General features: G+C 68.5%; 52 protein-coding genes and 3 tRNA genes (1 of these 55 only partly in view). 37 read left to right on the top strand and 18 right to left on the bottom strand.

Going from position 1 to position 54,167, the window contains the following annotated elements; all coding sequences use genetic code 11:
* Positions 1–622: the 5' portion of a FadR/GntR family transcriptional regulator gene (locus ACI7BZ_RS13455; RefSeq protein ID WP_414117654.1), read on the bottom strand. 116 nt of this gene lie to the left of the window's left edge; the window shows 622 of its 738 coding nt (coding positions 1–622); it begins with the start codon at positions 620–622; the stop codon falls past the left edge of the window.
* A gap of 171 nt (positions 623–793) precedes the next feature.
* Here ACI7BZ_RS13455 and ACI7BZ_RS13460 point away from each other — a divergent pair, with 171 nt between their 5' ends.
* The 9 genes from ACI7BZ_RS13460 (at position 794) to ACI7BZ_RS13500 (ending at position 10,745) form a co-directional block, all read left to right on the top strand.
* The gene (locus ACI7BZ_RS13460; protein ID WP_414117655.1) at positions 794–1,975 is read left to right on the top strand and encodes an acetyl-CoA C-acyltransferase family protein; all 1,182 of its coding nucleotides are present in this window, start codon (positions 794–796) and stop codon (positions 1,973–1,975) included.
* Positions 1,976–2,056: 81 nt separating this feature from the next.
* The gene (locus ACI7BZ_RS13465) at positions 2,057–3,706 is read left to right on the top strand and encodes a long-chain fatty acid--CoA ligase (protein WP_414117656.1); all 1,650 of its coding nucleotides are present in this window, start codon (positions 2,057–2,059) and stop codon (positions 3,704–3,706) included.
* A gap of 104 nt (positions 3,707–3,810) precedes the next feature.
* On the top strand, positions 3,811–5,907 hold the full coding sequence (locus tag ACI7BZ_RS13470; protein ID WP_414117657.1) for a 3-hydroxyacyl-CoA dehydrogenase NAD-binding domain-containing protein: 2,097 nt from the start codon (positions 3,811–3,813) through the stop codon (positions 5,905–5,907).
* A complete protein-coding gene (locus ACI7BZ_RS13475) occupies positions 5,904–6,686 on the top strand; it encodes an SDR family oxidoreductase (protein WP_414117658.1) in 783 nt (260 codons plus the stop codon). Before ACI7BZ_RS13470 ends, ACI7BZ_RS13475 begins: the two co-directional genes overlap by 4 nt.
* Positions 6,687–6,706: 20 nt before the next feature.
* Entirely contained in the window at positions 6,707–8,068 is a 1,362-nt protein-coding gene (locus ACI7BZ_RS13480) for an acyl-CoA dehydrogenase family protein (protein ID WP_414117659.1), read from the top strand.
* Positions 7,989–8,528: an acyl-CoA dehydrogenase C-terminal domain-containing protein gene (locus ACI7BZ_RS13485; RefSeq protein WP_414119168.1), complete on the top strand. Its 540-nt coding sequence runs from the start codon at positions 7,989–7,991 to the stop codon at positions 8,526–8,528. Before ACI7BZ_RS13480 ends, ACI7BZ_RS13485 begins: the two co-directional genes overlap by 80 nt.
* 74 nt (positions 8,529–8,602) lie before the next feature.
* On the top strand, positions 8,603–9,844 hold the full coding sequence (locus ACI7BZ_RS13490) for an ABC transporter substrate-binding protein (RefSeq protein WP_414117660.1): 1,242 nt from the start codon (positions 8,603–8,605) through the stop codon (positions 9,842–9,844).
* A 327-nt stretch (positions 9,845–10,171) separates the two neighbouring features.
* The gene (locus tag ACI7BZ_RS13495; protein WP_414117661.1) at positions 10,172–10,417 is read left to right on the top strand and encodes a BrnT family toxin; all 246 of its coding nucleotides are present in this window, start codon (positions 10,172–10,174) and stop codon (positions 10,415–10,417) included.
* Positions 10,404–10,745 carry a BrnA antitoxin family protein gene (locus ACI7BZ_RS13500; RefSeq protein WP_414117662.1) on the top strand — a complete coding sequence of 114 codons (342 nt, stop codon included), beginning with the start codon at positions 10,404–10,406 and terminating at the stop codon, positions 10,743–10,745. The genes ACI7BZ_RS13495 and ACI7BZ_RS13500 overlap by 14 nt, the downstream gene beginning before the upstream one ends.
* Before the next feature lie 116 nt (positions 10,746–10,861).
* Here the strand turns inward: ACI7BZ_RS13500 and ACI7BZ_RS13505 are convergent.
* Both ACI7BZ_RS13505 and ACI7BZ_RS13510 read right to left on the bottom strand, forming a co-directional pair.
* A tRNA-Glu gene (locus ACI7BZ_RS13505) sits at positions 10,862–10,936 on the bottom strand.
* 154 nt (positions 10,937–11,090) lie between these two features.
* Positions 11,091–11,513 carry a VOC family protein gene (locus tag ACI7BZ_RS13510; RefSeq protein WP_414117663.1) on the bottom strand — a complete coding sequence of 141 codons (423 nt, stop codon included), beginning with the start codon at positions 11,511–11,513 and terminating at the stop codon, positions 11,091–11,093.
* A 131-nt stretch (positions 11,514–11,644) separates the two neighbouring features.
* On the opposite strand from ACI7BZ_RS13510, the gene ACI7BZ_RS13515 reads away from it, so the two are divergent.
* From ACI7BZ_RS13515 to ACI7BZ_RS13525, 3 genes are all read left to right on the top strand, one after another.
* On the top strand, positions 11,645–12,415 hold the full coding sequence (locus tag ACI7BZ_RS13515; protein ID WP_414117664.1) for an SIR2 family NAD-dependent protein deacylase: 771 nt from the start codon (positions 11,645–11,647) through the stop codon (positions 12,413–12,415).
* Positions 12,416–12,499: 84 nt separating this feature from the next.
* The gene (locus ACI7BZ_RS13520; RefSeq protein ID WP_414117665.1) at positions 12,500–13,078 is read left to right on the top strand and encodes a cold-shock protein; all 579 of its coding nucleotides are present in this window, start codon (positions 12,500–12,502) and stop codon (positions 13,076–13,078) included.
* 2 nt (positions 13,079–13,080) lie between these two features.
* Complete coding sequence (locus tag ACI7BZ_RS13525; protein WP_414117666.1) at positions 13,081–13,590, top strand: DUF192 domain-containing protein; 510 nt, start codon at positions 13,081–13,083, stop codon at positions 13,588–13,590.
* Between the two features lie 6 nt (positions 13,591–13,596).
* Here ACI7BZ_RS13525 and ACI7BZ_RS13530 read toward each other — a convergent pair whose 3' ends face one another.
* Genes ACI7BZ_RS13530 through ACI7BZ_RS13540 form a run of 3 tightly spaced genes read right to left on the bottom strand, consistent with a single transcriptional unit; the run spans position 13,597 to position 15,617 of the window.
* Positions 13,597–14,133 (bottom strand): chromate transporter, encoded by a 537-nt coding sequence (locus ACI7BZ_RS13530; protein ID WP_414117667.1) that lies wholly within the window; start codon positions 14,131–14,133, stop codon positions 13,597–13,599.
* The gene (locus ACI7BZ_RS13535; RefSeq protein ID WP_414117668.1) at positions 14,130–14,732 is read right to left on the bottom strand and encodes a chromate transporter; all 603 of its coding nucleotides are present in this window, start codon (positions 14,730–14,732) and stop codon (positions 14,130–14,132) included. Before ACI7BZ_RS13535 ends, ACI7BZ_RS13530 begins: the two co-directional genes overlap by 4 nt.
* Positions 14,733–14,780: 48 nt before the next feature.
* On the bottom strand, positions 14,781–15,617 hold the full coding sequence (locus ACI7BZ_RS13540; protein WP_414117669.1) for a hypothetical protein: 837 nt from the start codon (positions 15,615–15,617) through the stop codon (positions 14,781–14,783).
* A gap of 621 nt (positions 15,618–16,238) precedes the next feature.
* Between ACI7BZ_RS13540 and ACI7BZ_RS13545 the strand changes: the two genes are divergently transcribed.
* Positions 16,239–17,078: a transporter gene (locus tag ACI7BZ_RS13545; protein ID WP_414117671.1), complete on the top strand. Its 840-nt coding sequence runs from the start codon at positions 16,239–16,241 to the stop codon at positions 17,076–17,078.
* A 106-nt stretch (positions 17,079–17,184) separates the two neighbouring features.
* On the opposite strand, the gene ACI7BZ_RS13550 is transcribed toward ACI7BZ_RS13545, so the two are convergent.
* Positions 17,185–17,469 carry a hypothetical protein gene (locus ACI7BZ_RS13550; RefSeq protein ID WP_414117673.1) on the bottom strand — a complete coding sequence of 95 codons (285 nt, stop codon included), beginning with the start codon at positions 17,467–17,469 and terminating at the stop codon, positions 17,185–17,187.
* 192 nt (positions 17,470–17,661) lie between these two features.
* On the opposite strand from ACI7BZ_RS13550, the gene ACI7BZ_RS13555 reads away from it, so the two are divergent.
* From ACI7BZ_RS13555 to ACI7BZ_RS13570, 4 genes are all read left to right on the top strand, one after another.
* Positions 17,662–17,738, top strand: a tRNA-Pro gene (locus ACI7BZ_RS13555).
* 134 nt (positions 17,739–17,872) lie between these two features.
* Complete coding sequence (locus ACI7BZ_RS13560) at positions 17,873–18,172, top strand: hypothetical protein (protein WP_414117674.1); 300 nt, start codon at positions 17,873–17,875, stop codon at positions 18,170–18,172.
* 215 nt (positions 18,173–18,387) lie between these two features.
* The gene (locus ACI7BZ_RS13565) at positions 18,388–18,693 is read left to right on the top strand and encodes an ETC complex I subunit (protein ID WP_414117675.1); all 306 of its coding nucleotides are present in this window, start codon (positions 18,388–18,390) and stop codon (positions 18,691–18,693) included.
* A gap of 125 nt (positions 18,694–18,818) precedes the next feature.
* Positions 18,819–18,895 (top strand) — tRNA-Arg (locus ACI7BZ_RS13570).
* 267 nt (positions 18,896–19,162) lie between these two features.
* On the opposite strand, the gene ACI7BZ_RS13575 is transcribed toward ACI7BZ_RS13570, so the two are convergent.
* On the bottom strand, positions 19,163–19,771 hold the full coding sequence (locus ACI7BZ_RS13575; protein ID WP_414117676.1) for an LOG family protein: 609 nt from the start codon (positions 19,769–19,771) through the stop codon (positions 19,163–19,165).
* Positions 19,772–19,971: 200 nt separating this feature from the next.
* Here ACI7BZ_RS13575 and ACI7BZ_RS13580 point away from each other — a divergent pair, with 200 nt between their 5' ends.
* Positions 19,972–20,298, top strand: a complete 327-nt coding sequence (locus ACI7BZ_RS13580) for an ArsR/SmtB family transcription factor (protein ID WP_414117677.1) — start codon at positions 19,972–19,974, stop codon at positions 20,296–20,298.
* Positions 20,299–20,304: 6 nt separating this feature from the next.
* Positions 20,305–22,260, top strand: a complete 1,956-nt coding sequence (locus ACI7BZ_RS13585) for an ABCB family ABC transporter ATP-binding protein/permease (protein WP_414117678.1) — start codon at positions 20,305–20,307, stop codon at positions 22,258–22,260.
* 45 nt (positions 22,261–22,305) lie between these two features.
* On the opposite strand, the gene ACI7BZ_RS13590 is transcribed toward ACI7BZ_RS13585, so the two are convergent.
* The 6 genes from ACI7BZ_RS13590 to ACI7BZ_RS13615 form a co-directional block, all read right to left on the bottom strand.
* Entirely contained in the window at positions 22,306–22,743 is a 438-nt protein-coding gene (locus ACI7BZ_RS13590; protein ID WP_414117679.1) for a VOC family protein, read from the bottom strand.
* A 137-nt stretch (positions 22,744–22,880) separates the two neighbouring features.
* Positions 22,881–24,146 carry an RNA polymerase sigma factor gene (locus ACI7BZ_RS13595; RefSeq protein WP_414117680.1) on the bottom strand — a complete coding sequence of 422 codons (1,266 nt, stop codon included), beginning with the start codon at positions 24,144–24,146 and terminating at the stop codon, positions 22,881–22,883.
* Positions 24,143–24,532: a YciI family protein gene (locus ACI7BZ_RS13600; RefSeq protein WP_414117681.1), complete on the bottom strand. Its 390-nt coding sequence runs from the start codon at positions 24,530–24,532 to the stop codon at positions 24,143–24,145. The genes ACI7BZ_RS13595 and ACI7BZ_RS13600 overlap by 4 nt, the downstream gene beginning before the upstream one ends.
* 109 nt (positions 24,533–24,641) lie before the next feature.
* The gene (locus ACI7BZ_RS13605) at positions 24,642–26,150 is read right to left on the bottom strand and encodes a carboxypeptidase M32 (RefSeq protein ID WP_414117683.1); all 1,509 of its coding nucleotides are present in this window, start codon (positions 26,148–26,150) and stop codon (positions 24,642–24,644) included.
* Positions 26,151–26,319: 169 nt separating this feature from the next.
* On the bottom strand, positions 26,320–26,655 hold the full coding sequence (gene hmuQ / locus ACI7BZ_RS13610) for a heme-degrading protein HmuQ (protein WP_414117684.1): 336 nt from the start codon (positions 26,653–26,655) through the stop codon (positions 26,320–26,322).
* A gap of 53 nt (positions 26,656–26,708) precedes the next feature.
* The gene (locus ACI7BZ_RS13615) at positions 26,709–28,871 is read right to left on the bottom strand and encodes a TonB-dependent hemoglobin/transferrin/lactoferrin family receptor (protein WP_414117685.1); all 2,163 of its coding nucleotides are present in this window, start codon (positions 28,869–28,871) and stop codon (positions 26,709–26,711) included.
* 421 nt (positions 28,872–29,292) lie between these two features.
* Here ACI7BZ_RS13615 and ACI7BZ_RS13620 point away from each other — a divergent pair, with 421 nt between their 5' ends.
* The 3 genes from ACI7BZ_RS13620 to ACI7BZ_RS13630 are packed head-to-tail and all read left to right on the top strand — an operon-like array spanning position 29,293 to position 32,140.
* Positions 29,293–30,264, top strand: coding sequence for a heme/hemin ABC transporter substrate-binding protein (locus tag ACI7BZ_RS13620; protein ID WP_414117686.1), 972 nt, complete (start codon positions 29,293–29,295; stop codon positions 30,262–30,264).
* A complete protein-coding gene (locus tag ACI7BZ_RS13625; RefSeq protein ID WP_414117687.1) occupies positions 30,261–31,358 on the top strand; it encodes a FecCD family ABC transporter permease in 1,098 nt (365 codons plus the stop codon). Before ACI7BZ_RS13620 ends, ACI7BZ_RS13625 begins: the two co-directional genes overlap by 4 nt.
* A 2-nt stretch (positions 31,359–31,360) precedes the next feature.
* Complete coding sequence (locus ACI7BZ_RS13630; RefSeq protein ID WP_414117688.1) at positions 31,361–32,140, top strand: heme ABC transporter ATP-binding protein; 780 nt, start codon at positions 31,361–31,363, stop codon at positions 32,138–32,140.
* A 16-nt stretch (positions 32,141–32,156) separates the two neighbouring features.
* Here ACI7BZ_RS13630 and ACI7BZ_RS13635 read toward each other — a convergent pair whose 3' ends face one another.
* Entirely contained in the window at positions 32,157–32,630 is a 474-nt protein-coding gene (locus ACI7BZ_RS13635; RefSeq protein ID WP_414117689.1) for a peroxiredoxin, read from the bottom strand.
* A gap of 294 nt (positions 32,631–32,924) precedes the next feature.
* Between ACI7BZ_RS13635 and ACI7BZ_RS13640 the strand changes: the two genes are divergently transcribed.
* The gene (locus tag ACI7BZ_RS13640) at positions 32,925–36,380 is read left to right on the top strand and encodes a YhdP family protein (protein WP_414117691.1); all 3,456 of its coding nucleotides are present in this window, start codon (positions 32,925–32,927) and stop codon (positions 36,378–36,380) included.
* 49 nt (positions 36,381–36,429) lie between these two features.
* Here the strand turns inward: ACI7BZ_RS13640 and tyrS are convergent, their stop codons facing one another.
* Positions 36,430–37,677, bottom strand: coding sequence for a tyrosine--tRNA ligase (gene tyrS, locus ACI7BZ_RS13645; protein WP_414117692.1), 1,248 nt, complete (start codon positions 37,675–37,677; stop codon positions 36,430–36,432).
* 100 nt (positions 37,678–37,777) lie between these two features.
* Here tyrS and ACI7BZ_RS13650 point away from each other — a divergent pair, with 100 nt between their 5' ends.
* Positions 37,778–38,887, top strand: a complete 1,110-nt coding sequence (locus ACI7BZ_RS13650; protein ID WP_414117694.1) for an anhydro-N-acetylmuramic acid kinase — start codon at positions 37,778–37,780, stop codon at positions 38,885–38,887.
* Between the two features lie 88 nt (positions 38,888–38,975).
* Here ACI7BZ_RS13650 and ACI7BZ_RS13655 read toward each other — a convergent pair whose 3' ends face one another.
* Positions 38,976–39,638, bottom strand: a complete 663-nt coding sequence (locus ACI7BZ_RS13655; RefSeq protein ID WP_414117695.1) for an alpha/beta hydrolase — start codon at positions 39,636–39,638, stop codon at positions 38,976–38,978.
* 515 nt (positions 39,639–40,153) lie between these two features.
* Here ACI7BZ_RS13655 and ACI7BZ_RS13660 point away from each other — a divergent pair.
* The 8 genes from ACI7BZ_RS13660 (at position 40,154) to ACI7BZ_RS13695 (ending at position 47,570) form a co-directional block, all read left to right on the top strand.
* Positions 40,154–41,257, top strand: a complete 1,104-nt coding sequence (locus tag ACI7BZ_RS13660; RefSeq protein WP_414117696.1) for a cysteine desulfurase family protein — start codon at positions 40,154–40,156, stop codon at positions 41,255–41,257.
* Between the two features lie 122 nt (positions 41,258–41,379).
* Positions 41,380–42,852, top strand: a complete 1,473-nt coding sequence (sufB, locus tag ACI7BZ_RS13665; protein ID WP_414117697.1) for a Fe-S cluster assembly protein SufB — start codon at positions 41,380–41,382, stop codon at positions 42,850–42,852.
* Between the two features lie 95 nt (positions 42,853–42,947).
* Positions 42,948–43,292: a hypothetical protein gene (locus tag ACI7BZ_RS13670; RefSeq protein WP_414117698.1), complete on the top strand. Its 345-nt coding sequence runs from the start codon at positions 42,948–42,950 to the stop codon at positions 43,290–43,292.
* Between the two features lie 44 nt (positions 43,293–43,336).
* Positions 43,337–44,086: a Fe-S cluster assembly ATPase SufC gene (sufC, locus tag ACI7BZ_RS13675; RefSeq protein ID WP_414117700.1), complete on the top strand. Its 750-nt coding sequence runs from the start codon at positions 43,337–43,339 to the stop codon at positions 44,084–44,086.
* A gap of 10 nt (positions 44,087–44,096) precedes the next feature.
* Positions 44,097–45,422: a Fe-S cluster assembly protein SufD gene (sufD, locus tag ACI7BZ_RS13680; RefSeq protein WP_414117701.1), complete on the top strand. Its 1,326-nt coding sequence runs from the start codon at positions 44,097–44,099 to the stop codon at positions 45,420–45,422.
* Between the two features lie 73 nt (positions 45,423–45,495).
* The gene (locus ACI7BZ_RS13685; protein WP_414117703.1) at positions 45,496–46,743 is read left to right on the top strand and encodes a cysteine desulfurase; all 1,248 of its coding nucleotides are present in this window, start codon (positions 45,496–45,498) and stop codon (positions 46,741–46,743) included.
* Entirely contained in the window at positions 46,740–47,114 is a 375-nt protein-coding gene (locus tag ACI7BZ_RS13690) for an SUF system Fe-S cluster assembly protein (RefSeq protein ID WP_414117705.1), read from the top strand. Before ACI7BZ_RS13685 ends, ACI7BZ_RS13690 begins: the two co-directional genes overlap by 4 nt.
* Before the next feature lie 9 nt (positions 47,115–47,123).
* Complete coding sequence (locus ACI7BZ_RS13695; RefSeq protein ID WP_414117706.1) at positions 47,124–47,570, top strand: VOC family protein; 447 nt, start codon at positions 47,124–47,126, stop codon at positions 47,568–47,570.
* 24 nt (positions 47,571–47,594) lie between these two features.
* On the opposite strand, the gene ACI7BZ_RS13700 is transcribed toward ACI7BZ_RS13695, so the two are convergent.
* Positions 47,595–48,551, bottom strand: a complete 957-nt coding sequence (locus ACI7BZ_RS13700) for a homocysteine S-methyltransferase family protein (protein ID WP_414117708.1) — start codon at positions 48,549–48,551, stop codon at positions 47,595–47,597.
* 228 nt (positions 48,552–48,779) lie between these two features.
* Here ACI7BZ_RS13700 and ACI7BZ_RS13705 point away from each other — a divergent pair, with 228 nt between their 5' ends.
* The 5 genes from ACI7BZ_RS13705 to ACI7BZ_RS13725 all read left to right on the top strand — a co-directional run bounded on the left by ACI7BZ_RS13705 (position 48,780) and on the right by ACI7BZ_RS13725 (position 54,080).
* Positions 48,780–49,418 carry a TetR/AcrR family transcriptional regulator gene (locus ACI7BZ_RS13705; protein WP_414117709.1) on the top strand — a complete coding sequence of 213 codons (639 nt, stop codon included), beginning with the start codon at positions 48,780–48,782 and terminating at the stop codon, positions 49,416–49,418.
* Between the two features lie 434 nt (positions 49,419–49,852).
* Complete coding sequence (gene proS, locus ACI7BZ_RS13710) at positions 49,853–51,175, top strand: proline--tRNA ligase (protein ID WP_414117710.1); 1,323 nt, start codon at positions 49,853–49,855, stop codon at positions 51,173–51,175.
* Complete coding sequence (locus ACI7BZ_RS13715; protein ID WP_414117711.1) at positions 51,172–52,470, top strand: lipoprotein-releasing ABC transporter permease subunit; 1,299 nt, start codon at positions 51,172–51,174, stop codon at positions 52,468–52,470. Before proS ends, ACI7BZ_RS13715 begins: the two co-directional genes overlap by 4 nt.
* Positions 52,470–53,213 carry an ABC transporter ATP-binding protein gene (locus tag ACI7BZ_RS13720; protein ID WP_414119169.1) on the top strand — a complete coding sequence of 248 codons (744 nt, stop codon included), beginning with the start codon at positions 52,470–52,472 and terminating at the stop codon, positions 53,211–53,213. The genes ACI7BZ_RS13715 and ACI7BZ_RS13720 overlap by 1 nt, the downstream gene beginning before the upstream one ends.
* A gap of 63 nt (positions 53,214–53,276) precedes the next feature.
* The gene (locus tag ACI7BZ_RS13725; protein ID WP_414117712.1) at positions 53,277–54,080 is read left to right on the top strand and encodes a YdcF family protein; all 804 of its coding nucleotides are present in this window, start codon (positions 53,277–53,279) and stop codon (positions 54,078–54,080) included.
* Positions 54,081–54,167: the final 87 nt, after the last annotated feature.

Raw genomic sequence — 54,167 nt, forward strand, 5'->3', positions numbered from 1 at the left:
CCTTGAGCGCGTCGATGATGTGCCGATGCGCCTGCGCGAGGCGGCGCGGCCCAGTTTCGCAATTGAGCGGATGGGCGAACAGCTTGGCGAGCGCCGGATAGAACAGCTGGGAAATGGGCTCGCGGGCGAGCAGGAGCGCCTTGTTGGCAGCGATCTCGGCCACCAGGGTGTGAAATTCCACATCGAGCGCGATGACCGAGCGTCCGGCGGCGCGCTCCTCCTCCAACCGGCGGTAATTGTCCTCCAACTGCTCGATCTGCTCCGCGTCGATCCGGGTCGCGGCGCGCGCCGCTGCGGTCGGTTCCAGCGACATGGAAACCTCCCACAGCTCCTCGAAGGTCACACGCTGCATGACGAGGGCGCGCGAGGCCTTGGGCGCATGGTCGGAATAATGCGGGGCCTTCACGAACAGCCGCCGCCCTGCCTCGCGGCCGACGAGGCCGCTTTCCTCCAGGATTCGAAGCCCCTCCCGCACGGTGTGGCGGGCAAGGCCGAACTGTTCGGCAAGCTCGGTCTCGGTGGGCAGCGGATCTCCGGCGCCGAGGCGGCCGGTCATGATCTGCTTCTCGATGGCATCGCACACGGTGCGATAGGCCGGAACGGGCTCAATACGTTGAAACATGGCGCAATCTCGGTCGATCCGTTGGGCTTAGCATTGCCGGCCATGTTGTGCAAATGTTCCCTTGTTCAACAAACCAACATACCGTAAAACCGTAAACAGATGAGACGCGCCGCATCGGCGGGAGGGGTCCGCTTGCACGGCCGTGCGGACCGGCGGGACCAGGGAAGACAAATGACACCTGACATCGTGATCGTCGGCGCTGCGCGCACGGCCATCGGCACCTTCGGCGGAGCCCTCAAGGACGTGCCGCTGTCGCAGCTCGCGACCATTGCAGTGAAAGCCGCGCTGGAGCGCAGCGCCGTCGAGCCCGGCGCGGTCGGCCATCTCGTCCTGGGAAACGTCATCCCCACCGAACCCAGGGACGCCTATCTCAGCCGCGTCGCCGCGCTGAATGCGGGCCTGCCCCAGGACGTGCCGGCTTTCAACGTCAACCGGCTCTGCGGCTCGGGGCTTCAGGCCATCGTCTCGGCGGCGCAGACCATCGCCCTCGGCGATGCCGACATTGCTGTCGGCGGCGGGGCCGAATCCATGAGCCGGGGTCCTTACATCTCCTCCGCCATGCGCTGGGGCACCCGCATGGGGGACGCGCGCATGGTGGACTACATGCTCGCCGCGCTGCACGATCCTTTCCAGGACATCCACATGGGCATCACCGCGGAAAATGTGGCCGCCCGCCGGCAGATCAGCCGGGAGGACCAGGACGCGCTTGCCGCGGAAAGCCATCGTCGTGCCGCCCACGCCATCGCCGAGGGGCGCTTCCGCGCGCAGATCGTGCCGGTGGAGATCGTCTCCCGCAAAGGTATCGCCATCTTCGACACCGACGAGCACGTGCGCGCCGATAGCACGTTCGGTGCCCTCTCCAGGATGAAGCCGGTCTTCAAGGCGGACGGCACCGTGACTGCCGGCAACGCGTCCGGCATCAACGACGCCGCCGCGGCGGTGGTGATGGCCGAGGCCGGGGTTGCCGAGAGGAAGGGGCTGAAGCCCCTCGCCCGGCTGGTGGGCTACGCCCATGCCGGGGTCGCGCCGGACGAGATGGGCATCGGCCCCATCCCGGCCACGCGCAAGGTGCTGGAACGCACCGGGCTTTCCATTGCGGACCTCGACGTGATCGAATCCAACGAGGCCTTCGCCGCCCAGGCCTGCGCCGTGGCGCGCGAGCTGGGGTTCGATCCCGCCAAGGTCAATCCCAACGGCTCGGGCATCTCTCTCGGCCATCCCGTGGGCGCCACGGGGGCCATCATCACCGTGAAGGCCATCTACGAATTGCACCGCATCGGCGGCCGCTACGCGCTCGTCACCATGTGCATCGGCGGCGGCCAGGGCATCGCCGCCATCTTCGAGCGCATGTGAGAGCGGTCGGGCCGGGAACCGCCCCGCCAGAGGGCGGTCCTGTTCGACGAAGAACAATAAGAGTGCGAGGGAGGACCAACAATGAAGGGCTTGATGCAGGGCCGCGACCTGAACGTGTCGGACATCATCCGCTTCGCGTCCAGGTACCATACCCATGCCAGGGTCACGACACGCCGCGCGGGCGGCGGCCGGGTCGTCCATTCCTATCCCGAGATCGAGGGCCGGGCGGCGCAGCTCGCCCACGCGCTGAAGCGACGCGGCATCCTGCCGGGCGCGCGCATCGGCACGCTGGCCTGGAACGACCACCGGCACCTGGAGCTGTATTACGGCGTCGCCGGCGTCGGCGCCATCTGCCACACCATCAATCCGCGCCTGTTCCGGGAGCAGATCGCCTACATCATCGCTGATGCCGCCGATGCGATGCTGTTCGTCGATCCGCTGGAAATGTCGGTCGTGGAAGAGCTGGGGGCGCAGCTGAAAGCGGCGGGCGTCGCCACGCTCGTGGTGCTGGGCGAGGACGAGGACGTGCCCGAGACGGCCCTGAAGGGGCATCTCGAGGTGATCTCCTACGAGGCGCTCATTGCCGGCGAGCCTGCCCAGATCGACTGGCCGCGCTTCGACGAGAACGAGGCGGTCAGCCTCTGTTACACATCAGGAACCACCGGCAGCCCCAAAGGGGTGCTCTATTCGCATCGCGCGGTGGTGCTGCACGGCTATTCCACCAACCTGCCGGATTTCTTCGGCCTGCGCGCGGTGGACGTGGCCATGCCGGTGGTGCCCATGTTCCACGTCAACGGGTGGGGGCTGCCCTACAGCGCGCCCATGGTGGGGGCGAGCCTTGTCCTGCCCGGCCCGCGGCCGCAAGCCGCCGACCTTGTCGATCTGATCACGGCGAGCGGCGTCACCTGGTCGGCCGCCGTGCCCACGGTCTGGCTTGGCGTGCTGGAGCGCCTGCGCGCGACGCGCCCGGCCATTCCCCAGCAGCTGCGGATCACGGTGGGCGGCGCCGCCTGCCCGCCCCACATCGCAAGCGCCTTTCACGACGAGTTCGACATCACCGTCAACCATGCCTGGGGCATGACGGAAACGACCCCCTGCGGCCTGTTCAACCAGCGCAAGGTCGAGAACAAGGACATGCCGCTTGCGCAGTGGCACGCTTCCCAGCGGCGCCAGGGGCGTCCCACCTTCGGGGTCGAGATCAAGGTGGTGGACGACACCGGCGCCGAAGTGCCCGCCGATGGGGTCTCCATCGGCGAGATGCTGATCCGCGGCCCGTGGATCGCGGCGGCCTATTTCAAGAGCCGGAGCCAGGATTCCTTCACCGCGGACGGCTGGTTCCGCACCGGCGACGTGGTTACGCAGGACGCCTCCGGCTATGTCGAGATCGCCGATCGCACCAAGGACCTGATCAAGTCCGGCGGCGAGTGGATCAGCTCCATCGCGCTCGAGAACATCGCGGTGGCGCATCCGGCGGTCGAGGAGGCGGTCGTCATCGCCGCGCGCCACGCCAAGTGGGATGAGCGTCCTCTCCTGCTCGTGGTCCTGAAGCCTGGAAGCGCCGCGGGCAAGAGCGAGATCCTCGACTGGTATTCCGGCAAGGTGGCAAAGTGGTGGGTCCCGGACGATGTGGTGTTTGTAAACGAATTGCCACACACGGCGACCGGAAAGCTCATGAAAGCTGAAGTTCGCAAGACGTTTTCCGATTACATCATCGCTAGAGCGCAAAAGTAAGCTGCGTATATCGATCCGATTTCAAACAGTCAGCCGGAGCCCCCGCCCGATGTGCCGCGTGCTGCGCGGACCGCATCGCAAAGGGGCGGGCGGAGGGAAGCATCGTGCCGGTCAAGACGCATATCGAGGACGGGGTTGGGATCATCGTATTCTCCAATCCGCCGCTCAATCCCATTTCGGCGAGCGCGGGCATTCCCCAGGCCATCGAGGCGGCCTTGCGCGCACTCGATGCCGATCCGCAGGTCAACGCCGTCGTACTTGCGGCCGAAGGCCGGATGTTCAGCGCTGGGGCGGATATTGCCGAGTTCGACAAGGACCCTGCCGCGATCGCGGCGCCGGCGCGCCGGCTCGACGACGTGCTCGACGGACTGACGAAGCCGGTGATCTGCGCCATCCAAGGCGGCGCGCTCGGGGGCGGCCTGGAGCTGGCGCTGGCGACCGACTACCGGATCGCCACCGCGGACGCGAAGCTGGGGCTGCCGGAGGTGACTCTCGGCCTCATTCCCGGTGCGGGCGGAACCCAGCGCCTTCCGCGCCTGACCGGCGTGGCCCAGGCGGTGCAACTGATCTCCAGCGGCAAGGCCATCGGGGCCGCAGAGGCCCGCCGCATCGGCCTTCTGGATGCCCTCGCCGGTGACGATGTGCGCGCCGAGGCCATCGCCTATGCCCGTTCTGTCGCCGCAGACGGCCGCCGCAGGAGCCGCGACCGGGAGCTGTCCAACGCGGGTGGGCCGGACGTCCTCGCCGAGGCCCGTGGCAAGGCGCCCCGGGGGGCGCCGGGCGATGCGGTCCGCGGCGCGCTCGACGCCATCGAGGCGGGCGTCATCCTCGGCTTCGACGGTGGCCTGAAAGCCGAATACGACATCTTCGACCGCCTGCTGGTCAGCGAGCCGGCACGCGGCCTGCGCCATGCCTTCCTCGCCGAGCGCGCAGTGGCGCGGGTTCCTGGGCTCGACCCGGCGCTGAACGGCGACCCCGTGCGCTCGGTGGCCATCATCGGCTCGGGCACCATGGGAACGGGCATCGCTCTGGCGGTGGCTCAGGCCGGCCTTCCCGTGACCGTCATCGACGCCAACGCCGCGGCGCTGGAGCGCTCCCGCGCCTCCGTGGAGGGTACCATCACGCGTGCCGTCGAGCGCGGGCGGCTGACGCAGGCCGCCGGGCTGGCGCAGAGGGCGCTCATCGGCTTTTCCCTCGATATCGCATCCGTGCGCGGCGCCGACGTCGTCATCGAAGCGGTGTTCGAGGACATCGCCGTCAAGCAGCAGGTGTTCGAGGCGCTCGACCTCCTGGCCGACGAAGGTGCGGTGCTTGCCTCCAACACCTCGACGCTGGACGTGGACCGGATCGCCGCATTCACGAGCCGGCCGCAAAGCGTAATCGGAATGCACTTCTTCAGCCCCGCCAACATCATGCGGCTGCTGGAGGTGGTGCGCGGCGAAAAGACGGCGCCCCAGACGCTCGCCCGCGCCATGACCTTCGCCAAGCAGATCCGCAAGGTGGGGGTGGTTTCCGGCGTGTGCGACGGCTTCATCGGCAACCGCATGTTCGAGGAATATCTGCGCCAGGCCTATGTCCTGCTGGAGGAAGGCGCCCTGCCGCAGCAGGTGGACGCCGCCATGGAGGCCTTCGGCATGGCCATGGGCCCGCTGCGCACCATGGACCTTGCGGGCCAGGACATCGGCTGGAACATCCGGAAGCGCCGCGCCGTGGAGCAGCCCGACCGGCCCTATTCGCGCATCCCCGACATCATCTGCGAGATGGGCCGCTTCGGCCAGAAGACCGGGGCCGGCTACTATCTGTATGGGAACGGCGGCAAGCCGGAAGTCGATCCCGCCATTGACGCGCTGGTGGTGGAGCAATCGCACCGTCTCGGTATCACCCGCCGGTCGATCAGCGATGAAGAGATCGTCGAGCGCTGCGTCTATGCCCTGGTGAACGAGGGCGCGCGCATCCTTGAGGACAAGATCGCCGCCCGCCCGCTGGACATCGATACGGTGTGGGTGAACGGCTACGGCTTCCCGCGCTTTCGGGGCGGGCCGATGTTCTACGCCGATCGCGTGGGCCTGCCGCAGGTTCTCTCCCGCATCGAGGCCTTCGCCGGCGCCTATCAGGGCTGGGCCTGGCGGCCGGCCGATCTGCTGTGCCGTGCGGCCGGGGCCGGCACGGGCTTTGGTACCCTCAACGGAGATGGCGCATGACCCGCGACCTGCATCGCCTGTTCGACCTCTCCGGCCGCGTGGCCATCGTCACGGGGGGCTCGCGCGGCATCGGCCTGCAGATGGCGGAAGCGCTCGGCGAGTTCGGCGCCCATGTGGTCATCACCGCGCGCAAGGCCGATGAACTGGCGCAGGCCAGGCAACATCTGGAAGAGCTGGGCATCGCCGCAACCGCGCTCGCGGCGGACCTGTCCGACCCGGCCTCGATCCCGCACATGGTGAGCGAGGCCCTCGCGGTGACGGGGCGCATCGACATTCTCGTGAACAATGCCGGCGCCACCTGGGGTGCCCCGGCCGAAGCCTACCCGCCGCACGGCTGGGCCAAGGTGATGGACCTCAACCTCAACCGCCTGTTCGACCTGACCCGCGAGGTGGCGGCCCGGGCGATGCTTCAGCAAGGGTACGGGCGCATCGTCAACATAGCCTCCATCGCCGGCCTGACAGGCAACCTGCCCGGCATGGAAGGCACCGCCGCCTACAATGCCTCAAAGGGCGGCGTCATCAGCCTGACGCGCGCGCTCGCCGCCGAATGGGGTGCCCGCGGCATTACGGTCAACGCCCTCGCGCCCGGCTATTTCCCCTCGAAGATGACTGCCGGCACCCTCGACAGGCACGGCGAGAAGCTCCTCGCCGTCACGCCGCGCGGCCGGCTCGGCGGCGAGAGCGACCTGAAGGGGGCGGTGCTGCTCTTCGCCTCCGACGCCGGCGCCCACATCACCGGCCAGACCCTCGCGGTGGACGGCGGCATGACCGCGATCTGAACTGAAACACGGGAACACCCATGACCTCAGCATCGCTGATCCGTCGCGTGGATCTGGACTTCCTTCTGCTCGACTGGCTGGGCGCGGACCGGCTGGCCGAGATCCCGCGCTTTTGCGACCTCAGCCGCGAGACGCTGACGGCGCTGCTCGATCTGAGCGAGACCGTCGCCGCGCGCCACTTCCTGCCCCACTACAGGACGGCGGACGGGGTGGAGCCGACGCTCGACGAAAACGGCGTGCATATCCTGCCCGAGATCGGCGCGGCCCTTTCCGCTTATGCCGAGGCCGGCCTGTTCGGCCAGAGCTTCGCTTATGAGCATGGGGGCATGCAGCTGCCGCTCACCGTGGCCGCCGCGTCCTTCGCCCATTTCCTTGCCGCGAACATCGCCACCGCCGCTTATCCCATGCTGACGGTGGCGAATGCGCGGCTCCTGACCGCCTTTGGCGGTGAAGCTTTGATCGACGCCTTCGCCCGCCCCGAGATCGAGGGACGCTTCTTCGGCACCATGTGTCTGTCGGAGCCGCAGGCGGGTTCCTCCCTTGCCGACATCACCACCCGCGCGATCGCGGACGGGGAGGATGGCCTCGGCGCGCGCTACCGCCTCACCGGCAACAAGATGTGGATCTCCGGCGGCGATCAGGATGCTTCGGAGAATATCTGCCACCTGGTGCTGGCCAAGATCGCAGGCCCGGATGGAAGGCTTCCCCCCGGCACCGCCGGCATTTCGCTGTTCGCCGTGCCGAAGGTGCTGGTGGCGCCCGGCGACTTCGCCGGCGAGCGCAACGACGTGGTGGTGGCCGGCCTCAACCACAAGATGGGCTATCGCGGCACCGCTAACTGCCTGCTCAATTTCGGCGAGGGCCAGCACCACCGGCCGGGCGGCGCGGCGGGCGCGGTGGGCTACCGTGTCGGCGCGCCGGGGCAGGGGCTCGCCATCATGTTCATGATGATGAACGAGGCGCGGCTGCAGGTGGGGCTCGGAGCGGCCATGCTGGCCTATCGCAGCCACCGCCTCAGCGTCGCCTATGCCGGCGAGCGCGCCCAGGGCCGCCCGCGCGGTGCGGCGCCACACGCGCGCCCCATCCCCATCATCGCCCATGCCGACGTGAAACGGATGCTGCTCGCGCAGAAGGCCTATGCGGAAGGGGCTCTGGCGCTGGTGCTCTATTGCTTCCATCTCGCCGACCTCGCCGAGACGGCGGAGGACGTCGCGTCGCGGCAATTGCTCGACCTCCTCACGCCGGTGGCGAAGACCTGGAAGCTCGGAATGGGGTCTCGCCGCCAGCGACATCGCCATCCAGATCCACGGCGGCTACGGCTACACCCGCGACTTCCACGTGGAGCAGCTCTATCGCGACAACCGCCTCAACCCCATCCATGAGGGAACCACCGGCATCCAGGCCATCGATTTCGTCGGCCGCAAGCTGATCCGGGACAAGGGCGAGGCCTTGGCTTCGCTGCTGGCACGGATCGACGGCACGCTGGCCCGGGCCGCTGCCTCCGCCGCCCTCGCGGAGGCGGGGCGGGTGCTGAAGATGGCGCGCGGGGCGGTGGCGGAGGTGGCGCAAGCCCTGGTCGCCGATCCCGCGGGAACCGGCGCGCTGGACAATGCCACCGCCGTGCTCTGCGCCTTCGGCCACCTGGTGGCGGGGTGGCTCTGGCTGGATCAGGCGCTTGCCGCGGAGGCGGCGCGAGACCACCTGCCGGCAAGTTTCGTGGAGGGCAAGGTCGAGACCGCCCGCTATTTCGCCGCCTACGAGCTGCCGAAGATCCCCGGCTGGCTCTCGCCGCTGCGCGCCGCGCCCCATCTTTTAGGCGAGGTGCGCGCCGAGCTGTTCTGAGGCGCGCCCCCCCATTCCAGCGCAAGCAAAAGAAATCCGAAACACAACAGCTTCGGAAAACCTGGGAGGAATCGATGTTCAAAAATGGAAGTGTCAGAAAAAGGCTGCTCCTCGCGTTCGTGTCCACGGTGGTCGGTGCCCTCGCGCCGGCTGGTGCCCCGGTTGCGCAGCCGTCGAACGGCGTCGTCCGCATCGGCGTGCTGAACGACCAGGCGGGACCCTATTCCGATCCCCAGGGGCCGGGCTCGGTGGCGTCTGCCCAGCTCGCCATCAAGGACTTCGGCGGAAAGGTGCTCGGCAAGTCCATCGAGCTGGTGGTCGGCGACCACCAGAACAAGGCCGACATCGGCGCCAGCATCGCCCGCAAATGGATCGACGTGGAGGGCGTCGATGCCATCGTCGATTTCGGCAATTCCGCGGTTTCGCTGGCCGTGCAGGACCTTGCCCGGAACAAGGCGGTCATCCTGAACGTCAGCTCCGTCACCGACAGATTGTTCGGCGAGAACTGCTCGCCCACCGGATTCGTCTGGAACTATGATTCCTCCACCATCGCCAACGCCATCGGCCGCGCGGCGGTGAAGGGCGGCGGCGACACCTGGTTCCTCATCGTCGCGGACTATTCGTTCGGCCACTCCCTGCAGCAGCAGATCGAGCGGGTGGTGGTGCCGGCGGGCGGCAAGATCGTCGGCGTGGCCCGCCATCCGGTGGCCACCTCCGACTTCAGCGCCTATCTCGTGCAGGGGCAGGCTTCCAAGGCCAAGGTCATCGCCGTGCTCAATGCCGGCGACAACACCACCAACACCCTCAAGCAGGCCGCAGAATTCGGCATCGTGGAGGGTGGCCAGAAGCTTGCCGCCACCACCTTCTACATCACCAACGTGCACAGCCTGGGCCTGAAGGCGGCGCAGGGGTTGCAGTTCGTCGTGCCCTTTTATTGGGACCAGGACGATGCCGCGCGCGAATTCACCCGCCGCTGGCGCGCCGAGCGCGGCACGCAGAACGCGCCTTCGCACCTGCAGGCGGGTGTCTACAGCGCGGTCCTCGCCTATCTCAGGGCGGTGGAGGCGGCCGGCACGGACGATCCGGTGAAGGTGTCCGAGAAGATCCATGAGCTTCCGGTCAACGACTTCTACGCCAAGGGTGCGAAGGTGCGAGCCGACGGTCGCCTCATGAAGGGCATGACCCTCTACGAGGTCAAGTCGCCGGCCGAGTCCAAGGGGCCCTGGGACTATCTCAAGGCGGTGCGCGACATGCCCGCCGAAGACGTCATCCGTCCCTTGAGCGAGAGCAACTGCCCCTTTGCGGACGCACGCTAGCAGGCTGTTGAAGACGTCGCTCGCCCGTCCGATTTTGCTGTGATTCACGCGTGTCATCGGCGCGGGGATCGGACGAGAAGATGGGCGTGCTTTTCAGCTAAGTGGACCTTGAGGCGGAGGGCGCCCCCCGATCATCCGTTGCGGGCGGTCCAGCTGTTGGCGAACGAGGCGCCTGCGGGATGCCCTCCAAGGCCGCCAGGCGCACCGCTCCCGCGAAGCACTAATTATGTAGCTACGAATTTGTTGACGAGACTGAAAAATGTAGCTACGAATTCACCCATCGAAGGGCGGTGGGACGGGAAGCGGGGCTTCTACGAGTGGCACCCTGTGAAGGCGGCCACAAACCTCGCCAAGCACCGGGTGCCCATGCGGGCGGCGTCACGGTTCGAGTGGGACAGCGCCCTTGAGCGGATCGATGCCCGCCAGCCTTATGGCGAGGTCCGGTGTACCGCAATCGGCTTCATCGGCGAGCGGCTGCACGTCATGGTGTTCACCCGCCGTGGCCTGCACGTCCGCGTCATCAGCCTGCGCAAGGCGAATATTCGGGAGGTGAAATTCTATGTCGAATTCTGATCCCCGCGCCAAGGCCCGCGCCCGAGCCCGTGCCTCGCTCGCCCTTATCTCGCCGGAAGAGGATGCGGCGATCACGGCCGCCGCCACAAGCGATCCCGACAACCCGCCCCTCACGGAGGCGGACATGGCCGCGTTCCGACCGGCTACGGAAACGGCGCCCGATCTGGTGGCCGCCTATAAGCGCCGCGGTCCGAAGACGGGCGCTGCCGGTGCAAAGAAGCAGGTGACGCTGCGCATCGATCCAGACGTGATCGAGCATTACCGGGCCACCGGGGACGGCTGGCAAGGCCGGATCAACGCCGCGCTAAGGAAGGCGGCTGGGTTATGAGTTGACCCATGGCGGTGTGAATGGGGTCCCGCGTGGGGTCCCGGCTGGGGTGCCATAGCCGAATGACGGCTCTGGAACCATTTGAAAATAAACCATAATTGTTGTCAGAGATATTCTGGCGCGCCCTAGGGGAGTCGAACCCCTCTCTCCACCGTGAAAGGGTGGCGTCCTAACCGATAGACGAAGGGCGCGCGCTGCCGGCTCGGTGAAAGCCGGGAAGGGCGTCCTTATAGGGGGCGCGCGGCGCGCCTGCAAGCGGCGGCGGAGAGATTTCCAAAGGCGAGGTGAGGTGGCGGGGCGCCGGCGCGGCGCCCCGGGTTCAGGCCGGCGGCTGTTTGCCGGGGATCACCACTTGCCGGTGTTGGCCATGGAGCTCCAGGGCTCGGCCGGCGGCTTCGGCTCGCCCTTCTGCAGCAGCTCCACCGAAACGTTGTCGGGCGAGCGCACGAAGGCCATGTAGCCGTCCCGCGGCGGGCGGTTGATGGTGACGCCGGCCGCCATCAGCCGCTCGCAGGTGGCGTAGATGTCCTCCACCTCAAAGGCGAGATGGCCGAAATTGCGGCCCTCCCCATAGGGCTCCTTGTCCCAATTATAGGTCAGCTCGATCTCGGCCACCCCTTCCTGGCCGGGCGGGGCGAGGAAGACGAGGGTGTAGCGCCCCTGCGGCACCTCCTTGCGGCGCACCTCCTGAAGCCCCAGCTTGTTGCAGTAGAAGTCCAGCGACTGGTCGATGTCGGTCACGCGGACCATGGTGTGCAGAAAGCGCATCGGCGATCCCGTCGGTAGAGGAAGCGTGAGGCGTGCCGTGCCGTCTTCTTGCGGCCGGGCGGCATGCTCCGCAAAGATCAGCACGCCCCGAGGGGCGAATGGAGGGTGCCGGTGGCCGGCGCTGTTCACGTATGACGTTCGATACGGATCTCAAGGGCGCGCAGGCGCATCTGGCGAAACTTCTCGATGAAGCCGCCGCGGCGGTGGCCTTCACCGGCGCCGGTATCTCCACCGAATGCGGCATTCCCGATTTCCGCTCCCCCGGCGGCCTGTGGACGCAGAACAAGCCGATTCCCTTCGATGTGTTCCGCGCCCACAAGGCCGCGCGCAACGAGGCATGGCGGCGCAAGTTCGCCATGGAGGAGGCCTTTGCCGCCGCCCGGCCCGGCCGCGGCCACATGGCCCTGTCCCGCCTGCTGGAGCGTGGCCGGCTGGCGGGCGTCATCACCCAGAACATCGATGGCCTGCACCAGGCCTCCGGCCTGCCCGACGCGGCGCTGGTGGAGCTGCACGGGAACGGCACCTATGCCACCTGCCTGGATTGCGGCACCCGATACGAATTGTCCTGGGTGAAGGCGCGGTTCGATGCCGCCGGGGGTGTCGCGCCCGATTGCCCGGCCTGCGGCGGCCCGGTGAAGGCGGCCACCATCTCCTTCGGCCAGGCCATGCCGGAGACGGAGATGGCCCGGGCGGAGGCGCTCACCCGCGGGTGCGACCTTTTCATCGTCATCGGTTCCTCGCTGGTGGTGTTTCCGGCCGCCGCCTTCCCGCTGAAAGCCAAGAAGGCGGGGGCGCGGCTGGTGATTCTCAACCGCGAGCCCACCGAGTTCGACGACCTTGCCGACCTCGTGGTGCGCACCGAGATCGGCGATGTGCTCGCTCCGTTTGCGCTGCAGGCGTGAAGAGGGTGGGCGAAGCCGCCGGGAGTTGCTATTCTGGCCACTCGCGGAATCGAGGGCGTGTCCGGGCGTGAGGTCGGGGTGGTCATGGGGTCTGACGCACTAGGGCTGGGGCCACGAACCGACGGCTCGACACAGGATGCGGGCGAGGAGCCAGTCGGCCTCGTCGAAGTGTCCGGTTCCATCAAGTGGTTCGACGCCTCCAAGGGCTACGGCTTCATCGTCCCCGACGACGGCGGACCTGATGTGCTCGTGCACGTCACCTGCCTGCGGCGCGACGGCTTCCAGACCGCCATCGAAGGGGCGCGCGTGGTGTGCGAGGCCGTGCAGCGGGCCAAGGGGCGCCAGGCGTTCCGGGTCCTCTCGCTGGACCTCTCCACCGCCGTGCACACCTCGCCGCAACCGCCGCGCACCCGTGTCGCCGTGGAGCCCACCACCGGCTTCGAGCGGGCGACGGTGAAATGGTTCAACCGCCTGCGCGGCTTCGGCTTCCTCACCCAGGGCGACGGCACGCCGGACATCTTCGTGCACATGGAGACCCTGCGCCGCCACGGCCTCACCGAGCTGCGGCCCGGCCAGGCGGTGCTGGTGCGCTATGGCGACGGCGGCAAGGGCCTGATGGCGGCCGAGGTCAAGGCCGATACGGGCTCCAACGGAAACCACTGACCATGTTCCACGCCTTGTCCTGCCGGCTGGCCCTGTCGGCCACCTTCGGCCTTGCGCTTCTGCTGGCCCCCGCCGGCCTCGCCCCCGTGGCTCTGGCCCAAGCTCCGGCGCAGGCCGCCGGCCCCGCGGCCGCCCTTGAGGCGCTCGAAATCGCCACCGCCCGCGGGGTGGTGACCTTCGAGGTGGAGGTGGCCCGCACCGACGAGCAGCGCACCAACGGCCTCATGTATCGCAAATCGCTGGCCGAGCAGTCGGGCATGCTGTTCGACTTCAAGGTGGACCAGCCGGTCTACATGTGGATGAAGAACACCTACATCCCGCTGGACATGCTGTTCATCCGCGCCGACGGCTCCATCGCGCGCATCGCGGCGATGACGACGCCGCACTCCACCCAGACCATCTCGTCCGGCGAGCCGGTGCGGGCGGTGCTGGAGATTGCCGGCGGCGCCGCCCGCCGGCTCGGCATCCAGGCGGGGGACAAGGTGGCCCACCCGGTGTTCCAGCGCCGATAGGACCGCTCACTGCAGGGTGAAGAAGCCCACCGCCCCGCCGGCCAGGATGAGCAGGGCGGGATTGATCTTCGGCCCGAAATAGACCGCCAGGAACACCGCCACCGCAATCAGCGTGGTGGTGATGCCGGTGATCGCCGTGCGGGCGATGGCGATCATGCCGGCGGCCATCAGTCCCACCACGATGGGGGCGAGGGCGTTCTGCAAGGCGAGGCGCCAGGGCGAGCCCTCGAAATGGTTCCACAGCCGCGAGCTGCCCAGGGCCAGCACCGAGGCCGGCAGGAAGAAGCCGGTGAAGGCGATGAGCGCCCCCGGCGTGCCCGCCACATGATAGCCGATGACGATCACCATCAGCATATTGGGGCCCGGCGCCACCTGCCCGAGGCTGTAGATGTCGCGGAACTGGCTGTCGGTGAGCCATTGGTGGGCGGTGACCGTGAGCGCCTTCATCTCCGGCAGCACCGCCGTGCCGCCGCCGACGGCGAGGAGGGACAGGAGCGAGAAGACGCCGAGGACGTGAAGATCGGTGTTGAGATTTTCGCTCATGCGTCCTCTCCCGGTGCGCGGCGCGGCCGGTAGATGAACAGGGCCAGGGGCAGCACCGTGACCAGCACGATGACCAGGGAGATGTGGAGCACGCTCACCAGCACCACCGTGAGCACCACCAGGGCGATTTCGGTGATGTGCTCCAACTGCTTGTGGCCGATCTGCAGCGTCACCGCGGCGAGCAGCCCAACCGAGGCGGCGCCGATGCCCGCCAGCACGGCGTGCATGGCCGGATTGCCGTGGTTCGACGCCCACAGGATGCCCAGCGCGAACACCAGAAGCCCGCCCGGCAGAGTCATGCCGAAGAAGGCGACGATGGCCCCCATGGGGCCGCGCAGGCGGTCGCCGACGATCACGCTCATATTGGTGGCGTTGAGCCCGGGAAGGGCCTGGGAGATTTCAAGGGCGGTGAGGAACTGCTCCTCGTCCAGCCAGCCCTTGGTCACCACCAGGGCGTTGCGTAGATAGGCCACCACCCCGCCGCCGAAGCTGGTGGCACCGATGAGGAGGAAGGTCAGGAAGATCTCGGCCAGCGACACCGCCGGCGCGGCGGGGGTGTCCGGTCGCGGTGCGACCGGCTTTTGGGCGTCCGCGGTCATGGGTGCGACGGGCTCCGGGGCAGGGCAGGGGGCGGGGCGGCGGATCGTCTACTCGCTGTGGTCCACCTTGTTCGGCCCGATGCCATAGACCATGGCGGTCTTGGTGGTGCCGAGCTGGACCCATTCCGGCGCCTGGGTCTGGAGGTCGCGGAAGAAGGCCTCCGACATTTCCTTGGCCTTGCGGCTGACCTCCTCCGAATGCAGGAACTTGGCCTGGAAGGCGAATTCCCCCACCAGCGAGGCTTCCGAAGCGCGATTGCGCCAGATGGCGATGGTGGCCTTGGCTTCGTAGCCGTGGCCGAAATCGAAGTGGCCGGGCTCCACCTGTATCTCCTCCACCGCCATGTTGTTCACCAGGTCCACCTTGCTGTCGCCGTCGGTATCGACACAGGCCATGGCGGGGAACACGCTGACGATATCGGCAACGCCGTGGTTGAGCACGAGATTGGGGGAGACGATGATGCAATTGTGGGAGTAAAGGGAGCGCAGGCCGCCCACTTCGTCCTTCAGCGGCAGGATCTCTTCCTTGAACTTGACCTCCACCGCTCCCACCATGCGCGGCGCCATGTCCATGGCCGCCGCCTTTTCGCGGTCGGGACTGCGGAACTTGACGGCAAGCTCATGGTCCGGGCGCGGCCACCCGTCATCATAAAAGGTGCGCTTCCGCAGGATGAACGAGTTGCGATACAGCTCGAACTGCGGCGTGTCGTAGAACAGCACCTCGCGCACCAGCCGCTTGAAGGCGTTGGGATTGGGGGTGATGCCGACGCCATGCTTCTTGGCGACCTGTTTGACCTCGTTCCAATAATCCTCGAATCGCTTCGGAGAGTAGAATTGGCCTGGCCGCAGGAGGATCTTGTATTCGCGGTAGTGGATGTCCTGCATGGGAGCCGTACCGTTCCGGGGGCGCAAGGGGTGATGGAGGGTAGGTGGCCGCGACCCGGGAGGGACGAAGGCCCGCCGATGTCGCGACCAGAGCATTCATCGCGAAACGTAAATCATCACCTTCTTTCCCGGGGCCATGATGAAAATTTTGCGGCGGCTCAAGGGGAAAACGGGCCTTCCGTTAGGTAATTGTGGCGATATTGCAACGGTTCCAGATTGTCGTGGAAATGCCCATCTCGTAATCGTGATCGCGATGGCGCGTGCCGGTTTTTTGAGCTAAACAAGGCATTGCTTCGGCTTCAAGGGCCCCGGAATCGGGATTTCCGGGTTACCCTCGAAGGTCGCGCGCGGCGCAGATGCGAGTGATGCTCGCGCCGCTCAGGTCGTGACACGCTGCCGCAAGCTTTCCCTTTTGCACGCCTCCGCCTTCCGGGCTGTCGGTCCGGTCGGCGCATGCATCAGCGCGGCCGACGGGTGCCGGCCGTCCATTTGCGATACCGAAGGGGGCTCGATCCTCCGTCGGGGAAAACGTGCGGCGCGAAACGCGCCTTGAGGAAACGCCTGCGAAGAGCCGGCCGGTGGGACCCGGAAACAGGGCTCGCGCGACATCGGAGGAAATACATGACGACATTCGCGAGAATGGCGGCCGCAGGGGCATTGTCCCTCGTCGCCCTGGCGCCCTGCGCCCATGCCGGGTCAGTGACGCAGCCCGGTGAAACCGTCGGCCTTGCCGCCGGCGCGCCCCTTCCAGAGGGCGTATACTTCGTGAATACTGCGGATTGGGGCTGCCGGAACACCTCGCCGGAGGACACCTGCGTCGGCGTCGATATTCCGGTTCTTGCCTGGGCGACACCGGTCTTCCTGCTTGGCGGGCGGCTGCAGCTGCTCGGGGCCATGCCCCTCATCGAGGTTGGCGTGGAGGGGACGGACTATACGTCCGGCTTCTACAATCCGTTCCTTGCCGCACAATTGGCCTGGGACCTGGGGAACGGGTTCGGCGTCAGCTATATGGCCGGCTTCTACGTGGGAGTGAACACCTCGGTTGCCTTCGATTCCACCTCCTTCAACCAGCGCTTTGCCATCAGCTATACCGCGGATGGGTGGAACCTCACCGCCAATGCCATCTGGGGCATCCAGTTCGAGGGCGTGACCAGTACGATCAATCCCAACTTCCTCAATGTGGATCTCACCGCCACCAAGAAGATCGGCAAGTTTGAAATCGGGCCGGTGGCTTATTATTCCACGGACCTCAACAACCCCTTGCCGCTTTACCGCAAGCAGAGCCAGTTCGCCGTCGGCGGCCTCATCGGCTATGATTTCGGGCCGGTGATCGCACAGGCCTATCTCACCACCGATGTCTACGAGGAAAACTACGGCGGCTACGACACGCGCCTGTGGGGACGCGTCATCGTCCCCTTGTGGAACCCGCAACCCGCGCGCAGCACACTCTTGACCAAATAGCGCCGGCTTCGCCCACACGAACCTTCTCCCGGCCGGCTGAACCCGGGGCCGGCCGGGCTTTTTCCCTTCGTGCCTGCCGTTTGCCGCCCTGTGGGGCGGCACACGCTCAGGGCTTGGCGGCCGCCTTGCCCGCGGCGGTGAAGAACGATTCCGCATACCAGCGCATCTCGGCCTCCACCTCCGGCTTTCCGGCCAGCTCGCACTGGTCCACGAGGCTGCTGACGCGCTCGAACATGGCGGCGATATAGGCCTCGGGCTTGTCCTGCGCGCCGGCGAGCTGGATCAGCATGTCGCGCAATATGTAATGCTGAACCATGGTGTGGGCCTGGGTTGCGCCCACGGCCTTGGCCATGTTGCTCAGCCATTCCGCAAGTTCGGCATCGGACGCCATCGGAAAAATCCCCGTGTGAAAAGGCAGGAAACATGAGCGGCCCGGCCCCCATGCAGGCCTGCGCCGGAACCGCCCGCAGCTTTGTGGCGCCCGGCGGCAGAAAATCAAGCGTGCCCCGCATGGCTGCCCCGTTTGCCCAACCTTGCGCCGTCGGTCGCGAAAATGTAGGAACGACGGGAGCGGACGAGCCGTCGGAGCATAGCGCAGCCTGGTAGCGCATCTGCTTTGGGAGCAGAGGGTCGCAGGTTCAAATCCTGCTGCTCCGACCATTCTCGATTTCCTCAAGCCCCCGCATGCCTGCGGGCCCTGCGGCCGGGACCGCACTTGCAATCTTCTCCCATCTGCGGCTCAAAGCGCGCACGTGCCGCCCGTCCGGGCCGGCGCGACGCAGGAGAGACGTGGAATGAGAATCGGAACAAAGGCGATGGCGCGCACCGCTTTGGGGAGCCTTCTCCTGGCCGGCGGGGCCCTTTGCGCCGCGCCTGCGCTCGCCGACAAGGCGGCGGCGGAGCGGTGTGCGGCCAAGCTGCCGCCGGAGGCTCGGGCCATCTACCAGGCCAGCGCGCCGCTGCTGGTGCCCGGCGCGGATGGTCGGGCCGTGGTGACCGAGCAGACCCGCAATCTCGTCATGTCCGGCAAGCTGGACCACATGAAGGCCACCGGGGCGGCCGAAGCGGCGGCGAGTTGCCTCATTCTGAAGTGAGAAGCCCCCGGCTCGGTTGTCACCGCCGCGTGGCGTGACTATAGACGAAACGGCAGCGGGCGAGGGCGCCCGCCGCAAGGGCACGCGCCGGTCGGATTGCACCGCAATGTGACCGGACCCCGCGTTCCTTATCACTCCTTTGGAGACCGCTTCACCGATCCGCCTGGGGCAAGGCGGCCGGGTCGGGCTCCAGGTGCAGGACGGACGCAGTCATCATGGTGGCACGCATCTACAAGCCGTCACGCAACGCCATGCAGTCGGGCGTCGCGAAGACCAAGCACTGGGTGCTTGAGTTCGAGCCGGAGCATGCGCGCATGGTGGAGCCGCTGATGGGCTACACCTCCTCCGCGGACATGCGCAGCCAGATCCGCCTCACCTTCGACAGCAAGGAAGAGGCGGTGGCCTACGCGCAGAAGCGCGCCATCCCCTTCCAACTGTTCGAGCCGCACGAGGCCGGGCGCCGCAAGATCGCCTATTCCGACAATTTCTCCTTCAACCGCGCCGGCCAGTGGACCCACTGATTCGCTCCGGGACCGTTTTGGCCACGGAGGGCACGGCCCAGGCCGAAGGCAGGTCTGGCGCTGCCGGCTGCGCCGGCGCGAATGCACTTCCGTTGCGGTCGATGGCGCACTAAAAGCGCCGAGCCGGCCCCGTAGCTCAGCTGGATAGAGCGAGTGCCTTCTAAGCACTAGGTCGCAGGTTCGAGCCCTGCCGGGGTCGCCAATCCGCTCGGTGCCGGCCCGTGCCGCCGCCGTACCCCGCATGAACAGGCCATTATGCATACGCGAGCCCTGCGCGCGGCGCAGGCCGTCATGCGCGATTGTGCATTGCACCATAGTTTTCCTATGGCCTAATGTTCCCCATGCGGCACTGCAGCAAGGGTGAAGGACATGCAGACAGTCGTCACGATCATGCTGATCGGCTCCGTCATGATGGTGGCCATCGCGGCGCTCGATCGGCCGGAAAGCTGATCGCCGGGACGGCGTGCCGTCACATGCGGTCGGCCACGTCCTCGTCGGCGGCATGGAGCTGGCGGTCGGGGATGCCCGCTGCCGCCGCCTGAAGGCGCGGCAGGATGTCCTCGATGCGCTCCGCGGTGAGGATCTCCACCGGCGTCTCGGCGCGGATGAAGCCTGAGGCCCGCATGTGGCCGATGACCGCGAGGAACGGGTCCCAGAAGCCGGCGATGTTGGCGAGCAGGATCGGCTTGCGGTGCTGGCCGAGCTGGGCCCAGGTGAGCTGCTCCACCAGTTCCTCCAGCGTGCCCACCCCGCCGGGAAGCGCGACAAAGGCGTCCGCCCGCTCGAACATCAGGCGCTTTCGGGCGTGCATGTCGTCCACGACGATCATCTCCGCCTCATGGGCGAAGGCGCGTTCGCGGCTCATGAGGAAGCCGGGAATGATGCCGGTGACGGCGCCGCCCGCCAGCGCCACCGCGCTCGCAACCTCCCCCATCAGCCCCACCCCGCCGCCGCCATAGACGAGGCGGACGCCGCTGCGGGCGAGAATGCGCCCGAATGCGCGGGACTGCTCGGCAAAGACAGGGTCGGCACCGGAGGAGGAGCCGCAATAGACACACACGCTATCGATTCTGGCCATGGGTCCACTTTAGCAAAAATGCCGCCCGGGCGGCATTGCCTGCCCGCGATCCGGGGACCTAAACCATCGGCGGCGACGAAACGGTGACGCCGCGCCGGCGCGGTCATCCGCCGGCTGAGATGCGACTTGAAAATGCAACATTCATCGTCTATCGCCGATAGCCGATGAATGCGCCCCTCTCCCCTGATGCGAAAGCTGCCGTGCCGGCGCCGGGTTCCACCGATCTGTCGGAGCGGCTGCGGGCCCTTGCCCATCCGGTGCGCCTCACCGTGCTGGAGACCCTGGCCGGACAGGACCGCTGCGTGTGCGGGGAGATCGTGCGGGCGCTGCCCCTTGCGCAATCCACCGTCTCGCAACATCTGAAGGTCCTGCTCGAGGCCGGGCTGATCCGCGCCCGCACGGAAGGGCCCCGTTCCAGCTATTGTCTCGACCGGGACGCGGTGACGTCGCTGAAGGCCGAGATCGACATGCTTTTCTCGACGCTGCTTGCGCAGCCCGGCTGCTGCGAACCGCGCGACGACACCTAGGCCATCATGCCCGAACCTCTCCCCATTGCCGCGCGTCCGCGCCCTCCTGCCGTCTCTACCGATTCGCTGCTCGGCACCATCCGGGGCCTGTGGCCCTATCTGTGGCCCAGCGACCGCAGCGACCTGCGGGCGCGGGTGGTCATCACCTTCGTGCTGCTGTTCGCCTCCAAGGGCGCCACCATGGCCGTGCCCTTCCTGTTCAAATGGGCGACCGACGCCCTCACCGCCGAGGTGGCGGCGGGCGGGCCGGCGGTGGACGCCGGCTTCTGGGCGCTGGTGATCGGCGCGCCGGTGGCGCTCACCCTGGCCTATGGCGTCGGGCGCATCGTCATGGCGGGGGTCACGCAGCTGCGCGACGGCATCTTCGCCAAGGTGGCGCTCAATGCGGTGCGCAAGCTGGCGCTGGAAACCTTCCAGCACATGCACGCCCTGTCCCTGCGCTTCCACCTGGAGCGCAAGACCGGCGGCCTCACCCGCGTGCTGGAACGGGCCCGCACCGGCATCGAGACCATCGTCCGCATGCTGGCGCTCCAGCTCGCGCCCACGCTGGTGGAGCTGGTCATGGTCATGGCCGTGCTCTTCTTCGCCTTCGACTGGCGCTATGCGGCGGTGGTGGCGCTGACGGTGCTGCTCTATTCGCTCTTCACCTATCATGCGAGCGAGTGGCGCCTCTCCATCCGCAAGGAGATGAACGACAGCGACACCGACGCCAACACCAAGGCGGTGGACAGCCTGCTCAATTACGAAACGGTCAAGTATTTCGGCGCCGAGCGGTGGGAAACCGCCCGCTACGACCGCTCCATGGCGCGCTATGAATCGGCGACCGTGAACACCTTCACCTCGCTGGCATGGCTGAATGCGGGCCAGGCCCTCATCTTCTCCATCGGCCTTGCGGCGGTGATGGTGATGTGCGTGCTGGACATCCGCGCCGGCCGGCAGACGGTGGGCTCCTTCGTCATGGTCAACGCCATGATGATCCAGTTCTACATCCCGTTGAATTTCCTCGGCTTCATCTATCGAGAGATCAAGCAGGCCATCCTCGACATCGAGGCCATGTTCGCCGTGCTCTCGCGCCAGCCGGAAGTGACCGACGCGCCCGGCGCGCCGGACCTGGTGGTGTCCGGCGGCACGGTGCGGTTCGAGAACGTGCGCTTCTCCTACGAGGCCGGGCGGGAGATCCTGAAAGGCGTCACCTTCGAGGTGCCGGCGGGCCGCACCGTGGCCATCGTCGGCCCGTCGGGGGCGGGCAAGTCCACCCTCTCGCGCCTTTTGTTCCGCTTCTACGACATCTCCTCCGGCCGCATCACCATCGACGGGCAGGACATCCGCCAGGTGACGCAGGAGAGCCTGCGCGCCGCGATCGGCATGGTGCCGCAGGACACGGTGCTGTTCAACGATACCATCGCCTACAACATCCGTTATGGCCGCCCCGGCGCCGGCGACGCCGAGGTGGAGGAGGCGGCCCGCCTCGCCCAGATCGACGGCTTCATCCGCGCCACCCCGAAGGGCTACAGGACCGAGGTGGGCGAGCGCGGCCTCAAGCTCTCGGGCGGCGAGAAGCAGCGCGTCGCCATCGCCCGCACCATCCTGAAGGGACCGCCCATCCTGGTGCTGGACGAGGCCACCTCGGCCCTCGACAGCCACACGGAGAAGGAGATCCAGGACGCTCTCGACCGCGTGTCGGAGGGGCGCACCACCCTGGTCATCGCCCATCGCCTGTCCACGGTGGTGGCGGCGGACGAAATCCTGGTGCTGGCGGACGGCCGCGTGGCCGAGCGCGGCTGTCACGCGGAACTCCTGGCCCGCGGCGGCCTCTACGCCGCCTTGTGGAACCGCCAGCGGGAAGCCGAGGACGCGGCCGCCGTCCTCGCCCGGGCGCAGTCGCTGGACGACCTTGCTCCCGCCCGCGCGCGGTCAGACGAGGAAGCCATCGAGGGCGAGCGCGCCGCCGCGGTGGGCTGAGCCCGGCCGCCCCGGGCGGGGGGCCGGGTGCAGCTTGCGCCGGGCTCAGAGCGGCTGGTTGAAGGCCCAGACCACCCCGAACGGGTCGCGCACCTGCGCATAGCGGGCGCCCCAGAACATTTCCGCGATGGGCATGGTTACCGTGGCGCCGGCCGCTTCCGCCCGCGCCACGGCGGCGTCGATGTCGCCCACCTGGAGGGTGAGGTTGAAGCCGGCGGGGGCGGCGGCGGGCTCCGGGCAATATTCGGGAAAATGGTCCGACAGCATCAGCGAGCTGCCGTTCACGTATAGATGCACGTGGCAGGAGCGGCCCTTTTCATCCGTGGGCAATGCGGCGGCAATCTGCGCACCGAACGCGCGCACGTAGAAATCGGCCGCCTTCATGGCGCCGTCCACGGTCAGATAGGGGGTGAGGCCGCCCTTCACCTCCGGCAGCGTCTCCGGCCGGGTGAAGGGGTTCGTCATCTCGGCTGCGTCGGCCATGGCTTCCTCCTTATGGTGCGCCCCTGCGGCGCGGAACAATGGCGCGGGGACCGCTTTTGCACCCGCAAACCCGGCGGCTTCGCCTGCGGTCCCCTGCGAGGACGTGCCGGCCGCGGCGGGGCCGACAGGGGGCCGCATTATTTTCCGGTCGGCGCCTCGGCCATCAGCCGGTCCAGATGGGTGCGGATGTGGTCGGCCTCCGCCGCCGTGTGGGCGAGGGCGATGGCGCGGTCGTAGGCCTCCTTCGCCTCCTCGCGCCGGCCGAGCTGGAACAGGAAGGCGCCGCGGGCGCCGAAATAGTGGAAATAGCCGGAGAGCTGCGGGGCCAGCGGCTCGATCATGTCCAGTGCCGCGCCCGCCCCGTGCACCTTGCTGACCGCCACCGCCCGGTTGAGGGTGACCACGGGGGAGGGCTGGATCAGCTCCAGCGTTGCGTACAGGGCTTCGATCTGGGGCCAGTCCGTGTCTTCCGGCCGCGCGGCGCGGGCGTGCAGGGCGGCGATGGCCGCCTGCACCTGGTAGGAGCCCGGGCGGCGGTGGCGCATGGCCTTGTCCATGAGGGCGAGGCCCTCGGCGATGCGTTCGCGATCCCATTTCGTCCGGTCCTGCGCCTCCAGCAGCACCACGCGGCCGTCGGCGTCGTGGCGGGCGGCGGCGCGGGCGTGCTGGAGCAGCATCAGGGCGGTGAGGCCCATGATTTCCGGCTCGGCGGGAAACAGGCGCAGCAGCAGGCGGGCCAAGCGGATGGCGTCCTCGCACAGGACCGCCCGCCCGGCGTCCACCCCGGCGGAATAGCCCTCGTTGAAGACGAGGTAGACCATGGCCGCCACCGTGCCCAGGCGCTCCGCCCGTTCCACCGCGCCAGGCGGCTCGAAGGGCGTGTCGGCCCGGGCGATGCGGGCCTTGGCCCGCGTGATGCGCTGCTCCATGGCGGCCTCGCCCACCAGGAAGGCGCGGGCGATCTGCTTCACCGACAGGCCGGAGACGATGCGCAGGGCCAGGGCGATCTGCTGGGTCGCCGGCAGTTCCGGGTGGCAGCAGATGAACAGGAGGCGCAGCACGTCGTCCCGGTAATGGGAATTGTCCAGCCGCTCGGCGAGGCAGGCCTCCGCGTCGTCGAGGTCGGAGAGGTGCTCGTCCGGGGGCAGGGGATCATGGCGGGCCTGCTTGCGGGCGCCGTCGAGGGCGGCATTGCGGCCCACCAGGATGAGCCAGGCGGCGGGGTCGCGCGGCGGGCCGTTGGCGGGCCAGGTCTTCAATGCCCGCAGGCAGGCTTCCTGGAAGGCTTCCTCCGCCGTGTCCAGGTCGCGGAAATAGCGCAGCAGGGCCGCCACCGCCTGCGGCCGGGCGGCGGTGAGGGCGCCGTTGATCCAGGCGGGATCGCAGAGCAGGGGCGCCGTCACGCGCCGGTCCTCTCCCGGCCGCTGCGCTGGTCGGGAAAGAACATGCCCACCGGCCGGATCTCGTAGCACCCGCCGGGATTGGCCGCGGCCAGTTCGCGGGCGGCGGCGAGCACGTCGTCGAGGTCTTCGGCGTCCATGAGGTAGAAGCCGAGCAACTGCTCCTTGGTCTCGGCGAACGGCCCGTCGATGACGAGGGGCGGCTCCTGCGACTTGCGCAAGGTGGTGGCCGCGGTGGTGGGCAGCAGGCGAACCGACGCGCCCAGCTTTCCCGCCTTCACCAGGCCTTCGTGCACCACCGCCAGCCGGGCCATGACGGCGTCATCCTCCGCCTTGCTCCAGGCGCAGACCACATCTTCTTCATGGTAACAGAGGATGGCATACATCATGGGCGGCGCTCCCTATCTCTGCCCCAAGGACGCGGGAGTATGCCCGCGGCCGACAGGAAAGGGCAAAACACCCTTCATCGGCCGCGGGCGAAGCCAGTTTCGCCGCGCGTCACGCCGCGCCGGCCAGCTCCATCTCGCCGCCATAGCGCCGGCGCAGGTGGGCCTTGAACACCGCGGCGTCGAGGGGCCGGCCCGTGGCCCTTGTGAGCAGCGCGTCGGTCTCCAGAAGGCTGCCCTGGCTGTGCACATTGGCGCGCAGCCAGCCGAGGAGGGGGCCGAACTCGCCCCGCGCAATGCCGGGCAGGATATCGCCGTCCGCCGTGCAGGCGGCGTCGAACAGCTGGGCGGCGGTCATGGCGCCCAGCGTATAGGTGGGGAAATAGCCCCATCCGCCGCTGGGCCAGTGGATATCCTGCAGGCAGCCGAGCCGATCGTCCGGCGGCACCACGCCGAGCAGCGCCTTCATGCCCTCGGCCCAGGCGCCGGGCAGCTCGGACAGGGGCATTTCATCGCCGATGAGGGCCTTTTCCAGCCGGTAGCGCAGGATGACGTGGGCGGGATAGGTCACCTCGTCCGCATCCACGCGGATGAAGCCGCGCTCCACGCGGGTATAGAGCCGCCACAGGGCCTCCGGCTCCCAGGCCGGGCCGGAGGTGCCGAAGGCGGCGCGCATGTGCGGGGCGGCGAAGGTGAGGAACTCGCGGCTGCGGCAGGCCTGCATCTCCATCAGCAGGGACTGGCTCTCGTGCACGCTCATGGAGCGCGCCTGTCCCACGGGCTGGACGAAATAATCCTGCGGCCGGCCCTGCTCGTAGAGGGCGTGCCCGGTTTCGTGCAGCACCCCCATGAGGGCGCGGGAGAAATCGGCCGCGTCATAGCGCGTGGTGATGCGCACGTCGTTGTCGGCCCCGCCGCAGAAGGGATGGGCCGAGACATCGAGCCGCCCGCGCTCGAAATCGAAGCCCACCACCCGCATCATCTCCACCCCCAGCGCCCGCTGCGCCTCCACTGCGAACGGGCCGGCAAGGGGCGGGGTGGGCGGCCGGCGCGCCTGCACCTCCAGCACCTCCTCGGTGAAGGCAGGCAGGAAGCCGGCGAGATCGTCGAACAGGGCGTCGATGCGGGCGGCGCGGCCGCCGGGCTCGTAATCGTTCAGCAGCGCGTCATAGGGGGAAAGGCCGAGCTTGGCGCCCTTGGCCGCGGCGATCTCGCGCTGCAGGCGCAGCACCTCCTGCAGGTCCGGCAGCAGGGCGGGAAAGTCCGCCTCCTCCCGCGCCTTGCGCCAGGCCAGCTCGCACCGGGACACGGCCTTGCTGGAGGCCTCCACCAGATCGGCGGGCAAGGCGGTCTGCACGGTGTAGAGCCGGTCGATCTCGCGCAGATTGGCGCGCTCCCAGGGGCCGAGCTCCTCCGCGCGGGCGGCCGGCAGCCAGTCGGCGATGCGCGGGTCGGTGACCATGGAATGGCTGAGGACCCGCAGCAGGGCAAGGCTTTCCGCCCGGGTGCCGGCGGCCCCCCGCGGCATCATGGTGTCGCTGTCCCACTGGAGGATGCCGACGGCGTTGGAGAGCGCGGCGGCGCGGGCGAAATGGGCGGAAAGATCGGAATATGCAGTCATGACGCTCAAATCCTGGGCGCCCGGCGGGCGCGTCGCGGAACCTGGATGCGACGGTAGAGCGGCCGCGCGCCGGAGGAAAGGGCGGCGGGTTGCGGGCAAAAAGAACCCGGCGCGGACAGGGCCGGCCGGGTGGAGGAGGTCCGCGGGGCAAGGACCGGCAGAGGGCGCCTCAGGCGGCCTTCTCGCCGGGGGTGAGGGACAGGACGGATTCGAACCCCTCGAATTCCGGCCCGCCGATGTAGTTGACGCGGCTGGAGTTTTGCCCGGCGTCGCGGTGGGCGAGGCGGAAGGCTTCCGACTTGGTCCAGGCCTCGAAATCGGCCTTCGACCCCCACACGGTGTGGGAGATGTAGAGGGTGTGGTCGTCCTTCTGCGCGCCGCGGCACAGGTCGAAGGCGACGAAGCCGGGGACGGCGGCGATGTAGGTGTCGCGCTCGCGCCAGACCCGCTCGAACTCCGCCTCGGACCCGAGCTTCACCTTGAACCTGTTGGTAGCGATGAACATTTTTCCAACTCCAATGGCAATTTGGCAGATCTGGCTGCGCCCGGACGGCGTGGCTACTTGAAGATGGGTGCCGGCGTCGCCGCGGCGATCACGTCGGCCCCGAACCGGATCTTGAGCCCGCCCTTGACCGTGATGCCGGCGCTGGGAAGGAACTGCTGGTATTGAGTGTACTGCTCGTTCAGCAGGTTCTCAATGGACAGGGAGGCCAGCACGTTCTCGCTGGGCTGGTAGCCCAGATAGGCGTTCACCAGATTGAAGCTCGGTGTCGCGCCATAGGGGGAATCGCTTGGCAGGTCCTCCAGCGTCTTCGCCGCAACCCATTGCCAGCGCACGGAAAGTGTGAGCTTGTTCTCCAGCGTGCGCACGCCCAGGGTGGCGGCGACGGTGTTGGGCATCACGTTGGCGAGCGGTTCGCCATTATCAACATCTTCGCCATTGGAGACGGTGGCGTTAAACCCAGCAAACCAGGCGCCTGCGTCGTAGTTGCTCTCGAATTCAAAGCCTTCGAGGCGGGCCTTCGCGATGTTCTGATACTGGTAGTCGGCATAGGTGCCGTACATGGTCATGTTGTAGCCGACCAGCTCGATGAAATCGTCTACATTGTTCTGGTAGAGGTTCGCCTTGGCGCGGAACTTGTCCCCCTTCACGAGAATGTCATCGAAGCGCAGGTTGACACCCACTTCGGCATTCTTGCCCACCTCCGGGCGCAGGTTGGGGTTGGGCACGAAGCAGAACACGCCGTAGCTGCCGTCCGGGCAGAAGACGAGGGGAATGTTCGGCGGGTGGGCGCCGGAGACCAGGGTCTCGGTGATGGCGGGAGCGCGGTAGCCTTCCGCATAGGTGCCGTAGACGGTAACCCACTGCCACGGCGTCACGCCCAGGGTGATCTTGGGGGAGAAGCGCTGGCCGTCGGTGGAAACGCCGTCGCCTTCCAGATTGTAGGTGTCGTAGCGCACCGCGCCGATGGCTTCGAGCCAGGTGGAGTAATTGGCCTTCCACTGCACGAAGGCGCCGCCCACCCCGCGCTCGCCATTGGGGTTGTAGCCCTCGCCGAAACCGTATTGGTCGATGTTGTCCACCGTGTCGTGGAAATAGTCGCCGCCGATGGTCACGGCATTCTTCACGCTCCCCAGCAGGAAGCGCGAGGTATTGTTGGCGTCGAACCCCACGGTGTCGATGGTGAAGGTGCGCGGGTCGCCGATGGAGCCGGTGATGGAGCTGGGCGTTCCCGCCACCTTCACCTGGTCCTGCTTCACCCGGTTCCAGTAGACGCTGGAGCGCCAGTCGAACCACATGTCGTCGGGGTTGGAATAATTGTAGCTGGCGGTCACCGTCTGGTTCAGCACGGTGGAGCCATACTGGGTGGAAGAGGCGGGAACCTCGCCGTTCACCAGCGCGGCATTGTAGGTGGTGTAATCGGCATTGTAGTTGATGCCGGTAATCTTCACCTCGTGGAAGTCGGCCGGGCGGAAGGTGGCCTTGGCGATGCCGGTCCAGGTGTCGTAGCCGGAGCCGGGCACGAGGTCGCCGTTGCCGTCGTCATAATCGGCCTGCGCCCGGTAGGTGCCGCCGAAGAACAGGTCCACATTCTGCCCCACCCGCGCGGCGCCGAACAGGGAGCCGTAGCCCATGGGGCCGTTGGAGCCGAATTCGCCGGTGCCCTCCACGCCCCAGGCCTGGCCGGGCTTGATGATGTCGGCCGCATCCTTGGTGCGGAAGGCCACCACGCCGCCGATGGCGCCGGAGCCGTAGATGTTGGAGACCGGGCCGCGCACCACGTCCACGTCGGAAAGCAGGCCGGGCTCCAGGAAGAAGGAGCCGGCGCCGGAGCCGTGGCCGAGCTGGGTGAAGTTCTGCCGCGCCCCGTCCACGAACACGGCCACGCGGCCGAAGTCCTGCAGGCCGCGGATGTTGATCGAGGCCTGCGGGGAATTACCGTTCTGGATCACCGTGGTGCCGGGCATGCCGAAGAACACGTCCTGCACCCGGTCCGGGGAGAGCTGCTGCAGGTCGTCGGCACGCACCACGCTCACGGCGGCCAGCGTGTCGATGGCCCGTTCCTCGGTGAGGGTGGCGGCCACGGTAATGGTGTCGAGCGAGATGTCGTCGGGGCCTGCGGCGGCCGCGGCCGGCGCCGCGCTCTGGGCGCGCGCCCCGGTTCCGCCCGCCAGCAGCAGCGCCGAGGCGGCGACGCCGGAGAGAAGGAGCCGGCTCATCCGGCCGGAATGAAATACCATCGCACCCGCACGGGGCGTCCTGCGCGCCATGATCGTCTCCTGGAGGATCGGGCTGGCTAGCATCCGCTGCACCGGGCGTTGCCCGCAGGGATCTGGCGCGCTGCAGGCAACCCGCCTGCTCACCTTCAGCTACCGTGGTGCCGCAATGTCGTCAAGAATTTTGCATGCCATGTGATGGTGGTGTTAAATAACATCTCGACCCGTGGCCAATATGTGCCACAATCAACAAGATTAAAGTTTTATGGATTCAAAACTGATGAATCCGCAAGCGAGTCGAAGCGACGTGATGCCAGTCTATAAATGTTCCAATTCGAATATTGTCTTGATGGTGGCGTGGCTGGTGGAAGCCTTTTCTGTCTTGCGACGCAGCATGGCCGGGCGGCGGCGGGCGCCGGGGGGGATGGCCGGCCTTGTGCGCCGCCTCTTCCTCGCCCTTGCGCCGATCCCGGCACCCGCGCTCGTGGCCGCCTTTGTAGCCGCCTTGGCGCCGGTGCCCGCGCGCGCGGCGCAGGTGGTGGACGCGCACGGGCGCGCCGTTGCCGTCACCGACACCTCGCGCATCGTTTCCATCGGCGCCGCCGTCACCGAGATCCTGTTCGCTCTGGGCCTCGGCGACCGGGTGGTGGCGGTGGACCAGACCAGCCGCTACCCCGCCGCGGCCCGCGCCAGGCCGGACGTGGGCTATTCCCGCACCCTCTCGCCGGAAGGCGTGCTTTCGGTGGGGCCGAGCCTGATCCTGGCGGTGGAGGGGGCCGGGCCGCGCTCCACGCTGGATGTGCTGGAGCGGGCCTCGGTGCCGGTGGTGATCATTCCCGAGGCGCACAGCGAAGCGGGCGTGCTCCGCAAGATCGCCGCCGTGGCCGCCGCCGTGGGGGAGGAGGAGAAAGGCCGGGCGCTCGCCGCCGAGGTGGCGGAGGATTTCGCCGCCCTGCGCCGGATGGTGGCAACCCTGCCGGACCGGCCGCGCGCCGTCTTCGTGCTCTCCGCATCGGGCGGGGCCGCCATGGTGGGCGGGGCCGAAACCAGCGCCGACGCCATCTTCGCCTTGGCCGGGGTGGAGAATGCCTTGCCGTCCCTCAAGGGCTACAAGCTCGCCCTCGACGAGGCCGCCATGTCTGCCGAGCCCGATGCGGTGGTGGTGATGCTGGGCGGCGGGCAGGTGCTCACCGCCGATACGGTGTTCGCGCTGCCGGCCTTCATGGGCACGCCCGCGGCCCGCGATCGCCGGCTGGTGGCGCTGCCGGGGTCCTATCTGCTGGGCTTCGGCCCGCGCGCGCCGCGTGCCGCCCGCGACCTTGCGGCCGCCCTGCGCCCCGGTGCGCAACTGCCGGAGCTTGCCGCCCGGCCCTGGAGCGCGGAGCGGGACCAGTGACGGGCGCGCCCGCATCTCCCGCCGCGGCGGCCTGCGCCCGGGCCCATCGCCCCGCCCGCCCGGTGGCGGCCGGGCTTGTGCTGTTCGCCATCCTGGCCGTTCTGGCCTTCCTCGGGGCCCTGGCCATCGGCCCCTTCACCATCGCGCCCGGGCGGGTGGTGGCGATTGTGTGGGATTGGGCCAGCGGCGCGTCCTTCGCCGGCATTCCCCTGCGCGAGCGAATCGTCGTGCTCGACGTGCGCTTCCCCCGCGCCGTGGTGGGGGCGCTGGCGGGCGCCGGCACGGCGGTGGCCGGCGCGGTGATGCAGGGCGTGTTCCGCAATGCGCTGGCCGACCCCGGCCTGGTGGGCGTCTCGCCCGGCGCGGCGCTGGCCGCGGTGGCCTTCGTGGTGTTCGGGGCGCCCCTTGCCGCCGTGCTGCCGGCGCCGCTGCAGGCGCTGGGCCTGCCCCTCGCCGCCTTCGCCGGCGGGCTCGCCACCACCCTCGTCATCGCCCGCCTCGCCGAGCGGGACGGGCGCACCTCGGTGGCGACCCTGCTGTTCGCAGGCCTCGCCCTGGGCGCGCTGGCCAGCGCCGGAACCGGGGTGATGGTGTTTCTCGCCTCCGAGCAGCAGACCCGGGAATTCCTGTTCTGGACCCTCGGCAGCCTCGGCGGCGCCACCTGGCTGAAGGCGGCGCTGGCGGCGCCCTTCGTGCTGGGGCTGGTGGCCGCCTCCTTCGGCCTCGCCCGCGGCCTCGACGCCTTGGCGCTGGGGGAGGCTGAGGCCTTCCATGCCGGCGTCCCGGTGGAGCGGCTGAAGCGCCTTGCGGTGGTGGCGGTGGCGGCCGGGGTGGGGGCCTCGGTGGCGGCGGCGGGGGTGGTGGGCTTCGTCGGCCTGGTGGTGCCGCATCTGGCGCGGCTCGTCATCGGCCCGTCCCACCGCGCGCTGCTGCCGGCCTGCGCTCTGCTCGGGGTGGCGGTGCTTCTGGGCGCGGACATCCTGGCGCGGATGATCGCCGCGCCGGCCGAGCTGCCCCTGGGCGTCGTCACGGCGCTGGTGGGGGCGCCCTTCTTCCTCTGGCTGCTGCTGCGGCGGCGCGCGTTCGTGGGTTGAGCATGTATCAGGCTGAAGGGGTGAGTGTTGCGGCCGGCGCCCGCCTTTTGGTGGAGGCCGCCGATCTGGTGGTGCGGCCGGGCCGCGTCACCGTGCTGGCGGGGCCGAACGGGGCGGGCAAATCCACCCTTCTGAAGGCCCTTTCGGGGGAGGCGCGGCTGGCCGCGGGCCGCGTCACCCTCGATGGGGTGCCCATCGCCCGCATGCGGCCCCTGGATCTCGCCCGGCGCCGCGCGGTGCTGCCGCAGGCGGCGGAGGTGGCCTTTCCCTTCACCGCCGGCGAGGTGATCGCCGCCGGCCTCATGGGGCCGGGCGGGCGCGACGGCGCGCGAATCGCCCGGCTGCTGACGCAGGTGGACCTGCCCGGCTTCGCCGAGCGGCGCTACGACAGCCTGTCCGGCGGCGAGCGGCAAAGGGTGCAACTGGCCCGCATCCTCGCCCAGCTGGAGCTGGGGCGCGCCGATGCCCCCGCCTATCTGCTGCTGGACGAGCCCACCGCCAGCCTGGACCTGGCCCACCAACTGGTGGTGCTGCGCCTCGCCCGCGCCCATGCGGATGCCGGCGGCGGCGTGGTGGCGGTGCTGCACGACCTCAACCTCGCCGCCATGGTGGCCGACGAGGTGGTGGTTCTGGCCGCCGGCCGCATCCGCGCGGCGGGGCCGGTGGATGCGGTGATCACCGATGCGGTGCTGGAAGACGCCTTCGGCGTTTCGGTGCGGGTGGGCGTTCCCCCGCCGGGGCCGTTCGTGCTGCCGCAGAATGTGCGGCCGCGGGCGGGGTAGGCGGGACCGGCTCGGATCAGCCCAGCGCCTGCGCCGCCTGCAGCACCTCCTGCGCATGGCCGTCCACCTTCACCTTGGACCAGGTGCGCGCCACCGTGCCGTCGCGGCCGATGAGCAGGGTGGCGCGCTCGATGCCCATGTAGGTGCGCCCGTACATGCTTTTCTCCACCCACACCCCATAGGCCTCCAGCATGGCCTTGTCGGGGTCGGAGCCGAGGGGGAAGGCGAGGTCGTATTTGGCGCGGAAGCGGTCCTGCGCCTTCACCGCATCGGCCGAGACGCCGAGGATGTCGGTGTCGGCGGCGGCAAAGGCCGCCTTCAGCCCGTTGAAGGCGATGGCCTCCTTGGTGCAGCCGGGGGTGTCGGCCTTGGGGTAGAAATAGAGCACCAGCTTGCGCCCGGCAAAGTCCACCAGGGAGACGCTGCCGCCCCCGTCGCGGGAGAGGGTGAAGGCCGGGGCCTTGGAGCCGGCTTCGGGAAACTTGGACATCCGCCTTCCTTTCGACGCGATCGACGCCATACGGGGCTCACAAGATAGCCGCCTTCGTCCCCTAGATGGTAATCTTGGGTGGCTTGATCCACCTCATCTTTACGAGCTTTGGTGAGGGTAGGTTCACCGTGCGGGCCGCGACGCGAATCGCCGCTTGCGGGAAGGCATGGAAGGCACGCGCGGGGGCGTCAGCGCGGCCGGTTGTTGCGGAAGGGCCGGAGCGGAATGCAGGAGAGGGTGCGCAAGCCGGAACCGGCGCGGGCAAGGCCGCGCCGTTCCCGGTTCCGGGGCTTCATGGGCGCACTCGTGCCCCGCGGCCGCGTCGCACGCGCGTTCACCGCCGTGTGCCTGGGGTTGATCGCCCTCGGCGGCATCGCCGCGGTCACGCTCTATGTGCTGGTCGCCACCGGCACCGTCACCGCCGACATTGCCACGCCTTATATCGAGCGGGCGCTGGAAGAGCGCATCGGCGGCGGCCACAAGGTGGCCATCGGCTCCACCAGCATCCAGACCATGGCCGACGGCGCCACCGCGGTGGTGGTGCACGACATCCGCGTCACCGCGCGCGACGGGCAATTGGTGGCCAGCGCCCCCAGCGCCGAGGTGGAGCTGGAGGGCTCGCTGCTCTCGCTCATGCCGAAGGCCCGCCGCATCGACCTCGTGGGCGCGGAAATGACGGTGCGCATCGCCGCCTCCGGCCACCTTGCGGTTGCCACCGGCCGTGGCGGCAAGCCCCTGTCCACCGCCCGCACCGCCCCGAACGCACCGCCCGCTTTGCGCCCGGACCCGGCCCCCGCCGCCCCTTCGCCCGCGACCCCAGCCCCGGCGCTCCAGCCCTCCGCGCCCCCGGCGGCGGCCCCCGCGCCCGCCGCGGCCGACATGGACCCGCTGAAGCCGGTCCATCTCGCCCGCTGGATGGCGGAGCTGGAAAGCGCCGGCTTCGACGGCGGCGCGCTGGCCGACGTGGGGCTGAAGGACGGCACTCTGGTGGTGGAGAATGAAAGCTCCGGCCGCCGCATCGTGTTCCAGCACATCAGCATCCGCCTTGCCCGCCCGGCCGGCGGCGGCGCCGAGCTCACCTTCACCACCCAGTCGCCGCAGGGGGTGGCCACCGCCGTGGCGCGCATCGGCGCCGCGAAGGATGGGGAGCGGGCCATCGACGTGGCCATCCGCAACGTCTCCACCTACGATCTGCTCCAGGCCTTCGCCCAGGACCACCGCCGCTTCTATATCGACACCCCCCTGTCCGCGGCCTTCACCGCCACCCTCTCGCTGGAGGGCGAGCTGAAGGCGGCCAAGGCCAGCCTCGATCTGGGCGCCGGCGCTTTGGGCAATGGCGAGGAGGTGGAGGAGCGATTCGTCATTGATCGCGCCCAGATCGGCCTGACGCTGGATGTGGCGCGCCGCGTCATCCTCCTCTCCCCCATCCTGGCGCAGAAGGGCGAGAACCGGATCGCGCTGGAGGGGGAAATCCGCGTGCCGGCCCTGGCGCGCGAGCCCTGGCCCTTCACCATCGGCCCCAAGGAGGTGGTGCTGGCCGGCCCGGAGATGAGCGAGCCCGCCCTCGTCATCGACAAGGTGACGGTGGCCGGCCGCTTCGATCCGCCGAGCCAGAAGCTGTTCGTGGAGACCGGCTTCCTCGGCTCCGCCGCCGGCTCCTTCACCTTTACCGCCCTGTTCGACTTCGGCGTGGCGGCGCCCACCCTGGCCTTCGACGGCACCGCCACGCCCTTGCCGGTGGCCACCATCAAGCGCTTCTGGCCGGTCTCCATCGCCCCGCCGGCGCGCCAGTTCGCCATCGAGAACGTCTCGGCCGGCACGGCGGACGGCATCTCCATTGCCGTCCGGCTGCCGCTCGACCTCATCGGCCAGAAGCAGATTCCCCTGCCGGAAGACGGCGTGCGCTTCACCCTCAACGGCACCGGCGTCACCCTGCGTCCGGTGAAGGGGCTGCCGCCCATCACCAATGCCAGCCTCGCCATCCTCGTCACCGGCCGCTCGGTGCGCATCACCATGGCCGACGGCACGGTGGTGACGCCGCAGAACCGCAAGATCGCGGTCAGCGACGGGGTCATGCTGCTGCCGGACTATTTCCCCCGCGAGCCCGCCTCGCAGATCCAGGTGAAGTTCGAAGGTCCCGCCGATGCCGCGGTGGAAGTGCTGGGCATGGAGCAACTGAAGGGCCCCACCGGCACCGCCTTCGATCCCTCCACCACCCGCGGGCGCTTCTCGGCCCTGCTGCAGGTCAACATCACCTTCCGCAAGGTGGGGCGGCCGGAGGATTTCGATTATTCCCTGGAGGCCACCCTCACCGATTTCGGCGTGGACAAGGTGTTCAAGGGCCAGCGCCTGGAAGGGGCGACGGTGCGGGCCTTCGCCTCGCCCGGCGGCATCGTGCTGCGCGGCGACGGCAAGCTCGCCGGCGCGCCGGTGGCCTTCGAATATGAGAAGAAGAAGGACGTGGCGGATTCCGACATCCGCATCAGCGCCACCCTCGACGAGGCCGCCCGCGCCCGGCTGGGCGTGGACCTTCCCGGCATCACCGGCCCGGTGGGCGTGCGCCTTGTGGGCACCACCAACAACAAGGACACGCGGGCCAGCATCGAGGCCGACCTCACCAACGCCCGCATCGCCGATGTCATCCCCGGCCTGTCCAAGCCCGCGGGCAAGCCGCTGAAGGCGCGCTTCGTCATCAACGACAAGGGCAAGACGGTGCGGCTGGACGACCTGGTGATGGACGGCTCGGGAACCCTCTTGAAGGGCTCCCTGGAGTTGTCCGACAGCGGCGAACTGCTCGGCGCCCAGTTCCCCACCTTCCAGCTCTCCGACGGCGACAAGGCCTCGCTGAAGGCGGACCGGGCCGGCGACGTGCTGAAGATCCGCATCACCGGCGAGGTGATGGACGCGCGCGGCATCATGAAGAGCCTGGTCGCCACCCCGTCCGGCCCGCGCCGGCCCAAGACGCCGGACGTGGACGTGGAAGCGCGCATCGGCGCGCTCACCGGCAACAATGGCGAGGTGCTGCGCCAGTTCGACCTCACCGTGGCGCGGCGCGGGGTGGAGACGCGGGACTTCACCCTCACCGCCAGGGCCGGGCGCGATGGCACGGTGGCGGGGGAAATGCGCAACTGGCAGGGGCGCCAGCGCGCCCTCCAGGTCAGTTCGTCCGATGCCGGCGCGCTGCTGCGCTTTCTCGACATCTATCCCAAGGTGCAGGGCGGCGAAGCATGGCTGGTGGTGGACCCGCCCCGCAGCGACCAGACGCCGCAGGAGGGGGTGCTGCACCTGCGCGACTTCTCCATCAAGGGCGAGCCCGGGCTGGAGCGCCTGTCCAGCGCCGCGCGCGATTCCTCCGGCAAGATCGAGGACGGCACCGCCGTCTTCGAAAAGGCGCAGGCCCAGTTCGCCCGCACCACCGGCAAGATCGTGTTCCGCGAAGGCGCCATCTGGGGTCCGTCGGTGGGCGCCACCTTCGACGGCACGCTGGATTTCGCCGCCGACCGCATCTCGGTGCGCGGCACCTTCGTGCCCGCCTACGCCCTCAACAACATCTTCTCGAAGCTGCCGGTCATCGGCATGCTCCTGGGCGGGGGGCCGAACGAGGGGCTGGTGGGGGTGACGTTCGAGATCGTCGGCCCGCTCACGGGCGGCCCCACCCTGCGCATCAACCCCATCTCGGCCGTGGCCCCGGGCTTCCTGCGCAAGATCTTCGAGTTCCGCGATTCCAGCAACGCCCCGCCCACGCGGTGAGGCACGGGCCTGTCCGGGCGGCGGCTGAATGCCGCCCGAGAGGCGCCGCTCACACCGGCTTCAGCAGCACATGCTTCTTCTTGCCGAGGGAGAGCTTCACCACGCCCTCGGTGAGGGCGTCGGCGGTGATGACGGCCTTCTCGTCGCTCACTGCCACGTCATTCACCCTGAGCCCGCCGCCCTTGATCTGGCGGCGCGCCTCGCTGGTGGAGGCCACGAGGCCGGCGTCCACGAAGGCGTTGGCCACGGCGATGCCGGCCTCCAGCCGCGCCCGCTCCACATCCACCGTGGGCAGGTCCACCGCCAGCGCACCCTCGGCGAAGGTGGTGCGGGCGGTCTCCCTGGCCTTCTCGGCGGCCTCGTGGCCGTGCAGGAGGGCGGTGGCCTCGGTGGCGAGCACCTCCTTGGCGAGGTTGATCTCCTGGCCTTCCAGGGCGGCGAGGCGGGCGATCTCGCTGAGCGGCAGCTCGGTGAACAGCTTCAGGAAGCGCTCCACGTCCGCATCGCCGGCATTGCGCCAGTATTGCCAATATTCATAAGGGCTCAGCAGCGCGGCATCGAGCCACACGGCGCCGCCTGCGGTCTTGCCCATCTTGGCACCGGAGGAGGTGGTGAGCAGCGGGGTCGTCAGGGCGAACAGGTCCGCCCCGTGCATCCGCCGCCCCAGCTCCATGCCGTTGACGATGTTGCCCCACTGGTCGGAGCCACCCATCTGCAGGATGCAGCCGTGGCGCCGGTTCAGCTCCACGAAATCGTAGGCCTGCAGGATCATGTAGTTGAATTCGAGGAAGGTGAGCGGCTGCTCGCGCTCCAGGCGCAGCTTCACCGAATCGAAGGTGAGCATGCGGTTGATGGTGAAGTGCGGCCCCACCTCGCGCAGGAGGGGGATGTACTTCAGCTCGTCGAGCCAGGCCGCATTGTTCTCCATAACGGCGCCGCCCTCGAAATCGAGGAAGCGGGCGAACACCTTGCGGATGGAGGCGATGTTGGCGTCGATCTGCGCGTCGGTGAGCATCTTGCGCGCCTCGTCCTTGCCGGACGGATCGCCGATCTTGGTGGTGCCGCCGCCCATGAGCGCGATGGGCCGGTGCCCGGTGCGCTGCAGCGTGCGCAGCATCATGATGGACAAGAGGTGCCCCGCATGCAGGCTCGATGCGGTGGCATCGAAGCCGATATAAGCGGTGATGGGCCCTTCCGCGGCCTTGGCGTCGAGGCGCTCGAGGTCCGAGCACTGGTGGATGTAGCCGCGCTCGTGAAGGGTGCGCAGGAATTCGGAACGGAAGGCGGGAGAGGTCATCGCGCAATCTGGGCTGGGGGGTGGCGCTCACGCGCCGGAAAGGTGCGGTGGTGTATCAGGTCCGGCGCCAGATTGCATGGGGCGAGATCGGGGGGCGGGGATGCGCGTGGTGGGGCTGATGAGCGGCACGTCCATGGACGGCATCGACGCCGCCGTGATCGACACCGACGGCGAAGACATCGCCTGGCTCGGCCCGGCGGTGACGCTACCCTATGATGCCGCCACCCGCGCCCTTCTGGTCCAGGCCATGGAGGATGCCCGCGGCGTCAACCAGCGCACCGACCGGCCGGGGGTGCTGGGGGTGGCGGAGGCGCGCGTCACCCATCTGCACGCGGCGGCGGTGCGGGCGCTGCTGGACAGCCTGCGCCTCACCGCCGGCGACATCGACCTCGTGGGCTTCCACGGCCAGACCGTCATTCACCGCCCCGACGCCCGCCTCACCGTGCAGATCGGCGACGGCGCGCGGCTGGCGGCCGATCTGGGCGTGCCGGTGATGGCGGATTTCCGCGCGGCCGACGTGGCGGCGGGCGGGCAGGGGGCGCCGCTGGTGCCGGTGTTCCACCAGGCGCTGGTGCGCCGGCTGGCGCTGCCCGGCCCGGTGGCGGTGCTGAACGTGGGCGGCGTGGCCAATGTCACCGTCATCGACGCCGACGCGCCGCCGGTGGCCTGCGACACCGGCCCCGGCAATGCCCTGCTGGACGATTTCCTGTTCGCCCGCACCGCGGTGGCCTGTGACGTGGACGGCGCGGCGGCGGCGCAGGGGCAGGTGGACGAGGCGCGCCTCGCCGTGCTCCTGGACCATCCCTTCTTCGCCGTGCCGCCGCCCAAGTCGCTGGATCGCAACGCCTTCCGCAGCTTCGTGGCGGAGCGGGCGGGGCTTGCCGGCCTGAGCCTTGCCGATGGCGCGGCAACCCTGACGGCGCTGACCGCCGCAAGCGTGGCGGCGGTGGTGCCGCACCTTGCCCGGCCGCCGGCCCTGTGGATCGTCGCCGGGGGCGGGGCGCGCAACCCCACCCTGTGCGCCATGCTGGCGGCGCGGCTTCAGGCGCAGGTGCGCACGGCGGATCGGCTGGGCTGGTCGGCGGATGCGCTGGAGGCCCACGCCTTCGGCTTCCTCGCCGCGCGGGCGCTGCGCGGGCTGGCGCTCACCTTCCCCACCACCACCGGCGCGCCCGCGCCGCTGACGGGCGGTGTCCTGTTCCGGCCCTGAGGCCGTTCTGCGGCCCGGCTTTGTGGCCCCGGAACGAAAACGGCGCGCCCGGGGGCGCGCCGTGGTGATGCTGCAGCCGGCGTGCGCCTCAGGCGGCGCTGTCCTTGCGGGTGCCGGGCAGGCGCTTGTCGAGGTAGGTTCCCACCACGCCCATCAGCTCCTCGGTCTTGCCGTCGAAGAAGTGGTTGGCGCCGGGCAGGACCTGCTGCTCGATGACGATCCCCTTCTGCGTCTTCAGCTTTTCCACCAGGGTCTGCACCGCGCTGGTGGGCACCACCGCATCCTTGTCGCCATGCACGAACAGGCCGGAGGAGGGGCAGGGGGCGAGGAAGGAGAAGTCGTAGAGATTGGCCGGCGCGGCGATGGAGATGAAGCCCTCCACCTCGGGCCGGCGCATCAAGAGCTGCATGCCGATCCAGGCGCCGAAGGAGAAGCCGGCGATCCAGCAGGCGCGGGCGTCCGGGTTCACCGACTGGGCCCAGTCCAGCGCCGCGGCGGCGTCGGAAAGCTCGCCGGTGCCGTGGTCGAACGAGCCCTGGGAGCGGCCCACGCCGCGGAAGTTGAAGCGCAGGACGGAGAAGCCCCGGTTCACGAACTGGTAGTAGAGGTTGTAGACCACCGGATTGTTCATCGTGCCGCCGAACTGCGGATGCGGATGAAGAATGATGGCGATGGGCGCATTGCGTGTCTTGGCAGGCTGGTAACGGCCTTCGAGCCGTCCCTTTTCGCCGGGGAAGATCACTTCTGGCATGGAAGTTTGCAACCTCTGGGTGGCAATGACGCGCGGGGCGAGACGCGGATGCCCGTGAAAGCCTGACGCGTCCGGAAGGCGGACCCGACACATGACCGTAACGACTTGACGGCGAAACGGGAATGCTTGACTAACAGGCGGGCTCGCCCTATTTTATTAGAATAATTCTAATCTGTTCCCGCCGGCTGCGCAAACCGAAGGGCGCTGCAATGCGAGAACGGGTGAAGTTTGACCTATGACCGAGATTGCCGGCAATTGCAAGTCTGGCGCGGGGCCGAAGCGTGTTGCGCGGGACGGTCCGGGAGGCGGGGATGAGCGCGGGCGGCACCCTTGGGTTGCGGGATTCGCAGCAGGCACGCGCAGGCGCGGCGCCTGACGGTGCCGCGCGCGGGGATCTGCCGCAGGAGGATGCCGCGCGCGACGGCCGCAGCCCGGCTGTGCGCAGCCCGGCGCATCGTGCCTATCTTGATCACAATGCCACGAGCCCCCTGCGGCCAAATGCACGCGCGGCGGTGATGGATGCGCTGGACCAGGGGGGCAACGCCTCCTCGGTGCATGCGGACGGGCGCGCCGCGCGGGCGCGGCTGGAGGCGGCGCGCAGCGCCGTGGCCGCGCTGGTGGGCGCGGTGCCGCGGGCCGTGGTGTTCACCTCCGGCGCCACCGAGGCGGCGGCCCTCGCCCTGCATCCTGAAATGGAGCTGAACGGGCGGCCGCATCCCTGCGATGTGCTGCTGGCGGGCGGGGTGGAGCATCCCGCGGTGCTGCGCGGACACCGCTTTGCGGCCGAGCGGGTGGAAATCCTGCCCGTGGACGGCGCCGGGCGGCTGGATCTTTCGGCCCTGGAGGCGGCCCTTGCGGCCCATGGCCGCGCCGGACGGCGCGCGCTGGTGGCGGTGATGGCAGCCAATAACGAGACCGGCACCCTGCAGCCCGTGGCGGAGGCGGCGCGCCTCGCCCATGGGCATGGTGCGGTGGTGTTCTGCGATGCGGTGCAGGCCGCCGGCCGGGTGCCCCTGGATATGGCGGCGCTGGGGGTGGATTTCCTCGCCTTGTCGGCCCACAAGCTGGGCGGCCCGCAGGGTGCGGGGGCGCTGGTGGCGGCGGGCGCCGACCATCGCGTGCCGGCGCTGCTGGCCGGGGGCGGGCAGGAGCGCGGCCGCCGCGCGGGCACCGAGAACGGCCCGGCCATCGCCGGCTTCGGCGTGGCGGCACGGGCGGCGGCAGCGGAGCTTGCGCCCGAGGCGCAGCGCCTTGCCGGCCTGCGCGACGCGCTGGAACGGGCGGTGCTGGAGAGCGTTGCCGGGACAGCGGTGGTGGCCGGGCACGCGGCCCGCCTGCCCAACACCTCCATGCTGACGTTCGCCGGAGTTCGGGCCGAGACACTGGTGATCGCGCTGGACCTTTCCCACGTAAGTGTCAGTGCCGGGTCTGCCTGCTCGTCGGGCAAGGTGGGCGTTTCCCACGTACTGACCGCCATGGGGATGGCGCCGGACCTGGCGGCGGGGGCGATCCGGCTCTCGCTCGGCTGGTCGAGCACCCGGGAGGATGTGGACCAGGCGGTGGCGGCCCTTCGCAAGGTCGTGCCGCAGGTGAGGAGCCGCGCCGCCTGCGCGGCGTAGAAGGCAAGGATGCTGAAGCCGCGCGGCCGGCGCGGCCGGAAGTGCAAAGCGGCCGCCTGTCACGGGCGGCATGGGAACTTGACCCGCGGGCCTTGACCCCGCGCGGGAGAGGAGAAGAGAAGATGCCTGCGGTTCAGGAAACCGTCGAGCGCGTCCGCGCCATCGACGTGGATCAGTACAAGTACGGGTTCGTCACCGATATCGAGAGCGAGAAGGCCCCCAAGGGCCTTTCCGAGGCGACGATCCGCTACATCTCGGCCAAGAAGAACGAGCCGGAATGGATGCTGGACTGGCGCCTGGACGCCTATCGGCGCTGGCTCACCATGCCCGAGCCGAGCTGGGCGCGGGTGAGCTACCCGAAGATCGACTTCCAGGACTATTATTATTTCTCCCAGCCGAAGAAGGCGCCGGCCTCCATCGACGAGATCGACCCGGAGATCCTGAAGACCTACGAGAAGCTCGGCATTCCCCTGCGCGAGCGCGATGCGCTGCTTGGCATCGAGGGTGCGCCGGGCACGCGGGTGGCGGTGGACGCGGTGTTCGACAGCGTGTCGGTGGCCACCACCTTCAAGGCCGAGCTGGCCCGGGCGGGCGTCATCTTCATGCCCATCTCGGAGGCGATCCGCGAGCATCCCGATCTGGTGAAGCAGTATCTGGGCAGCGTGGTGCCGGTTTCGGACAATTTCTACGCCACGCTCAACAGCGCGGTCTTCTCCGACGGCTCCTTCGTCTACATCCCCAAGGGGGTGCGCTGCCCCATGGAGCTTTCCACCTACTTTCGCATCAACGAGCGCAACACCGGCCAGTTCGAGCGCACGCTCATCATCGCCGACGAGGGCGCCTATGTGAGCTATCTGGAAGGCTGCACCGCGCCCCAGCGCGATGAAAACCAGCTGCATGCCGCGGTGGTGGAACTGGTGGCGCTGAAGGATGCGGAGATCAAGTATTCCACCGTCCAGAACTGGTATCCCGGCGACAAGGACGGCAAGGGCGGCATCTATAATTTCGTCACCAAAAGAGGCGATTGCCGCGGCGACAATTCCAAGATTTCCTGGACCCAGGTGGAGACCGGATCGGCCATCACCTGGAAATACCCCAGCTGCATCCTGCGCGGCGACAATTCCCAGGGCGAGTTCTATTCCATCGCCATCTCCAACGGCCGCCAGCAGGTGGACAGCGGCACCAAGATGATCCATCTCGGCAAGAACACGTCGAGCCGCATCATCTCCAAGGGCATCGCCGCCGGCCGCTCGGAGAACACCTATCGCGGGCTGGTTTCCGCCCACCGCAAGGCCACCGGCGCGCGCAACTTCACCAATTGCGATTCGCTGCTCATCGGCGACGGCTGCGGGGCGCATACCGTGCCCTATATGGAGGCCAAGAACGCCTCGGCCCAGTTCGAGCACGAGGCCACCACCTCCAAGATCTCCGAGGACCAGATGTTCTACTGCCTCCAGCGGGGCCTCTCCCAGGAGGAGGCGGTGGCGCTCATCGTCAACGGCTTCGTGCGCGACGTGCTGCAGCAACTGCCCATGGAGTTCGCGGTGGAGGCGCAGAAGCTGATCGCGGTGAGCCTTGAGGGGAGCGTGGGGTGATGCGCGGCGGGTGGATAGGTCTTGCGGTCTGCGCATGGCTGATCGCAGGGGCTGGAGCTGCGACCGCATGCTCGTGTTCTCAGCCTCCGGCCCATGTGAAGGGGCGTGAGGCGATCGATGCATGGCGGCTCGAAGCAGCCGAGACGGTTGTTCGCGGGCGGGTCACGCAGATGAGCGCAGGTGCGAACGCCCTCCTGGATGGCAAGCCGGTGGTCCGGGCGGATTTCGTCGTGGACGAGGTGGTCAAGGGGCAGGTCGGCGCGCGAGCGCTTCGACTGGTCACCCTGTTCGGCCTCGGCGACTGCGGCTCCGCTGGCCTGCTGCTCGCGGCCATTGGCTGGAACCGCCCGGTCCGCATCGAAGTGGAAGCCCTCAAGGACACCGGCGACTACTTCATCACGATCTGCGATTACGCGGTCATGGAATCCCAGCCGCGCTGAATCTTTCGCCCGGCCCGGCCGCGGCGCATGAACGGACAAGACACATGCTCGAAATCAAGAACCTGCACGCCCGCATCGGCGGGAACGAGATCCTCAAGGGCCTCGACCTCGCCATTCCCGCCGGGGAAATCCACGCCATCATGGGGCCGAACGGCTCCGGCAAGTCCACCCTCTCTTATGTCCTCGCCGGCAAGCCGGACTATGAGGTGACGGACGGCTCCGTCATCTTCGACGGGCAGGAGCTGCTGGGCCAGGACCCGGACGCGCGGGCGGCGGCCGGCGTCTTCCTTGCGTTCCAGTATCCCATCGAGATTCCCGGCGTCGCCAACCTCACCTTCCTGCGCGCGGCCATGAACGCCCAGCGCAAGGCGCGCGGGGAGGAGGAAATCTCCACCCCCGATTTCCTCAAGCTGGTGCGCCTGAAGGCGCCCGACCTCGGCATCTCGCAGGACATGCTGCGCCGGGGCGTCAACGTGGGCTTCTCCGGCGGCGAGAAGAAGCGCAACGAAATCCTGCAGATGGCCCTTCTGGAGCCGAAGCTCTGCATTCTCGACGAGACCGATTCCGGCCTCGACATCGACGCCCTGAAGGTGGTGGCGCAGGGGGTGAACGCTTTGCGCAGCCCCAACCGCTCCATGCTGGTCATCACCCATTACCAGCGTCTGCTGGATCATATCGTGCCGGACGTGGTGCATGTGATGCACAAGGGCCGCATCGTCCGCTCCGGCGGGCCGGAACTGGCGCTGGAGCTGGAAGAATCCGGCTATGCCGCCTATGGCCAGGACGCGGCGTGAGGGGGTGGAGATGACTCTCATGCGCCCCACCCGCACGGCCGCCGAGGACGCCATCGCGGCGGCCCTCGACGCCCGCCTTCAGGACGCGCCGGACGCGGGACGGATCGGCGAGTTGCGCCGCGCCGCCGTCGCCGCCTTCCGCGTGCACGGCCTGCCCCACCGCCGGGTGGAGGAGTGGAAATATACGGATCTGCGCGCCGCCCTGCGCGCCTTCCCGCCGCTCTCCACCCCCCCGGATGCCGCCGCCGAGGCGGCCGCCGATTTCTCCGCTTTGCGGGTGCCGGGCGCGGCCCGCATCCTGTTCGTGGCCGGTGCCTATGCGCGCGGGGCCAGCGACCTTGCCGGCCTGCCGGCGGGGGTTTCGGCGCTGCCGCTCGCGGCGGCGCTGGCGGCCGGCGATGCCTTCGCCGAGCGGGTGGGCGCCCTCGCTCCCGACCGCTACGACGGGGCTTTGGCCCTCAACACCGCCTTCCTCGGGGAAGGCCTGGTGCTGCGGGTTGCCGCCGGCACCAAGGTGGAACGGCCGGTGCACATCGCCCACGTCTTCCCCGGCGATGCGCCGCTGGCCGGCTTCACCCGCACCGTGGTGGTGGTGGAGGAGGGGGCCGAGCTGACCCTGGTGCAGAGCTTCTCGGGCCGCGCCGGCGTCGCCTACCAGATGAACGACGCGGTGGAGCTGGTGGTGGGCGACGCTGCGGTGGTGAACCTCGTGCGCCTGCAGGAGGAAAGCGCCGCCGCGGTCCATCTGGGCACGCTCATGGCGGACCTGGGGCGGGACGCGCGGCTCGACACCTTCTCCCTCACCCTCGGGGCGGCCCTGTCGCGCTACAGCGTCTTTGCCCGCTTCTTCGGCCACGGCACCCATGCGGGCATCCGCGGCGCGACGCTGGCGAAAGGCCGCCAGCATGCGGACACCACCTTGTTCATCGACCATGCGGTGGCGGGCTGCGAGAGCCGGGAGCTGTTCAAGACCGTGCTCGCCGACGAGGCCCACGGCGTGTTCCAGGGCAAGATCGTGGTGCGTCCCGATGCCCAGAAGACGGACGGGCGCATGATGAGCCAATCTCTGCTCCTCTCCGATGGCGCGGAGATGGACAACAAGCCGGAGCTGGAGATCTTCGCCGACGACGTGCAGTGCGGCCACGGCGCCACCGCCGGCGCGCTGGACGACAAGATGCTGTTCTACCTGCGCTCGCGCGGGCTGCCGGAGAAGGAGGCGGAGCTTCTGCTCATCCAGGCCTTCGTCGGCGAGGCGGTGGAGCATGTGGCGGACGCGGACCTGCGCGAGCTGCTCATCGCGCGCATGGTGGCGTGGCTGGAGCAGCGGGCGGCGTGACGCTGCAAACGGGACGCCCTCCCCCGCACGCGGGTGGGGGCCTGACGGCAGGCCTCAGCAAGGACGTTTTGTGATGACGCACGCCCACCCCGCCGTCGCCGACGGCACGTTCGACGTGGAGACGGTGCGCGCGGACTTTCCCGCGCTGTCCCTGGAGGTGAACGGCCATCCGCTCACCTACCTGGACAATGCCGCCTCCGCCCAGAAGCCGCGGCAGGTGATCGAGCGCATGGTCACCGCCTACGAGCGGGAATATTCCAACGTCCACCGCGGCCTGCACTATCTGGCCAATGCCGCCACCGAGGCCTTCGAGGGCGCGCGCGAGCGGGCGCGGGCGTTCCTGAACGCGGCCAGCGTGGACGAGATCATCTTCACCCGCTCCGGCACCGGTTCCATCAACACGGTGGCCTCGTCCCTCGGCCAGTCCATCCAGCCCGGCGACGAGATCGTGCTCTCCATCATGGAGCACCATTCCAATATCGTGCCGTGGCACTTCCTGCGCGCGCGCAAGGGCGCGGTGATCAAGTGGGCGCCGGTGACCGAGGACGGCGCCTTCGATTTCGAGGCGTTCCGCGCGCTGCTCACCGAGCGCACGAAGATCGTCGCCATCACCCACATGTCCAACGTGCTAGGCACGGTGACGCCCATCAAGGAGATCGCCGCGGCGGCGCACGCGGTGGGGGCGAAGGTGGTGGTGGACGGCTGCCAGGCCATCGTCCACATGCCGGTGGACGTGCAGGCGCTGGACGTGGATTTCTACGCCGTCACCGGCCACAAGCTCTATGCGCCCACGGGAATCGGCCTGCTCTACGGCAAGCTCGACCTGCTGGCGCAGATGCCGCCCTATGAAGGCGGCGGCGAAATGATCCGCGAAGTGACGGAAGATGACGTCACCTATGGCGTGCCCCCCCACAGATTTGAAGCTGGAACACCTCCAATCGTTCAGGCCATCGGCCTCGGCGCGGCCATGGATTATGTGAACTCCATCGGCCGCGAACGCATCGCCGCCCATGAGCATGATCTGTCGGACTATGCCCACGAACGCTTGAAAACACTCAATTCCCTGCGCATCATCGGGAACGCGCCGGGAAAGGGGGCCATCATTTCCTTCGAGATGAAGGGCGCCCATCCCCACGACGTGGCCACCATCATCGACCGCTACGGTGTCGCGGTGCGTGCCGGAACCCATTGCGCGCAGCCGCTTCTGGCCCGATATGGAGCGTCGGCGACGTGTCGCGCATCCTTTGCCCTTTACAACACGCGCGCCGACGTGGACCGTCTGTTCGACGCCCTCGTCAAGGCGCAGGATCTTTTCTCATGACCGAGACGAAGTCTTTGGACACTGCCAACCAGCCGCTGATCAAGTCCAGCATTCCGGACGGCGAGCTGACGCGCCTGACCGACGAGATCGTGGGCGCGCTGAAGAGCGTCTATGACCCGGAAATCCCCGTGGACATCTACGAGCTTGGCCTTATCTACAAGGTGGATATCGCCGACGACCGCAGCGTAGCGGTTGAAATGACCCTCACGACCCCCAATTGCCCGGCCGCGGCCGAACTGCCGGGCATGGTGGAAGGGGCGGTCCTGTCGGTGCCGGGCATTTCCGGCGTGAAGGTGGACATCACCTTCGATCCGCCGTGGGACCAGGGCCGCATGTCCGAGGAGGCGCGCGCCACCCTCAATCTGTGGTGAGCCGGACCGATGGCTGAGCCGCACGGTGCCGCTCCTCCTGCGGCGCCGCCGCTCGGCCGGGTGGTCGAAACCGGGCTCTATGTGGACGACCTCGACCGCGCCCGCGGTTTCTATGAGGGCGTGCTGGGCCTTGCGCCCATGCTGGCTGATGCACGGTTCGCCGCATACCCGGTGGGCGACACGGTGCTGCTCCTGTTCCTGCGCGGCACCGCCGACCAGCCCATTGCCCTGCCGTTCGGCGGCGCCATCCCGCCCCATGACGGGGCCGGCCGCCTGCATTTCGCCTTCGCCGTGGCGGCGGCGGACATGGAGCCGTGGCGCGCGCACCTTCAGGCCCATGGCGTGGCCATCGAAGGCGAGGTGCATTGGCCCAGGGGCGCCACCAGCCTTTATTTCCGCGACCCGGACGGCAATCTGGCCGAGATCGCCAGCCCCGGCCTGTGGGCGAACTACTGAGCGGCGCTCACGCTGACGCCCGCATCATGCCGCGGCGTCCATGCCGGTGCAGGCAAGGCGGATCTGCGCGACGTGGCGGTGGTCTGTTCCACAGCATCCGCCGAGAACCGTGAGGCGGGGGAGCCGCGTCCTGAGCTGGCGATAGAGCCGGCCCAGTTCCTCGGGATCCCCCGCGTCGAGATCCGGCGAGGCATCGAGTTCTGCATGGCTTCGGCGGGACGCATTGGCCCGCAGGCCGCGCAGCCGCCTGGTCCAGTCCGCGTCCGTCTCCAGCACGTCGGCGAAGTGGCTCGGGTGGGCGCAGTTGATGAGGTAATAGGCGGGGGTCGCGCCGGTGGCCGCGTCGGTTTCAAGGATGGCATCCTTCAGCGGCTGGCCGGAGGGCAGCCGCCCGTCCGTTTCCAGCGTGAAGGAGATGGCCACCGGCAGGCCGGCCCGCCGTGCCGCCTCGGCGATGCCGATGGCTTCCTCCACATAGTTCAGCGTGTAGCCCGCGACCATGTCGGCAGAGGTCGACGCATAGATGCCGATCTGCCAGGCGTGATAGTCGCGCGCCTCGGCGGCGCTCATGGCGCCATCCGGCCGGTAGCCGTCGCCGCGCGGGCCGACCACTCCGGACACCACCATGGGCGAACGTCCGCCCTCGTGCCGGGCGCGCACCTCCTCCATCAGCGCGATGCCGCGCCGGTTGATGGCTTCCAGCTCGGCCAGGGACAGGGACATCCTCGCGCCCCAGTCCGGGCTCGACCGCCAGTTCGGGGAATCGAGCACGAAACCGAGCCCGGCCTCGGCAGCAAGTCGGGCATAGTCGTCGTAATAGCGGCGCAGGCGCGCCGTGCCTTCCTCGTCCTTCAGCTGGTCGGCCGCGGCGAAGAAGGGAAGGTCGATGCCCTGGTGGAAGACCAGGGTGGTTTCGAGGCCGCCGTCCATCAGGAACAGGCGGTCGGACAGTTGCGGCAGCGCCGCGCGGTACTTGCTCATGCCAATCTCCGGTATCTCAGTCCGGCGGCGGATGCGGCGGCGGCCGTCGCGGGACGGCGGGAGAGTGCCGACGAGCGCTTCCGCCTTCCAGACGACTCAGGGTCAAGCGGCGGCCCGAGGGCTGCAAGTGTTGCTATTGAAAGAGATATCTCGCTCCATCTTCCGCTTGCATCGCTCGCTGCGGCAGCGAAAATTGGGCGTCAACCCTACCTATGGTAGAGCATCGCCATGGCGGAGCAGGTGCAGCGCAGGGGCAGCGACACGCGCGAGCGGATTCTCGTGCTGGCAGAGGAGGCTGTCCTCGCCAAGGGCTTCGCTGCGACCTCGATCGAGGAACTGATCTGCGCCGTCGGTATCACCAAGAGCGGCTTCTTCTATCATTTCAGGGACAAGACCGAACTCGCCAAGGCGATGATGCTGCGCTACCTGGAGCGCGACCGTGCATTGCTGGACGACTTGTTTCGCCGCGCCGACGAGTTGGACGAGGATCCGCTGCACGGCCTGCTGATCGCCTTGAAATTCTTCGCCGAGATGATGGCGCAGTTGCCCGAGGCCCATCCCGGCTGCCTCGCGGCCTCCTTCTGTTACCAGGACCAGCTCTTCAACCGTGAGATCCGGGACATGAACGCCCGCTCCATGCTCGACTGGCGGGACCGTTGCCGGGCGCGCTTCGAGCTGATCGCCCGCGCCTATCCCCCGCGCGAGGAGGTGGATCTGGAAGCCCTGTCGGACATGCTGGCGACCATGGTGGAAGGGGCGCTCATCCTTGGCCGGGCGTTGAGGGACCCCACCATTCTGCCCCGCCAGGTGTTGCAGTTCAGGGCCTATGTGCGCCTGCTGTTCGCGCCGTGCCATCCGGCGGGATAGCGCTAAGAGACCGCAGCCGCGGTAGCAAAAGAAAAAGGCGAGGCTCGAAGCCTCGCCTTGCTATTCCACGGGTCCTGCGCCGACTGCGGTTCTAAGCCCGCTTCACCGCGACGCGGCCAATCCGTGATGCCGATTCCGTATGCGCCCCGAAAGGCGGCCGTCGGTCGGCCCTTTTTCTTCGATTCCTCCCGAGACCTGGACCGCGTTCACCGTCCATCTGGCCGGCCGGTGACGATCCCCTTTCTTGTGCGCCACAAAATAGAACAAGATTCTGTCGTTTGTCATCCTTGCGCCGCAATATCTGTTTCGCTGCGGCGCACTATGGTCCCTGGGCACCGTGGCTTCGGCGCCGCACTTGTGTTTTGGCTTGCCTTCCGCTTTCACTCCCGCCGAATTCCGAATTCTCCCTTCGCTCCAGCCAGTCGAGCCCGCAGATGCGCCTGTCCCGCTACTTTCTCCCCATCCTGCGTGAAGTGCCGAAGGAGGCGGAGATCGTCTCGCATCGCCTGATGCTGCGGGCGGGCATGATCCGGCAGGAGGCGGCGGGCATCTATGCCTGGCTGCCGCTGGGCCACCGTGTGCTCAACAAGGTGTGCGCCATCATCCGCGAGGAGCAGAATCGCTCCGGCGCCATCGAGCTGCTGATGCCCACCATCCAGTCCGCCGACCTGTGGCGCGAGAGCGGGCGCTACGATGATTATGGCAAGGAGATGCTGCGCATCAAGGACCGCCATGACCGCGAGATGCTGTTCGGCCCCACCAATGAGGAGATGATCACCGAGATCGTCCGGGCCTATGTGAAGTCGTACAAGGCGTTGCCGCTCAACCTCTACCACATCCAGTGGAAGTTCCGCGACGAGGTGCGCCCGCGCTTCGGCGTCTACCGCTCCCGCGAGTTCCTGATGAAGGATGCCTATTCCTTCGACCTCGATGCGGCCGGCGCCCGCCATTCCTACAACAAGATGTTCGTGGCTTATCTGCGCACCTTTGCGCGGATGGGCCTCAAGGCGATTCCCATGGTGGCGGACACGGGGCCGATCGGCGGCAACCTTTCCCACGAATTCATCATCCTGGCCTCCACCGGGGAGAGCGAGGTGTTCTGCCATGGCGACTATCTGGACATGGCCCCGCCCTCGGCCGACGTGAATTTCGACGATGCGGCGGGCCTGCAGCAGGTGTTCGACCGCTGGACCTCGCTTTACGCCGCCACCTCGGAAAAGCATGACGAGGCCGCCTTCAACGCCATTCCCGAGCCGCGCCGCATGGCCGCCCGCGGCATCGAGGTGGGGCACATCTTCTATTTCGGCACCAAATATTCCGAGCCCTTCGGCGCCCGGGTGCAGGGGCCGGACGGCGCCGAGCACACCATTCACATGGGCTCCTACGGCATCGGCCCCTCCCGCCTCGTGGCGGCCATGATCGAGGCCAGCCACGACGAGAACGGAATCATCTGGCCGGATGCGGTGGCCCCCTTCCAGGTGGGCATCCTCAACCTCAAGGCCGGCGACAGCACCACCGCGGCGGCCTGCGAGGGCCTTTACGCGGCGTTGACGGCGGCCGGCTATGACGTGCTGTACGACGATACGGACGAGCGGGCGGGCGCGAAGTTCGCCACCGCCGACCTCATCGGCCTGCCGTGGCAGATCCTGGTGGGGCCCAAGAGCCTCGCCGAGGGCAAGGTGGAACTGAAGCGCCGGGTGGACGGCTCGCGCGAGCTGATCGCACCCGGCGACATCCTGGAGAGGCTGAAGGCATGACGGCAACCGGGCCAGCGGCGGCAGCGCGCGAGGAAGCCACGGGCACGCGGCCCTTCGCGCCATTCGAGTGGATGCTGTCGTTGCGCTACCTGCGGGCCCGGCGCAAGGAAGGCTTCATCTCGGTCATCGCCGGCTTCTCCTTCCTCGGCATCATGCTGGGGGTGGCCACCCTCATCATCGTCATGGCGGTGATGAACGGCTTCCGCCAGGAGCTGCTGAGCAAGATCCTCGGCCTCAACGGGCACGTGCTGGTGCAGCCGCTGGAATCGCCGCTCACCGATTATGCCGCGGTGGCCGAGCGCATCTCCAAGCTCAACGGCATCCGCCTTGCCGTGCCGCTGGTGGAGGGGCAGGCGCTGGCCTCCTCCCCCTTCGGCGCCTCCGGCGTGCTGGTGCGCGGCCTCGCCGAGAAGGACCTGCGGCAGCTGCCGTCCATCTCCCACAACATCCGCCAGGGCACGCTGGAGAATTTCGACCAGGGGCAGGGCATCGCCATCGGCAAGCGCCTCGCCGACCAGCTTTCGCTGCGGGCCGGGGACAACATCACCCTGGTGGCCCCGCGCGGGGCGGTCACCCCCATGGGCACCTCGCCGCGCATCAAGGTCTACAAGATTGCGGCGGTGTTCGAGATCGGCATGTCGGAATATGACAGCGCCTTCGTGTTCATGCCGCTGTCCGAGGCGCAGGCCTATTTCAACCGCAGCGGCGACGTGAACGCCGTGGAGGTCTATCTCGACAATCCCGACGACGTGAACGAACTGCGCGCCGCCATCCAGAGCGCGTCCGAGCGGCCGGTCTATCTGGTGGACTGGCGGGTGCGCAACGCCACCTTCTTCGGTGCGCTCCAGGTGGAACGCAACGTCATGTTCCTCATTCTCACCCTCATCGTGCTGGTGGCGGCGCTCAACATCGTCTCGGGCCTCATCATGCTGGTGAAGGACAAGGGCCACGACATCGCCATCCTGCGCACCATGGGGGCCACGCAGGGGGCCATCATGCGCATCTTCCTCATCACCGGCGCGGCCATCGGCGTGGTGGGCACGTTCATGGGGGTGCTGCTGGGGGTGGTGGTGTGCCTCAACATCGAGAGCATCCGCCAGTTCATCTTCTGGCTCTCCAACACCGACGTCTTCCCCAAGGAGCTGTATTATCTCAGCCGGCTGCCGGCGCAGATGAGCTTTGGGGAAACCGCCTCCGTGGTGACGATGGCGCTGGTGCTGTCGCTGCTGGCGACCCTCTATCCGTCCTGGCGGGCGGCCCGGCTCGATCCGGTGGAAGCGCTGAGATACGAGTGATGGACACCCCCACCAATCCCAAGGGCCGCGGCACCCCCGCAGGTCCGCGCCCCGGCGCCCGCCCGCAGCACGCCCTTGACCTGGCCGGCGTCACCCGCCGCTATTCCCAGGGCGCGGCGGCGCTGGAGATCCTGCGGGGGGTGGACCTCGCCATCTCCCACGGCCAGTCGGTGGCGCTGGTGGCGCCCTCCGGCTCCGGCAAGTCCACGCTGCTGCACATCGCCGGCCTGCTGGAGCATTCGGACGCGGGGGAGGTGTTCATCGACGGCACCCCCACCGCGCGCCTGCCGGATGCCGAGCGCACCCGCATCCGCCGGCTGCATGTGGGCTTCATCTACCAGTTCCATCACCTGCTGCCGGAATTCTCCGCTCTGGAGAACGTGGCCATGCCGCAGATGATCCGCGGCCTGTCGCGCCCCATGGCGGAGAAGCGGGCGAGGGAGCTCTTGTCCTATCTCGGCCTTGCCGCGCGCCTCACCCACCGCCCCTCGGAACTGTCCGGCGGCGAGCAGCAGCGCGTCGCCATCGCCCGCGCCCTGGCCAATGCGCCGCGCCTGCTGCTGGCCGACGAGCCGACGGGCAATCTCGACCCCAAGACGTCCGACCACGTGTTCGGCGCCCTGACCGAGCTGGTGCGCGCCACCGGCGTGGCGGCGCTGATCGCCACCCACAACCTGGAACTCGCCTCGCGCATGGACCGCCGCGTCACCTTGCGCGAAGGCAAGGTGGTGGAACTCGCCTGAAATCCTGCACCGGCCGGACCGCGCGTTGCGGCGTGCGGGCGGCGGCATCGAGCGGAGAACGGCATGGATTCCTTCTTCACCGCGTCGAAAGTGCTCTGGTTCCTCGTGGCGCCCTCCAATGCGCTGGTGATCCTGGCCGGGCTCGGCCTCGTCCTCTATGCGCTGCGCGCGCGGCGCCTCGGCATCGGCCTGCTGCTGCTCACCTTTGCCGGATGGGTGGTGCTCGGCTTCTCGCCGGCGGGCAATCACCTGCTCTCGCCTTTGGAGGAGCGTTTCCCGCTGTTCAAGGACGACGGACAGCCCGTCACCGGCATCATCATGCTGGGTGGGGCGGAAGTGCCGTCGGTGGGCCTTGCCCGCGGCGTGCCGGCCTTTGCCGATGCGGGGGAGCGGGCCATCGCCTTCGGCGCGCTGGCCCGCCGCTATCCGAATGCGCGCCTGGTCTTCACCGGGGGGTCGAGCGCCCTGTTCCCCAACGGGCCGGCGCTGGAAGCGCAGATGATCCGCCAGACCCTGGGCGATCTCGCCATCGCGCCCGAGCGGGTGACGTTCGAGGAAAACTCCCGCAACACCGCCGAGAATGCCGCCTTCTCCCGCAACCTGCTCCATCCCCGGCCGGAGGAGCGCTGGCTGCTGCTGACCAGCGCCTTCCACATGCCCCGCGCCATGGGCGCCTTCCGCAAGGCGGGCTTTCCCGTGACAGCCTATCCGGTGGACTTCCGCACGGTCGGGCCGGATGCGCTCGACGATCCCTTCTCGCGCGCCGCGTCCGGCCTCGACATGACCGACGTGGCGGTGAAGGAATGGGTGGGGCTGATCGCCTATTACCTCTCCGGCAAGACCGAGGCCTTGTTTCCCGCGCCGTGAGGCGATCGCCGCGGCTCCATAGGAGCGGATCGCCCTCTCACTTGAGGACAGAGAAGGCGTGATCCGATCAGCTCGCGATGCAAGCTG

The organism is Xanthobacter sp. AM11, assembly GCF_047444035.1.
GTDB lineage: Bacteria > Pseudomonadota > Alphaproteobacteria > Rhizobiales > Xanthobacteraceae > Xanthobacter.

Excerpts from the sequence above, each read along its gene's own strand:
- ACI7BZ_RS13500 (WP_414117662.1), top strand. The coding sequence starts at position 10,404 with ATGTCGAATTCTGATCCCCGCGCCAAGGCCCGCGCCCGAGCCCGTGCC.
- ACI7BZ_RS13615 (WP_414117685.1), bottom strand. The coding sequence starts at position 28,871 with ATGAGCCGGCTCCTTCTCTCCGGCGTCGCCGCCTCGGCGCTGCTGCTG.
- tyrS (WP_414117692.1), bottom strand. The coding sequence starts at position 37,677 with ATGACCTCTCCCGCCTTCCGTTCCGAATTCCTGCGCACCCTTCACGAG.
- hmuQ (WP_414117684.1), bottom strand. The coding sequence starts at position 26,655 with ATGTTCATCGCTACCAACAGGTTCAAGGTGAAGCTCGGGTCCGAGGCG.
- ACI7BZ_RS13705 (WP_414117709.1), top strand. The coding sequence starts at position 48,780 with ATGGCGGAGCAGGTGCAGCGCAGGGGCAGCGACACGCGCGAGCGGATT.
- ACI7BZ_RS13590 (WP_414117679.1), bottom strand. The coding sequence starts at position 22,743 with ATGGCCGACGCAGCCGAGATGACGAACCCCTTCACCCGGCCGGAGACG.
- ACI7BZ_RS13715 (WP_414117711.1), top strand. The coding sequence starts at position 51,172 with ATGACGGCAACCGGGCCAGCGGCGGCAGCGCGCGAGGAAGCCACGGGC.
- ACI7BZ_RS13545 (WP_414117671.1), top strand. The coding sequence starts at position 16,239 with ATGACGACATTCGCGAGAATGGCGGCCGCAGGGGCATTGTCCCTCGTC.
- ACI7BZ_RS13550 (WP_414117673.1), bottom strand. The coding sequence starts at position 17,469 with ATGGCGTCCGATGCCGAACTTGCGGAATGGCTGAGCAACATGGCCAAG.
- ACI7BZ_RS13685 (WP_414117703.1), top strand. The coding sequence starts at position 45,496 with ATGACGCACGCCCACCCCGCCGTCGCCGACGGCACGTTCGACGTGGAG.
- ACI7BZ_RS13525 (WP_414117666.1), top strand. The coding sequence starts at position 13,081 with ATGTTCCACGCCTTGTCCTGCCGGCTGGCCCTGTCGGCCACCTTCGGC.
- ACI7BZ_RS13655 (WP_414117695.1), bottom strand. The coding sequence starts at position 39,638 with ATGCCAGAAGTGATCTTCCCCGGCGAAAAGGGACGGCTCGAAGGCCGT.
- sufD (WP_414117701.1), top strand. The coding sequence starts at position 44,097 with ATGACTCTCATGCGCCCCACCCGCACGGCCGCCGAGGACGCCATCGCG.
- ACI7BZ_RS13640 (WP_414117691.1), top strand. The coding sequence starts at position 32,925 with ATGGGCGCACTCGTGCCCCGCGGCCGCGTCGCACGCGCGTTCACCGCC.
- ACI7BZ_RS13480 (WP_414117659.1), top strand. The coding sequence starts at position 6,707 with ATGACCTCAGCATCGCTGATCCGTCGCGTGGATCTGGACTTCCTTCTG.
- ACI7BZ_RS13660 (WP_414117696.1), top strand. The coding sequence starts at position 40,154 with ATGGATGCGCTGGACCAGGGGGGCAACGCCTCCTCGGTGCATGCGGAC.
- ACI7BZ_RS13540 (WP_414117669.1), bottom strand. The coding sequence starts at position 15,617 with ATGCAGGACATCCACTACCGCGAATACAAGATCCTCCTGCGGCCAGGC.
- ACI7BZ_RS13510 (WP_414117663.1), bottom strand. The coding sequence starts at position 11,513 with ATGCGCTTTCTGCACACCATGGTCCGCGTGACCGACATCGACCAGTCG.
- ACI7BZ_RS13515 (WP_414117664.1), top strand. The coding sequence starts at position 11,645 with ATGACGTTCGATACGGATCTCAAGGGCGCGCAGGCGCATCTGGCGAAA.
- proS (WP_414117710.1), top strand. The coding sequence starts at position 49,853 with ATGCGCCTGTCCCGCTACTTTCTCCCCATCCTGCGTGAAGTGCCGAAG.
- ACI7BZ_RS13475 (WP_414117658.1), top strand. The coding sequence starts at position 5,904 with ATGACCCGCGACCTGCATCGCCTGTTCGACCTCTCCGGCCGCGTGGCC.
- ACI7BZ_RS13725 (WP_414117712.1), top strand. The coding sequence starts at position 53,277 with ATGGATTCCTTCTTCACCGCGTCGAAAGTGCTCTGGTTCCTCGTGGCG.
- ACI7BZ_RS13620 (WP_414117686.1), top strand. The coding sequence starts at position 29,293 with ATGGCCGGCCTTGTGCGCCGCCTCTTCCTCGCCCTTGCGCCGATCCCG.
- ACI7BZ_RS13520 (WP_414117665.1), top strand. The coding sequence starts at position 12,500 with ATGGGGTCTGACGCACTAGGGCTGGGGCCACGAACCGACGGCTCGACA.
- ACI7BZ_RS13460 (WP_414117655.1), top strand. The coding sequence starts at position 794 with ATGACACCTGACATCGTGATCGTCGGCGCTGCGCGCACGGCCATCGGC.
- ACI7BZ_RS13720 (WP_414119169.1), top strand. The coding sequence starts at position 52,470 with ATGGACACCCCCACCAATCCCAAGGGCCGCGGCACCCCCGCAGGTCCG.
- ACI7BZ_RS13560 (WP_414117674.1), top strand. The coding sequence starts at position 17,873 with ATGAGAATCGGAACAAAGGCGATGGCGCGCACCGCTTTGGGGAGCCTT.
- ACI7BZ_RS13635 (WP_414117689.1), bottom strand. The coding sequence starts at position 32,630 with ATGTCCAAGTTTCCCGAAGCCGGCTCCAAGGCCCCGGCCTTCACCCTC.
- ACI7BZ_RS13650 (WP_414117694.1), top strand. The coding sequence starts at position 37,778 with ATGCGCGTGGTGGGGCTGATGAGCGGCACGTCCATGGACGGCATCGAC.
- sufC (WP_414117700.1), top strand. The coding sequence starts at position 43,337 with ATGCTCGAAATCAAGAACCTGCACGCCCGCATCGGCGGGAACGAGATC.
- ACI7BZ_RS13605 (WP_414117683.1), bottom strand. The coding sequence starts at position 26,150 with ATGACTGCATATTCCGATCTTTCCGCCCATTTCGCCCGCGCCGCCGCG.
- ACI7BZ_RS13575 (WP_414117676.1), bottom strand. The coding sequence starts at position 19,771 with ATGGCCAGAATCGATAGCGTGTGTGTCTATTGCGGCTCCTCCTCCGGT.
- ACI7BZ_RS13585 (WP_414117678.1), top strand. The coding sequence starts at position 20,305 with ATGCCCGAACCTCTCCCCATTGCCGCGCGTCCGCGCCCTCCTGCCGTC.
- ACI7BZ_RS13600 (WP_414117681.1), bottom strand. The coding sequence starts at position 24,532 with ATGATGTATGCCATCCTCTGTTACCATGAAGAAGATGTGGTCTGCGCC.
- ACI7BZ_RS13695 (WP_414117706.1), top strand. The coding sequence starts at position 47,124 with ATGGCTGAGCCGCACGGTGCCGCTCCTCCTGCGGCGCCGCCGCTCGGC.
- ACI7BZ_RS13700 (WP_414117708.1), bottom strand. The coding sequence starts at position 48,551 with ATGAGCAAGTACCGCGCGGCGCTGCCGCAACTGTCCGACCGCCTGTTC.
- ACI7BZ_RS13630 (WP_414117688.1), top strand. The coding sequence starts at position 31,361 with ATGTATCAGGCTGAAGGGGTGAGTGTTGCGGCCGGCGCCCGCCTTTTG.
- ACI7BZ_RS13690 (WP_414117705.1), top strand. The coding sequence starts at position 46,740 with ATGACCGAGACGAAGTCTTTGGACACTGCCAACCAGCCGCTGATCAAG.
- ACI7BZ_RS13465 (WP_414117656.1), top strand. The coding sequence starts at position 2,057 with ATGAAGGGCTTGATGCAGGGCCGCGACCTGAACGTGTCGGACATCATC.
- ACI7BZ_RS13535 (WP_414117668.1), bottom strand. The coding sequence starts at position 14,732 with ATGACCGCGGACGCCCAAAAGCCGGTCGCACCGCGACCGGACACCCCC.
- ACI7BZ_RS13530 (WP_414117667.1), bottom strand. The coding sequence starts at position 14,133 with ATGAGCGAAAATCTCAACACCGATCTTCACGTCCTCGGCGTCTTCTCG.
- ACI7BZ_RS13565 (WP_414117675.1), top strand. The coding sequence starts at position 18,388 with ATGGTGGCACGCATCTACAAGCCGTCACGCAACGCCATGCAGTCGGGC.
- ACI7BZ_RS13490 (WP_414117660.1), top strand. The coding sequence starts at position 8,603 with ATGTTCAAAAATGGAAGTGTCAGAAAAAGGCTGCTCCTCGCGTTCGTG.
- sufB (WP_414117697.1), top strand. The coding sequence starts at position 41,380 with ATGCCTGCGGTTCAGGAAACCGTCGAGCGCGTCCGCGCCATCGACGTG.